The sequence below is a fragment of the Enterobacter sp. fkY84-1 genome (assembly GCF_052974705.1).
Genome location: NZ_CP169393.1, coordinates 3,598,045 through 3,655,715 on the forward strand (window position 1 = coordinate 3,598,045; position 57,671 = coordinate 3,655,715).

Consider the following 57,671-nt stretch of genomic DNA (forward strand, 5'->3'; position numbering starts at 1 on the left):
GCCACTACTGTGAGCGTCTGGATCTCGACCCGAACCGTCTGTTTGAGCTGGAGCAGCGTATCTCCCGTCAAATCTCGCTGGCGCGCAAGCACCACGTTACGCCGGAAGAGCTGCCGGGCTACTATCAGTCTCTGCTGGACGAGCAGCAGCAGCTTGACGATCAGGCTGACTCGCAGGAGACCCTCTCTCTGGCGGTGAGCCTGCACCATGAACAGGCGCTGGCGACAGCGCAAAAGCTGCATGAAATTCGTCAGCACTATGCTCAGGAGTTAAGCCAGCACATTACCGACAGCATGCATACGCTGGCGATGCCGCACGGCGTCTTCACCATTGACGTTCGCTTTGAAGAGAACCACCTGACGGCGGAAGGTGCGGATCGCATCGAATTCCGCGTCACCACCAACCCGGGGCAGCCGCTGCAGGCGATCTCCAAAGTGGCCTCAGGCGGTGAACTGTCGCGTATTGCGCTGGCGATTCAGGTGATCACCGCGCGTAAAATGGACACCCCGGCGCTAATTTTCGACGAAGTGGATGTCGGCATCAGCGGCCCGACGGCGGCGGTGGTGGGTAAACTGCTGCGCCAGCTCGGCGAATCCACGCAGGTGATGTGTGTCACCCACCTGCCGCAGGTCGCGGGCTGTGGCCATCATCACTTTATCGTCAGCAAAGAAACCGACGGTGAAATGACCGAAACGCACATGAAGCCGCTGGATAAACGTGCGCGTCTGCAGGAGCTGGCACGCCTGCTCGGCGGCAGCGAAGTCACGCGTAACACACTCGCGAACGCGAAAGAACTGCTGGCGGCATAAACTTTTTCGGGATCTCAGGGTCATACAGAACAACAAAAACGCCGCCAGACCGGTTTCAAAGTGGGGCAAGGTCTATTATCATCGGCATATTACATATGAGCCGCGTTCTGCTCGGGCCCGAAAAGGAATCAAATCACTATGCGTTGTAAAATGCTGACCGCTGCCGCAGCGGTTCTTCTGATGTTGACCGCAGGCTGTTCCACTCTGGAGAAAGTGGTTTACCGTCCTGACATCAACCAGGGGAACTACCTTACCCCTAACGATGTGTCCAAAATCCGCGTGGGGATGACACAACAGCAGGTCGCTTATGCACTGGGAACCCCGATGATGTCCGATCCGTTCGGCACTAACACCTGGTTCTATGTATTCCGCCAGAAGCCGGGCCATGAAGATGCGACCCAGCAGACCCTGACGCTGACCTTCAGCAGCGCCGGCGTGTTGACCAACATCGACAACAAGCCTGCCCTGACCAAATAATCCGGTGTCAGAAATGCAAAAAAGGTGCTCATTGAGCACCTTTTTTGTATCTGAGTTCTTACGAAGAATCGTAGCCCCGGTAAGCGCAGCGCCACCGGGGAAGAAAGCGCTACTTACTGGCCTTCTCCGCGCGCTGACGACGCAGCTCTTTCGGGTCGGCAATCAGCGGACGATAAATCTCCACCCGGTCGCCCTCTTTCAGCACATCGCCCAGCTTCACCGGACGGCTGTAAATCCCGACCTTGTTCTTCGCCAGGTCGATATCGCTGCGAAGTTCGAGGATGCCTGAAGCACGGATGGCCGCCTCAACGGTCGCCCCCTCTTCCAGCGTCACGCGCTGCAGATACTGCTTCTCCGGCAGCGCATAAACCACTTCTACAGCAATCTTATGCGACACTGTAAACCTCTTTGGCGCGGGTGGTGAACGCCTGAACCATATTCGATGCCAGCTCTTTAAAGATGCGGCCAAACGCCAGCTCAATCAGCTTATTGGTAAACTCAAAGTCCAGATGGAACTCAATGCGGCAGGCGTCAGCGCTCAGCGGCGTAAACTTCCAGCCTCCCATCAGGGTTTTGAACGGACCATCCACCAGATGCATCAAAATACTCTGATTGCTCGTCAGCGTATTACGGGTGGTGAACGTCTTGCTGATCCCCGCTTTGGAGACATCCACCGCCGCGGTCATCTGCATCGGGCCGGATTCCAGAACGCGGCTCCCGGTGCATCCCGGAATAAATTCTGGATAAGACTGAACATCGTTCACTAACTGATACATTTGTTCCGCGCTGTAAGGCACAAGCGCAGTACGGCTAATCTGAGGCATAGCATTTCCCATGGTCACACAACGGACAAATAATAACATTTATCACCTGTTAAAAAAACGCTAAGCCTCATCTCGTGCTAAGATAGCGCGTTAGACCTCACAGGACGCAATGAGGTGACTTTTTGAAATCAGATTACCGACGGCTTTACGACACTTATGACGAAGAAAAAAGCACATAAACCAGGCTCGGCGACCATTGCGCTCAACAAGCGTGCTCGCCATGAGTATTTCATTGAAGAAGAATTCGAAGCTGGCCTTGCGTTGCAGGGCTGGGAAGTAAAATCGCTGCGCGCCGGGAAAGCCAACATTGGCGATAGCTACGTGATCCTGAAAGATGGCGAAGCCTTCCTGTTCGGCGCGAACTTTACGCCGCTGACCGTCGCCTCTTCACACTATGTGTGTGACCCTACGCGCACGCGCAAATTGCTGCTGAACAAGCGTGAGCTGGAATCCCTCTACGGACGCATCAACCGCGAAGGTTTCACCGTGGTCGCCCTGTCGCTGTACTGGAAAAACGCCTGGTGCAAAGTAAAAGTTGGCGTCGCGAAGGGTAAAAAACAGCACGACAAACGTACTGACCTGAAAGAGCGCGAGTGGCAGCTGGACAAAGCGCGCATTATGAAAAACGCAGGACGTTGATTCTGCACACTTATTGTACTATTCAATAAGTTAGCGTTCCGGGCTGGTATCCAGGAAGTGAAATCTGGTATACTCAGTTCAACACTATTGGGGCTGATTCTGGATTCGACGGGATTTGCGAAACCCAAGGTGCATGCCGAGGGGCGGTTTGCCTCGTTAAAAGCCGCAAAAAAATAGTCGCAAACGACGAAAACTACGCTTTAGCAGCTTAATAACCTGCTCTGAGCCCTCTCTCCCTAGCTTCCGCTCTTAAGACGGGGATCAAAGAGAGGTCAAACCCAAAAGAGATCGCGTGGAAGCCCTGCCTGGGGTTGAAGCGTTAAAACTAATCAGGCTAGTTCGTTAGTGGCGTGTCTGTCCGCAGCTGGCGTGCGAATGTAAAGACAAACTAAGCATGTAGTACCGAGGATGTAGAAATTTCGGACGCGGGTTCAACTCCCGCCAGCTCCACCACTTTTTAGTTGTTTGAAGTACAATGAAGTCTACTAAGCCCGCACAGCACAAGCTCTGCGGGCTTTTTTACGTCTATTGTCGTCCAGTGAGAATTGCTGAGAACTATCACTTATGGCACCCTGAATGGGACCCACTAAGAAGGGTCCAAAAACCGAGGGTCCCAAAATGGCAAAAATCGCTAAGAAGCTCACTGACACTGAAATCAAAAGCACCAAGCCAGCCGACAAAGAAATCAACTTGTTTGACGGAGATGGTTTGATACTACGAATCGCTCCCCTCTCGAAAGGAGGAAAGAAGAATTGGTATTTCAGGTATGCAGTGCCAGTCAGTAAAAAAAGAACCAAAATGAGCCTTGGGACATATCCTCACCTTACACTGGCAAGAGCCAGAGCCTTACGAGATGAATACCTTTCCTTGCTTGCTAATGGCATTGATCCCCAAGTTCATAACAACGATAAAGCTAATGCCTTAAAGAATGCTACTGAACACACTCTCCAAGCCGTGGCAAGGAAATGGTTGGATGAGAAGGTAAAGACCTCAGGTATCTCACAAGACCATGCAGCAGACATCTGGCGCAGCTTAGAGAGAAATGTCTTTCCTGGCCTGGGTAATGTCCCTATCAATGAGATCCGACCTAAGCTCTTAAAACAACACCTTGATCCTATTGAGCAACGAGGCGTATTGGAAACTCTACGCCGCATCATTTCACGTCTGAATGAAATCTTCCGGTGGGCAGCCACTGAAGAACTTATTGAGTTCAACCCGGCTGACAACCTTGGTCAAAGATTCAGTAAACCAAAAAAGCAAAATATGCCTGCCCTTCCCCCAAGCGAATTGCCAAGGTTTATGGAGTCTTTGACGAATGCGTCAATCCGGTTGGAAACACGTATGCTAATTGAATGGCAATTGTTGACATGGGTTCGTCCGGGTGAAGCCGTTCGCGCAAGGTGGTCTGATATTGATACAACCAACAGCATTTGGAACATTCCTGCTGATTTCATGAAAATGAAAAAGCCTCACAAAGTTCCTTTGAGTAAAGAAGCTTTGCGCATCCTTGAATTAATGAAATCAATAAGTGGGCATAGAGAATGGGTTTTCCCCAGCATTAAAGCGCCGCTTAATCATATGCATGAACAAACCGCCAATGCAGCTATCATCCGAATGGGATTTGGAGGTGAGCTTGTAGCTCACGGTATGCGTTCTATTGCAAGAACAGCGGCAGAAGAATCCGGTAAGTTCAGATCTGAAGTTCTTGAGGCAGCACTTGCTCACTCTAAAAAAGATGAAATTATCGCAGCATACAATCGTGCAGAATATCTGATAGAGCGACAGAATTTGATGCAATGGTGGAGTGATTACGTTCAAGCTCAAAGATTCAAAGCTTCTGCTGCTTGAGACGAGAAGCCCCCTAGAAAATTAAGGCTATATAATCCGTACCACTATGCTAAGAATTATTACTACGGATATGAGATTAAAGTTGCGGAGTGATCTTGTATGGATAACCTTTTTGAGTTTTATGACCTGTTTCAGATATCATATATAAATGTTTCTTTGCACGCGATGCAATAACATACAATAGTCTACGAGCAACATAATTTTGATGCTCTGCACTACATTCTATAATATCATTCCAGTTCGGTATTTTTCCGTTCAATAAGCCCGTGCAAATAACAACCTCATACTCATCACCTTTCGTAGAATGACAGGTGGTTATTTTTACCCCGCTTTTAAAATTAAAAAAAGAGTGAAGATCATTTGCTTTATAGTTCATATTATATTTATCCATTCTTTTTTTAGTGGCATTAACTAAAGAAACCATTTCCTTATAGGGATAACTATCATTACTCATATCTAATTCTATAAAATCACAGAAGCGTGTGATGAGTTCGTTTAACCAAATCTCAATATGGCAATCATAATTTAATGAAAATGCTATTTTATTTACTTCTTTTAATATTTTCTTAGGCGATTCTGCTTCGATATTTGGAGCTAACGTTTTTAGCTCCACTAATAAATCACGAAATAATTTTTGTCTAACGATGTAATTAGATGGGTTTTTTTTAATTAAAATAAGCTTGATAAGATTAAGCCACAAGTTTTCATTGTTTTTAGGTATTGGTGATATCATAACTCCGTCGATTTCAATCTCAGGATTTGAAGATACAATCTCATTCGATAGTTTTATTACATCAAACCAGCTTGGACACAATACAGCAATCTCACCTGGATGAATGCCTTGTTCCAAATGAGTTTTAATTATACCAGCAACATAAATAGAAAGTTGTGTTATATCAACATTCTTTTCTTTTAGTATCACAGAAGGAAATTCTTTAATTTCTGAAACTGAATTTATATGATAAACATCATCCTTGTACTTTTTGTAAAAATCAATAATTAATTGACTACTACGAAAACAGCCTGTCAGCCTCATTTCAGTCAATTCTTTAAGGTCAAAATAATCTTGTAGTTGATTCTTATTTTTTACAACTGCTCCCAATCCTGTATATATAGCTTGTTCTTTATCCCCAATAAAGGTAACCACAGTATTTTTCTTTGATACTATTAACCTTAAGATCTCATACTGTACAAGAGAAGTATCTTGATACTCATCAACTAAAATATATCCCATAAGTAAAGATAAACGTTCACAAAGTACATCATATTTTGATAATAAATTACATGTTAAGTTCAAAATAAGATCGAAGTCGATTAATCTGTTCTCATATAAATACGCATGATATGCTTTCACTACATTATACTCAGGAATATCACGACAATATATGGGTGTAAAATTGAAATCTAAAATTGTATCAATTTTATCATAAGGGGATAAATCATATTGTTCCTTTAAATCATTTAATAGAAACTCTTTTTCGTGCTCATCAATTATATTAAAGCCTTTACAAAGCCTAGGAATTCTATCTATGTTGGGTTTTATAATCCAATTTAGACAAAAGCTATGTATAGTGCCAATCCATAATGAATCACTATTTATACCAAATGACATTATTCTTTCAAGAATGGTATCTGCTGCAACATTAGTATATGTCAGGGCTACTACTTTTTTCTTACCTATACCTAAAAATTCTTTGTTTTCCAAAATATAACAAAGTTTAGAAACTAATGTTTTAGTTTTACCTGATCCTGGACATGCTGTTAATAATAAATTATCGTTAAATTCTACAGCATCCATTTGCTCTGAAGTTAAGTCTCTATATGGCATAAATTATAGCTCCAATAATCTTACAAAGCTATCATTGAAGTGTTTCTTATATTCCGTCATTTTGCTTGTAAAACTATTTTCTTCATTTATGCAATCAAATTCTTTAGCTCCCATCAAAGACATATTATAATCAAGCATTTTTTGATATATTAGTTCGACGTTTCTATCACGAATGACAAACTTAATAGCCTGTAATATATAATCAGGAACACGGTTATCAACACTAAGGTGTTCTATCATTTCTGTAGCTAACCAGCCCTTACCTATTTTTTTTGCAAACTTTAGAACCCTTCGATATCGAATCCTGTGGTCTGATGAATTTACATCAGATTCAGCCTTTTTAAAATAGGCGTCCTTTTCGTAATTAGTCCTCATCACTTTAATAAACAAGTCTTTGTTATCATCGTATCGAACCAGTTCTGTTTCAAAGGTATTTTCAGCATAATATACCGAAACAAATTCATTACCTTCGATATAACTGTCTAATTCATCTTTTCTTCGTAAACCATCATCTTCAGCAGCCTCTAAAGATTGAACGAACTTATCATCAAACTCATCGTCAGCGACACTAACATAAGCCGAATCAAGATCTGTCAGAATAGCACACTTTCTTTTCAAACGTTTTTCGTGAAAAAGATTAGAAACATGTTTGAAAACAGTTCCATCCACTTTAATGAGACTTATCCCTAACTCATCTAAGCTAATACCCAAAGTTTCTTTTATCATTGCGGGTATAAGAATAAGCTCAGCATCACCTTCTACGAGAATGACACTTTTAGCGAACAATAGATCACTTCGAATGGCATCAAGGTACCGCTCTATAGAAGAAATCTCTTTCGGTGTTAAGCCCAGTGAGGGATGATATACATCAGTGTAGCCACATTGGCGAGCTAATATATTCATTGAAGATATCTTAGATACAGAGCTGATTTGAGTCGAATGCGTTGATACAAATACTTGTGTGTTTTTAAAATTAAAATTATCGAAAAGTGTCTTCTGAATATGATTATGAATATGTGCTTCTGGCTCTTCAATCAACAAAAAATGTGTTATATGTTCTTCGCTATCCCTGATTTCTTCATATTCATATAGTTTTAAAGCAAGATAAATCAAATTTGCACCACCAAGACTCAAATCATCGATTCTACCTGAACCATCATAGTCTAAAGAATCCTCAACCACCAATCCAAGTGATTGAATTAGTTCAGTAAAGTCTTCAGGTAGTTGTGATGAAACTAATATCTTAGGTGAATAGGTTGAACCTACCGTGTTGAGTAAAGATGTAGATATTTTATTACTTAGTCTTTCAATTTCTGGTATAGCTGAGATTTTTTCATTAATTTCTTTTACATTATCAACAATATCTTTTCTGTCATCTATTTGTTTACTTTTCAAGGTAAGTAATTTATAGAGAGGGTTGGTCTTATAATATTTTAAATCTGCAACCACATTTCTAAGCGCTTTGACATATGTACAAGCAACCTCACTACCCAAGGCGAAATACGGCGGTTTTTTTACACCTATCACCGCTGCATCATCTTCCTTTGGATTTGAGAAAACATAATTACTGAAATCACCAACTACTTTTATATACGTTTCGTCATCATTAAAATCAATTTTTGTTCTAACAAATGCAATTGCCTCGTATGTTTCTTTAGATATTATATGATTTGATTTTAATTCTTCAAAGGCATCCTTTCTGGATTGGATACTCCCGTAATCGGACGTTAATTCAAACAACTTTTGTCGAATATGGTATCTTGGGCGATATATAAATGTATAGTTCCCTTCTTTAGTAGCCTTTTCATTACCATCATTTATTGTATAGTTTGCGATCACCTGTTCTTCTTCAGACTCACTTAAGTCATCAAAATATAATGTAATAACGATCCAGTGCCCGAAAGGTTCATTTAGCCCATGATAAAAATCTTCATTCAATAGTATTCGTGAATTCATTGGAAGAGAATCATCCAGAATCAATCGCATGGCATTGAATAAATTGGTTTTCCCTGAGGCGTTTTCTCCAATGATTGTATTAACGGAATCTTTAACAAAATAGAAATTCGAGCTTCGAAAGTTTTTATAATTTCTGATGGCTAATTTCTTAATATACATAGTAATAGACCAACCCTTTTCAAAAATTTTATTGCTTACAACATTACTCTATATTCAACATAATTAGCGGGCCAAAATATTTAACGAGTTCAATAATTGAGTATCCAGTGTTTCAGTTGCAGGTGTTGGTAGTCCGTTCGCAATACGATAATTTTTTATTGATTGCCTTGTGGAAGGCCCCATTATGCCGTCAATATTCCCGTTGTAATAACCTTTGTCCAGCAAAGCGAATTGAACCCGCATGATTAAGCGCTTACGCTTCTCTGTGCCAGAAGTCAGCCCATTACTTGCACGGTTAGCTTCTGTCGTTCCAACTGAATTCGTAGTAGTAGAGTTGTTATTGTCGTTAGAACGAAGCGAACGCACAGAGGGAGAGGACGATGAGGAACTTGTTCCTGAACTTGAAGACCCCGATGAGCTTGGTGAGCTGTATGTTTTTGGATAATAAGGAGTGCTGCCACCATAGTACCCGCCACCTGATGATGATCGGTGAGAACTATGGCTCCGATGGGAGCTATGACTACGATGTCCTGCAATGTAGAATGGAACTTCGGTGTTAAGTGGGGCTATCACTAAATCATGTTCATTAAGAGTCATACCAGGCAAATCACTTGCTCCGGTAGATGAATCACTTGCCCATACAGAATTATTGAGTGCCAAAAATCCCGGAAGTAGAGCAGCAAAATTAAATTTTTTCATAAAATTGGTCTCGGTGGTTGATGAAAACGGCCTGTTGAGGAACTGAAATAACCAGCACAGGAAGACTTCTGAGTGCATTCATCACATTCTTTCGGATAGTAATTTTTCCAATCAGAGATCGACTGAGCAGCAAGCTCCCAAGCTCTTTCAGGAAGATGACACAAAGGATAATTAAAAATTGTAAGAGGTATGCCTGACCTGTGTGCAGCGTCTATGGCGGAGGTTATTTTCTCACTATAACTGTTGTGATCAATGAAGATTGTTGACCAGTTCTTTCGTGCCCAACCGATAGATTCCAACCCCATAAGGGAAATCTGATTGATGTTGGAGAACACACGGCCAACGAACTCTACAATATTATCCAATTCAGTATAGTTAGCCAGTGTCGGAATAACTCTAAGTTCGATATTAATCCCTGAGTTTCCTGCATTGATTAACCCCTTAACCGTTTCATTAAATGCGCCATCACTCCCTACAAGATGGTCATGCACAAGTGGTCTTGATGAGTAGAGCGGGATACCAAAGGTGATTTTGATCTTTTTGCTTCGCTTTGCCATTTCCTGAGTAAAGTTGGTATCAGCAAATTTGCGTCCGTTTGTTAAAACATGCAAAGCAGTATCTGGTGAGTTCTCGATGATAAAATCAATGAAATGTAGGAAATGATCTCCATACAGCAGAGGTTCACCACCGCTGACCCCAACAACTCCATTCAAACCAAATGAAGCTATAGCAAGGGCTGATTGGGTAAGCAGCCAGTCATCATTTGCTTTCTTTGGTGGCTGGGAACAAAACAGGCACAGGTTATTGCAGCGTTCCGTAACTAAGACAGTATTATGATTGGCTCTGCGGGACAGAATAACGCGTATCATATTGCCATTGTTGATTATCCCAATATCTCCATCTTCAATTGACTCATATAATTCAGTGCTAATAACAGAGAAATCAAAGTATGGTTGAATGGCATCATTATTGCCTTCAGCAACTACCAGTAGATTGGGCAAAAAGAATAAAGGGTTCATTGGTTTTTGTTTGCATAACCGATAGAACCCCGTGGGCACATTCTTTTTTGAAGCAAAATGAAAGATATCGTTCCTAATAACCTCAGACATATGCCCATCCTTTTAGCATCTCAGCCTTCGGACCACCTTCTGAGATGCAGTTCATCAGATACCTGAACATCCCCTTGTGATACTGACAAAACGTTGAACGACTCCTATCACCAACAGGCTCACCCTGTACACTTATGTTCTGGCATGGATCTGCACCGCAAAATGGTTGATATGCACATGTATCACAACCTGGCAGAGCAAAATTGAACGATGAACTCAACACTGCGTTATAGTAAGAACTTTTAGAAAATGATAGCGTTTTAACCTCACCCGCACTGAACTCCGTTTCAGGGTTCACCTTCTGCAACATACGGCTCTCATCGCTACCATATACTCGACCGTCATAATTGAAAAGAATACTGTTAAGCACGACCCCGCTTGGCGACTTTAAATCCGCATAACCACTAAAGCCGGGATTGAAGATCCTTTTCAGATGAATGGAGGCCGAATGTTCCACAACCCTTATCCCTTCATTATTCATCTTAAGGATTTCATCTATCAACGAGGCATAGAAACTGAAGTATTCCTCCATAGAAAATGTGAACGATGCTTTTTGTGCAAACCCATAGGGGCTAACAGGTCGGATAAACATGTCCTTTAGGCCAAGAGACAAGTGAGCCTGGACAATTGATTCAGGATGCCTAATGAGATCTTTAGTAACTGTAGTAACCGTTGCAACGCGACCAGCGCCTAAAGACCGTTTGATAGCCTCTACCCCTGACACTGTTCTACTGTACGCAAGCCCATGACCAAGAATTCGATTACTGTTGTGAACAACTTCCTCACCATCAAGCGAAACAGAGAACGTTATGTTCCTATCTCTCGACCATTCAAGCATATCCTCATTCAAGACAGACAGGCTTGATGCTACCACCATCTCAAAATCGGTGCTTCCCAGCGTTTCAGCACATTGCTCATAGATAGACTGAATTAAATCGAACCGCAAGAGTGGCTCTCCACCCTGTATCTCTATCTTGTAAGGTGGAGTTGATAGTTTTTTGATAGTAGAAATGATATCAGGGATGAGAGCGGGATCTAAATCATAACCAGAGGCGTTCACTGAAGCTCGACTGACCTGACAATACTTGCAGGTATGGTCGCAACGTAATGTGGGCACAATCATGAAAATTGGCCTGATGGCCAGTTCATTCATCAATCGTTTTGCAAAAGCAGAACTTAAAGCATAGGGAGCAATAGCTGATGAGCTTTCGTTGGTTATGAACAGCTTGCTTTCAAGTGCGTTTGATTGTTCCGCACTGATTTGCTCATCAGAAAGATCAAGCAGCTCTTGCTCATCAATGAAGTGATGAAAACCAGCGAGGTTGCTTATAAACACCTGTCCATTAGGCAATCTGTCAAAATTGAATGGCATCAATTCCATCACGAAAGCCTTTCATCGACACTGCGAAGCACTTTATGGACAATAGAATCTCTCAACGCCCCCGTTTTATGCTGTAGTTTTTCTCGCAAAGCATAATCATTCAGCAGCCTCTCGAATTCATAGAGGCATTCGGGACCATCGTTTTCAAAAGAGATTGTCCAGGAGGATATATCTTCACAAAGTTTCCACTGAGTAAGCGAAGTCATCCAGTACAGGCTATTGCGTATAACCCATTCAGAATAAACATCTTTTTTTAACGTCCTTTCGCACATTGCCATTGCCTCACAAAACTAATAATCACAATCAGCAACCGCTTTAAAGCGGATTTTTCCTATAGAAATGAGGATACACCATTTAATAAATATGTTACAAGATGTTAGCATCTGAATGGCGATTCCGAAAAATGATGCTGCTTATCCTATGAAAATCAATAATGCTTTCTGATTCTCATATGCAGCTTGCACCGGCAAACAGCTAAGAAGCTAACATGACGTTAAAACGCACGGGTTTCAAAGAGTTGTTAGTGGCTCATAGTATGAGATGTATGCCTTCAGCAATCACAATGCGAAAGGATTCTATACTGACTTATTCGAAGAAGCGTTGGCCAGTATCCTTGACATCATTGATGTCAAGGAAGCCTACACCCACTTTCAATACCTTGAGCAACCTAGAAAGATGAGAGCTGGTGGGGGTGAGGATGAAAATTTAACTTCTTATGTGAAGATAAGTATGGGTGCAATTTTTATGAACGCAAACAGAAATCAGAAACTACAAGCGAATGATACATCAGCACTTTCCATTGTCAATTAACTAATTGATATATAAGGTTAAAATTTGTTAGACCTATGAACTATATCCTATCGACTATTAGGATGCTTACATGGTCTGCGGCAGACTAGGTTAAACTGGGCGATTATGCTATAAATTCATTTACGACTAATTGAAATAGTGTCAGGAAAGGAAATATTATGAAGGATATTACGCAAGTGAAAAATATCAACCCTAAAAATCCAGAAAATAATAACACCCCCTCTCAAAAGGTAAAAACCGAAGAAATAAAACCGAACGTTATTTTAGGAATGTCGGTTAAAAGGTTCTTGATTAGCTCTGTAATTACTTTTTTTATAATATTTTTAGTGATATTATGTTCAACAGTATATCTTGTTAAAATAACAATCTCACAAACCCTCTCACCGACATTCTTATTTTTCCCACCAATAGTTATATCAATAGTACTTTCCATGATTTATTACTGGCTTCCAGAAATGAGAGCCGTTATAAATAAGGTATGCGACATTGGCTTGACGGCATCAGTAGCAATTGTATCAATTGTGGCAATATCTAAACCTCTTGGAGGTAGTTATTTTGACTCCATAGTACTAAATAATAATATTACTTCAATTATAATTCTCAGCTATATAGGTGTTTGTTCCCTTACCAAAACAATTGTTACTATATATCCAAACTCGAAAAGAGACCCTAAGCACAATTAGACCAATGATTAATCATCAAAATTATTAATTAATTTTCTTGCCGATATGTAGATCCATTTATAAAGTATCGGCAAGAACATAATCAATGAAAAAGAAATAGTTCCAAATAAAGCTTTCATTGGCAAGTTAGCCGTATCAGAAAAGTTTATTATCAAGCCATATAGACACGCCACGGAATATAACACAACAGTGATTATTATATATTTAAAATTAATCATAATAGTCCAAACATCTTTTATTACATTCATAACACTACCTCTTCAATAATTATTTAACCTCATGATTAATAGCATCTAATAAATAAGTTTTCAAATTTATTTTCATGACATCACATTAACATCCAAACAGCTATAGAATTTCAATATTGGATAGTAGATTAAATGAAATATATACTTACGTGATTGAATATATGACAATAAACAATGGGATTATATCGTTCTTTATAGAATATATCCAAGAAACTTCAAGATTAACATTTCTTGGATATATATGGGATTCAATTTCAAACAAAACTTATATTTTTATTTGGAAATATTATTTTGTAGTATTTGTAAATACCATCATAATTACTGTATAAATATACTACAAGGAACCTCTTTCTCAATCACTCTTCCGTTAGAGATCACAGAAACATACATAAGATGAAGTCCCTTGTACGAAGTTCTTTCTTTGTGAATAGCATGAAATACCCCATCTTCTTTCTCGTGAGCTTTTTTTATTATTTCAGTTTCATGATTGTCATAGTCGTGCTTTTTACTGGCTTCAATTCCATTATTTACAACACGAAACTTGAATTTAAGCGAATCATAGTTCTCTCCATAACCCTCAGAAAAAATAGCATGAAACTTAACCCATTTATTTTTTGGAATTACAGAGCCGCAACTTTTATAAGTTTTTTTATTTGAAAAACCAAACTCGTCGCTACTATATGTGATTTCAATTTTTATACGGGAGGATATAATACCATGAGGAAGAAGTGAAAAGTATTTTTCCTGATTAAGTAAATATTGACGATATCGCAATCTTTCTTTATTTTTAGAGGTGTAATCAATAACATATCTATCTGGTTCGTTATCTTTTATTTTGTAATCCAGATAATCCTTAATAGTAAGCCCTAATTTATTAACTAAACTTTCCCCAAGCATTATAGAATTTTTGGGTGCCTTGTGCTGTAATTTAGATGCTATATCTACATAGAATGATGTAGCAGTTACTTCATTAATGCCAGGGATACCATAGTTCCCCCACAACACATAATCACTTTCACCGATATCTATGCCAATTCTAATACCAATATTCTCATCAGCGACTTCTTTAATTTGTGGAACAACGATTTCATTCATTACCTCAATAAAGTATGCTGCGCAGTTAATAGCATCAATAGCACTATTTTCTAATGTATTAAGGTTTTCATTTTCATTGCTTCGGAAGAAAGCCATAACAGCATCTCCCATAATTCTATGCACATGTCCATCAAATGCATTGATAGTCTCAATAAAACCGCTAATGATATTGTTTTTAAAAAGAAAAACATCAGATGGACTATATGAAAGGCCAAGTTTAGTCGAGCCTATAATATCCATAAACATGGTAACCACATACCCAAATTGCGTTATATTATTTGTCTCCAAATTTTTAAAGTCAGGATGTGTTCCAATCGCAGGCTCTTCCTCTCGATCAGGCTTACCAAAAGCTTCTCTTAGCCCACGGACAGCGTCATAATCTCTTAGTGGCGTAATACCATTTCTTACGACGGCACTTTCCGAATTCACACTTTCATACAATGTTTTATTAAAACTTTCCAAAGAAATGTCATTTGCATCTTCCCACACTGGTTCTAAATTTTCCATCCCAGCAGAGTCGAAGGATTTTTTTGTGAAAAAATTATAACTATCACTCTTATTTCTTTTAGCTATACTTTCCATGTCAGAGTTTAAATTTTTATATAAATTCTTAATACTCATTTTGTTTTTCTTCCTATAAGCAGCAAGTAATAAATGACACATACCATGAATACAATAATCAACAAAAGGAAAATAATGATAAGGCTTAAGACTATCACACTATTCTCTTCATTCTTGAATAACCCAAAAGATAATTCTACCCAAGGGATTGATATCGATATAAAAAAGGAAATGAGGGATAATTTCAAATATAGAATTGATCTTTTTTGCCCATTGTATTTTTTTATTAACCCATTGGACAAAGTGTAATTCAGAATTGCTAGTTGTTGCCCTAAATCTAAATATTTTGTCTCAGATAACTTATTGAAATAATCAATCCCATCTTTGTAGTAATGAACAATATCCACAAACGAGAAATTGTTCTCCTTTTCGCTTGCCTTAATAAATGGTGCTATTGAACCTAATGACTTGATAATAGAAGCAACATTCAATAAAACTCCTACTACTAAAAATAACATAAAGAAAAACAACGATAAATAACTTAATTCATAAAGTTTTTCAGGAAGCACCTTTGACAGATTAACTCCAACGATCGTCAATATGGCTGATGCCAATGTTAGCAATATGGTAGATTTAGTATTTGCATAGTTCAAATAGCTATCAGTTCTTGTTAATGACTTAATAATCAATTCAATTTTGTCTTTGTCCATTATATTCAGTCGCTTTTGTAAAATTGCCGAAATCGATTGACGATTGACATGAAAATATATGAGATAATTTATATTAACTTATAGCTTAGCGGAAAATATGTCAATATATTTCCTCGTTAACCTTTATTAATATAACCAATTAAAATCATATGGTTACACAAGCAAACAAGACTCACAACTTAGAATTAATAACTAAATGGAATATAATCGTATTTATATATAAAGAAATAATATATACCTATTGTTTATGATTGTTAGTTATATTTTTTGAAGTTAAATAACTTTTCGGATACTAATTAAAAGCAAGAGCTAACTCTCCGAAGCTCCGCTTCTCTGAGTTGCCTTGCTTTTCTGCTCTACGATTGAAAAGGAAATATTTTTCATGCAAATATATCTATGTAAATAAAAATATAGTCACCTGCCATCACATATACCCCATCTGTATGCCGCATGAAGATCATGAAAATAATCACATAGATATATAAGGTTTTTATTTAAATCTGGGAATACATCTACATCTATGTCAAATGAGTCAACTATGTTATCCTCGTCATCAACTAATAGCAAAGCCTTCACATACTTCCCTTCTTTTTTGTTCATCGAGTTTATAATATCTTCCGTACTTTTTTGCCTTACAGATGACTTTCTCATATCTTGGATGTGATCTCCCGTTTTAGGATAACGAAAAAAAGTACTCTTAGAATCAATGGAGTTTATCTTATTGATCTTATCTAAAATATCTTTTTCAATTACACCTATTCCTAAGTGAAAAAAACAAGGTATTAACTTATTGTGTTGACCGATTAAATATATGGTTAATAATCTGATGTCATGTATGTTTTCTAATTCAAAATCCTTTCCCAAGACTTTAATCTTTGGTTTTTCAAGAGTACCACCACTACTGAATGGGATTTTAAAATTTCGGTGCAAAACATAAATTAAAGATTTTAGGTAAAGTTCGATTGCATGTCGTCTAAGATAATTGACTGGCATACCTAAATCTTTAACAGATTCAGAAGCCGATAATATATCTGCTGATTCTTTAAACTGTTCTGCTGTTGCACCAAAACCATAGTCTATGTGCATATGCAAAGGCATCATTAAATACATTCACTCTCCTTATAATCGATTTAAGCATCACATTTCATTGACATTTATTTATAACCTATTATAAATAAGTTATTACACATGGAATGGGTAATCAATCTAATAAAAGGAATTTTTATGAATCAATCTAATATCATCCCACGATCATTGCGAACACACTGTGTCAGTGTCCGTCTTAATAACTCGGAACTTCAATTACTCAACACAAAACGAGGTTCTACATCTAAAGGCGAATGGTTACGTATGGCTTCCTTGCAGAAGCTCCCCATGAATGTACCTCCTGTAAACATCGAAACATGGAAGACTCTGGGTGAGATCAATCAGAAGCTAAACCGTATCGCTCTTCATATCGATAGTAAGAGTAAAGATAGCCAGCTTACTCATACAGAGCTTTTCGCTGTGAAGCGACAATTGGAAGAGCTTCGCCAGCACCTGCTAAATGCTGACACATGGAGCAAACCCTATGAAGGGTATGCGGAAGATCAAGAGGGGTAAGAACTTTGCTGGTGTGGTCCAATATGCATTGAAGCCAGGTTCACATCATAAAAGTGATCCAATCGTCATTGGCGGGAACATGTTAGGTGATTCAGCCTGTGAACTGATCGCAGAATTCGATAGCACCAAGCATCTTCGCCAGGATGTCGCAAAACCAGTTTGGCACAACTCGCTACGATTGCCTGATGGAGAAATATTATCGAATGACCAATGGGTAACCATCGCTGACGACTACATGAAGAGGATAGGGTTCAGTGATACTCATCTCCGTTGCTATGTGCTTCATGACGACGATGGCCAGCATATACACATCATTGCCAGCAGGATCGACATGGCCGGTGGGAAGCTCTACTTGGGTAGGAACGAAAATCTTATAAGCACACGGATCATTAGTGAACTCGAAATCGCTCACGGTCTGACAGTGACCAAGGCAGCACCTTCCATTACACCAAAGCAACAGAAGCGAATAAAAGTTTCCCGTAATGAACAGATGCTTTCAGAACGGACTGGCCTTCCCTCCCCTAAAGAAGCTCTACAACAAATACTTGATAAAAGTTTGACTGATAAACCTGACCTTTTAACTTTTATCAAAAGGCTGGAAGAAGCCGAAGTCGGCTGGACAGCGAATGTCGCTTCTACCGGGAAAATGAACGGGTTCTCATTCTCATACCGCGATATAGCTTTCAAAGCTTCGCAATTGGGTAAGGGCTACTCTTGGGCAAATCTTAGTAACAGGCTCAACTACAACCTAGGCGATCTAGAAGCTCTGCGATCCAGCACACCGGCAAAAGACCACCCTGCTCCTGCTCCTGCTCCTGCTCCTGCTCCTGCTCCTGCTCCTGCTCCTGCTCCTGCTCCTGCTCCTGCTCCTGCTCCTGCTCCTGCTCCTGCTCCTGCTCCTGCTCCTGCTCCTGCTCCTGCTCCTGCAAAAGATGTTGCAACAACGGATATTCCAATGGAAAGCATAAGTGAAAAAATTGCTGAACTCGAACTGCGACTCAGAAAAGACAGAAGAAAAGAAATAGTAGAAAAGATTCTTCAAAAAAACGCAGTACAACAGCAAAAGCATCTCAGGCTTATCGGCTGGCTTCCATTTCTTAGAAGGCTTGCAGAGCTTCTCCGAAGCTATGGTGTGAGCATTCTTCACAAGCCCCTCCCTGGATTCTCAAAACTCTATACAACCCGACCTCTACATAAAGAAAGAAAAATTCATTTATAGACAATAGCTTACCACTTAACCCCGACTGCAATATCAGTTAGCAAGTGGTAGATTTAGGATAAGTCAACAATAAATTGATCGTTATTACAGATCGATAACCTATTTATGATAGCCTCCGCCTATCATGATTCAAACATCGATCGGTACAAGTGATTTTACTAAAGATAATTATTCATCGAGAATCCCTGAAAAGAGCCTGATGATTTTTAAGCAATAGCAGTATCAGGAACCGATTGTAAAAATGGAGTTAATATGAATAACGAAACCATTAAGTGTCCGTTCTGCTTCAAAGAGAGCCAGTTTGGTGTCCGTGTCTGCACTGGCTGTCATTCAACAATCAAATATGGCGAAGTTTCACCCTGGTTATCGTTGTTCATAGGATTTATTTTATTAGCAATTGCCTACATCATACTTTATATAAGTCAAAGTTTTTTAGTAGCTATCATTATTTTGTTGGTATTAATGATTTCTACAAGATTGTATATCCGTAAAAAATTCGCACATAGAGCAACTTTCACGCACCAACATTAATAAAGGGATTTAAAATGAAAACATATACTATCATAACAATCATTCTTTCAACTTTTTTATTAACAGCCTGTAATTCTGAACCATCAGACAAAGACATCTATAATGCATTCAAAAGTATTGTAGATAGAACAAACGCCAGTATGAAAGCTTTCGACTCAAGAGTCTCAGAAAAGGATCTTTTAAGAATCGACTATGTGAAGAAAGTTAGCTGCTCAGAGGAAGCAAACAATGTTTATAACTGCATTGTCGATGCCTCTATTAGTAATATGAAACAGACAAAGCCTGTTAAGCTTGTGAAAGCAGATGGTATCTGGAAAGAAGTTCAGTAGTAGCCTGTATCAATAAGTCTTTTTTAGCCCCTGCTTAGGGGCTTTTTATTGCCTTATAACCTGACGGCTCTTACGCGAACTTCATGAGTTAACTCTTTCTCGATTACTTTCATTTCATATTGTGCTCTGACAGTACCATAGATTTCTTCTGCTTTTTCTTGATTGTTATCAATATAGTTAACGAGAGAATTTAGCTCCCTAAGAACCCCTTCTTTGTTATTTAATCGTTGTAGTAGATTGCTCGTCAAACTTTTGTATACCGAACTGAACATGGTCATCACATTGTCTATATTGCAATCCGATTTCGAATAAATTCCTTTAGGATAGAAATACTTCAAATGGTATCCTACAAAAATTAAGTAAAGCTGGTATGAGAAACTTTTATCTCTGGGATGGTATCTTTTTGAGATATACTTATCGACAATAATGATAAGTTGCTCTTCCAGAGTAAACTCTGGATTGATATTGATTTTGTCCATAAAATGCATCCTTGCAAAACATAGTTATAGTCATCCTGACTATATATAAACTTATCGAGTTTATTTAATTTGTCAATAGGCAAAAACTATTAACTCAACATTTAACACATTTATACTAATTTTATCAGAAGTGCCGATTACTCAAGTCAATGTCGCTCAATGGTGGGTAGATCTTCATTCAACTGGTGTTCTTCCATTCCATGCTTATAAGCATTATATTGCCACTTCACAAACTGTTCTTTTAAATTTTTATTCTGTTCTTCGAGGTGATGAACTCTTTTCTCAAGATTTGCAATTCTCGCAGCAGCAATCTTCAGATTGGCTGGTTTCCTGACCTCATTATCCGTAGCCCGGATACCTTTCTTTCTGTTCTGATAGGCTTCAACAATATCTTTATTCATGTTCAGAGATTGTCTTGTCGGTTTTTTACCGATTAATGGTTCAACAGCATTACATATTTCATCCCATGTAATTTTGTCATTATCCCAAACAATTATTGTATTTATGATTGTACCTATATCATTTCGGTTAAGATGTTTTGCCATATGCTTCTCCTGTTTTACTCTATATATTTATCATTCCCATTATTTTCGAGATTTTCAAATTTATTTAATACTCGCCCAAGCTGAGTGAAACTTTCCCCACCGGGTTTTATACGTGAACCGTCTGGTATTTCGTTATTTGAAAGGATTGCGATCAATTCATTCAATCGAGTAAGGGTCAGTTCATGATGCTGAACCCATCGGTCAGCACCCAGTTCTTCTTCCGTCATTGACTCCCTGGCTCTGAAGAGAAGCCCTTCTGTCATATTGTGCCTTTCCTTGAGCCGCTGGAGCTTCTCTTCTTCGCCTTTCACACAAACTTGCTCGTTGCAGTTGATACAATCCCTGAACTTGTCGCAGGGGCTCATCATATAGTCATGAACACAGTAGCCGAACTCGGTGACATGAACTGCACCATGTTCCCAGAGATTGATCATACCCGGAGTAACAGGAAGGTTGGGCTCTACGGAATCAATCATGAAGGCCTGTGAGCCGATAGTGCTGATATCCAGTGTCTCGGCCTTACGGAGCATGTCATCTTCTGATACGTGGTTGTAAACCGGGTTTTGGGTAACCAGTGTTCTTCCGGACCACTTCGCCAGGTCGAGATCTGACATCCCGTTTCGCTGTCCAATCGTATTGAGTAAATGACGAGGCTGATGGCTTCTCAAATGCAGAGCTTTTCCTTCCGGGCCAATATAGCGATGTCTGGTAAATATGTTTTCAAACCTTAGCCCCTCATACTTATTCTCAGAAATATCTATCATGAAAATATTTTTAGTTGGTTTCTGTAACTCGTAAATGATAGTTTCATTTCTTTTCTCCAGTTGATGGGTATTCACCAGGCAAAGTGCATTGCTGTATTTTATGCCTTTATTTTTATCATACCATGGAAAACCTTCTGGTAATCTGGACAGGATAATTTCCCATAATGAGTTCATGGTGTAATTTTTCTGGCTATTATAAAAACTCACTCCAGATAAAAACTTTACGTTCCCATTTTTTCTTTCAAGGTTATATCCTAATCCTTCACATATCTGCCAGGGTTTTAATATTTCGTTTTCTCCTGTTTCAGGAAGGCTATCCCGTCTGAAGAATGTAGATGGATTCTCCTCCACCCACTGTGCGAATTCACGGGCATTTTTTGAAAGTTTCTTTAACCTTTCTATTGCCCTCCTGGCAACGGGAACCATAACGTCTGGAATCCATTTAATGTCCGCACCATAACCCTTGAGGGAGTAAAACCTTAGCCCATACCTTTCCACCCCGTTAGAGTCTGTTTCCGTAATCTCGCAATCACAGGGAAGTGCCAAAATCTCCGATATCCGACTGGGAGCACACATCAGGAGCGCAAAAATTGAAGTAGTAAAAATATCCCGGCAACTCAATGCCTCATCAGGCAGTGAGAAGATCTCTGCCATAGCATTCAAAGCCGTTTCATCCGGAAGTTTACTTAACCTTGCTTCATCTGCTTTTTTAGACACACGGTTAACAGGTTCCGGTGGTTTTATTGGGCTGACCCATGAAAGGACACCCGCGATCAATAGACCATTTTCACCAAGGAACTTCACAAATTTCTGAAGTTCCAGTCCATAATCATAGGCCGGATGTTCTTTGTAAAGACTCTTGATGGTTTGGATGGCTTCATCAAGAACAGGTATGCTGACCCCGGTGATATTTGCATTTTTATTGGCCATCAGTAATGTTTGTTCGACAACTTTTAATATGGTCAATGAAGCTGACAGCTTCCATCTGCTTTTGGTTAAAGCCGACTGATATCTCATATAAGCTTTAGCAAAATCGATATACTCCTCATCGAGTAATTGTTCTTTATCTGTTTTTACCTTACGTTTTAAATTTATTTTGGTAAAAACAGCGACACCTCTCCACTCGTAAGACTCCCAGTTAAAATCACTCCCTAAAGCGGTAAGATCGTATCTGCAAAATCGGATAAACTCTTTCAGATTTAACTCTGCATTTATATCAATCTTTTTCCTGAAGAATAATACATTACTATCGGTCATATGGATTTATTCCCCTTGTGTGAGCTTCGCATTATGTTGCAGTGGTTAATTACTTCCTTTACAGCAATGATCGTTCTGTCGAGCGATTCCGTTACAATTCTGTCGTTAGTTATGCTGTATATTCGTTCTCTTTCGCCAATCAAATACTGATAAACCTTTTCATGCGGTCCATCCAGCCAGGGGGTAAAATGCATACATGTATAACAAGGAATGGGGACATTAGCTGAACATGTGGAACATTGCTGACAACTGCCAGTGTCTTCGCCATCATTATTTTTAATTTTTATACCTAGAGTTATGTCATATTCAATATCTTCTTTTCTTTTTACTTGACCTCTGAACACGCATGATATTCCAGTCAATGCCTGCCCCATAGTTTTATCAATCTTATAAGCATTATCAACATGATTCTGAACATAGACTCCTACACTCTTAATCGTGGAGTGATCAAGTAGCTCTGCGATAATGAATTCTCCATAGCCTTCTCTTGCTGCTCGTGTTCCTAACGTATAACGAAACCTTCTGGCATTTATATGTAAGGATTCCCCAGTCCTTTCTGAGAAGACATTTTCCTTCTTGATGACAACTTTCAAAACCTCTGTTAATTTCCCTCTATAATGATGCAATACATCAGTTTTTAAATAAAAGTCTAAACTAACACTTTTATCAATTAATCCAATTTTATTTTTTGAAATAAAAAGTGGCACATCTTTACTCTCTTCAGTAGTAAGTTGTCTACCCATAAATTCAGACAGCATTGCCAAAGAATCTTTGGCTTGTTTACAAACCAGTTCATATAGATCTTTGGTGATTCTGAACGTTCGAAACTCTTCTCTGAATCCTAAGCCTTGTTTAATTCGTGGTATATTTAAAAGATAATAAATTTCACCCTCTTCTTTTGAAACCTTAAGGATATCTGTTATCTTCATCTGAGTTACTTGCAAGGGTCTACGACCTGTGTGGCTGATAATAAGTGCCATAGTTAACATAAAAAGAGATATTTCTTTTTTCTCGTACGCTCTTATTGCTCCCTCGTTAAATTCTTGCAATTCAATATCAGTCAAAGGACCTTGTATGGGTTCTTTTCTTTTAACGACATCACCTGGCTTTCCGTTAACAAGTTTCCATGTTTTCATTATCTGTACAGCTTCCGAAGCTATTCCATTGTAGCCAAGAGAGTACCATTTAGTGATAAATATCCTCAGACGAAATAATAATTCATCCTTAACATGCTTTTTGCTTCTGAAATTTAAAACTGAAGCTTTACTGACATATACGCATTGCTCTTCCTTTATAAAAGCAAGAAATGCTCCATGTATCTTGGAGGCAAAACTTGCGCTATAATCCCTCGCAAATAGTGCAATTGTATTTAGATATCCTTCTTTTAAATTGTCGTTAAGAACATCAGTAACTGCTTTTTTATTTATCTGATTGTTTCTGTCAAGTACCCATACATCTTCTTGTGGTGAAAAATAATACCCATCCATTTTAGCTGGAATAAGATCTTTACTCATTAACACTTTATGTACTGAATTCATTCAACCTCCCCTTTTTTATTAATATCTTCCTGTAGTTTTATTGCGACTTTATGTGATTTATCCTGAATAAATCTTTTGTTATATATCTGTGCAGTTCCAGAGCCGGGAGTCCATCCCATAAGATTAGAACGCATTTTTTCTTGTTCAGCCTCACTTACTCGCTCAGGCATCTCATCTAATTTTTTAGAGAATTCATAGTTCCAGGTATGTCTGAGTTTGTGCCCCGTAAGATTGCAAAGCTCAGGCATGACATTTCTGATGCTATCGATAACTTTATGGTAAGCCATGCTCGATAAAGGCATACCTTGTGTTGGGCCAGACTTATGGGTTACGAAAAGGTACTCATGCTTTCTGGCATTCTTAAACTTCCTACGGACACTGGTAATGTAATTGTGCAATTCTTTTGCCAATGCCGAAGATAGAGGTAGTTTTCTTTCCATCGTCTTAACCAATGGTTGTTTAACTCGTGGATCGTTCTTATCATCAGCCCGACGACGGATAGCCAGACTGGAATCACTAAAGTTAATATCCGATATACGAATATTAAGAAGCTCTCCCGACCTTATTCCCAAAGAATAAAGCACCAGAATAATAAGTCGGTTTCTTATCTGAAGATTTTCACCGAATGGATTAAATGCCGCTCCACATTTTATGACTTCTAATAAATGATTAATTTGGTTTCCATCAAGAGATTTTTCTGGTTGGTCTTGACGGCTGCGCCTTCTTAGTTTTGGTCTTCTCTCTCTAATCTTATCGACGAATTCATTTATACTTCCTTGTTGCTGTTTAAGTATCTGACTTAACCAACTCAAATAGTTTGCTATATTGGTTAATCTGAAGTGTTTGGTTGCACGGTTTACAACATTCCTCTTCCTGACAGTATATGGAAGAATTTTTTTTAACCGGGTCTTCTTCTCACTATAATCTCTTAAAGCATCTATTTCATTAATGCTCAGATACTTTCCTGAAATAATTCTTTCCTCAATATTGATATCTCTTTCAGATAAGAAATTACAGAATAATGAGATGGCACCGGCCACCAACTCAACTGTTGATATTGAATCACTTTTGTTTCTGATTTGAGTAGTTATATATAAAGCAGGATAATAAAGGGGAATCCCGCTGCCTTTATCTAATACAAGACAATATCTTTCTCCACCACTCATAATAAATGTATTTATAGTTGTCTTTTTCATTAAACCTCCTGTTATTTACAATTTCATATATCTCTAACATATTATTTTTTAGTTTTCAAAAATTTTTACACTAAAATATCTACGACACTTATTATTAATGCCGCAACACAAATTATTTTACGCATTGATAATAACTATATATAATTTCTTTTCTATTAACCTGATTTAGATAATATCATCCACAACCATAGTTAATCTGATACTCCAGATATGTTATGTAAATTTAAAAGTCAAATATTTGTAGTTAATTTTTATTATTTTTTACATTTTATTTTGTTCTTCAAGTTTTTTGACTTGCTCTCTAATAGCATCATCAAGAACTACATCAACAATAGAATTACCGAATCCATACCAGATTGAATTGCACAAAAAACTCATCAATACTCCCTTGTAATCACCTACTATTGGTTCTCCATATTTATTTGGAAGTGTCTCAAAACAGGCTTTAAGATCGTCTTCATACATGATTACAGTACACATCAGTTTTCCATTTATCACGCTATTGTTATTTATTGTAATAATTTGGGGTTTGTTGGTTTTGGATTTGTTGCCTTTGGTTTTCTTAGCTTTCATATTAAATACCTCTTATAATGGTTATGGTAGTTATTAGGTATATCTACAAACTTTTATCTGTTTTACAACTAATGATTTCATTCAATACAATGTCGAAGTATTGCCTTGAATAAAATCCTTAACTCATCAGCCGATTTAATAATTGAGATCCATACCTCATAAATATTAATTTGCTCATTGGCTCCAAGCATATTGATTGCTTTAAATGGTCCGCTCGTGTTTCCAACAAGATACTGGCTCAGCAAATAAACAGCTTCTCTAGTAAACTTGTCATCAGCGAGTTCAGCAATGGCATCAAGATCAAAAATCTCGTTAAACAACCTCTCACCAAGGTTGCACATATGATTCTCACTTACAAAGCATTCAATATTCATTTTCCCTCTCCCGCTCAGGCAACATTTTTTCTGGTTGTTTCAATAACAGACTGAATCCATTCCTCGACTTCACTTTCAACGAAGGCAATAGCGCGAAGTCCAATCTTGACCGGCTGCGGGAAGCGACCTTTGCTGATCAGGTGGTAGATCCATGCCTTGCCGTAACCGGTTCGAGCGATGACTTCTGGTAGACGGATGAGACGGGTTGGTTGATTGTTCATTTTGTTTTCCCCTTGTCGTTGCGATGGGGCTACTATACAAATCTTCGAGAAAAGAAAGGAGTGAAGCTCCTGAGACGGAGGTTATCGACGTTGGTGCTGCCCAGAGTCGGGGAATTTCACGTTGCCTGAACTTCCCCAGTTCTGAACAGTGCCAGCAGAGTTGAGCTACCCGTGATCGGGTGACCGTGGGACACAATTAGCGGTACGACCCCATGAACATCTCCTGTGTGCCAGAAGCGGACGTATTCACTCTACACTAAGTTAATCAACCGGGAGCAGGTCAATGGTATAATGATAAATTGCTTATTTAAACAGGAGGTTTAATGCGCCTATCAAGATCATTATGTAAAGCCGTAGGCGACACGTTAGCTAACACGGCGTCACATTCAGCACTTGAAAATCTTTTTATAACTGCAGGAGCACCGGGCAACCCTGAGGGTACTCATAGTGTCAGATGGAAGAACTGGCTCTACATAGCCGGACAAGATCCTGAGACGGATAGCTTGGCGGTCTTGGGAAGCGTCATTGAAGAATTCATGGATTCACCACCTTCAGAAAATAGCGACAAATATAGTGAGTGGCAAGATAAGAAAGCCAACCTTGAAGCCGTATTACATGATAACGGCCTTAGATATTACCGCTTTGGGAGAGTGTTGCCTTTAGGTCAAATCCCCTCCACTGATATCCCCAATGAGGAAACTATTCAAGCGCTACAACAACCCGTAATGCCTACAAAAGTTGAGGTACTGCTTGAAAGGTTAGTTAAAGGGTTGCATCGAGCTATGCATCCTCTTACGCATAGAAGAAGAGGTAGCCAGCCTCTTACGTTTGACAGTGAGTATGACGTGCAAGATTTACTCCACTCTCTGTTGAGACCCTGGATTCAGGATATACGACCCGAAGAGTATACCCCTAGCTATGCGGGCTCCAGTACCAGAATGGATTTCCTTCTTCCAGTGCATGAATTGGTGCTGGAAACAAAAATTGTACGAGATCGCTCACATGCTAAAAAAGTAGGTGATGAGCTTATCATCGATATTGAACATTACAGGCGACACAGCCGCTGTAAGAACCTATGGTGCGTAATATATGATCCTAATCATTACATAACTAATGCACCAGGCCTGATAGCAGATTTGGAGGGAGTGAGAAACTCAAAACATGGTGAGGTAACTGTAAAAGTCTATGTTATATGTAGTTAAGGATTATCTAATTTAACAACTTTTTAATCCTAACCAGTTATACCGCCAGTACTAAGGCCAAATTTAGTTGACCAAGAGACTGTCGCATTCGCTTTTACGTCTTTTCAGGTATTTACTGTGGCTTGCAGTTGGGTGCTCCAATTGGCGATTCACTGGCACTAAATGCACGATGACTAAGGACGAAGAGCGCGGCTTTACCACGTTTAATCACCTCAAAGCCTTTCGTATAATGAGGTGAGACGCCTTCTGCAAAAGGATTTCTTCGTGGATCTCTTTCCCGATATTGAACAGGCTGTACCTTTACCCCATGAAGAAGTGCTTCGCTACATGGTATGTAAAATCCGTGATAACCGATCGGAAGAATGGCTTACAGAGATGTGCAGGAAAAATAACCTTTCCGATGTCTGTCAGGATTATCTTCAAAAGGGAGTGCTGAAGGCTCTGGAGGGTGAACCTGATGTGAGCTTTTACCCACCAAGACTGACGATTGAGCTGGTGCCCCGAACATGCTGGTTCGATAACGTCAGAAGTGCGGTATCTTCAATGGACTGGAAACGGTTAAGGCAACAAACGGCCAGAACAGCAGGGTGGAAATGCCAGGTCTGCGGCGGAAAGGGGCCCCGATGGCCTGTAGAGTGCCATGAAATCTGGCATTACGATGATGACCATCAGTATCAGACCCTCAAAGGGCTCATCGCGTTATGCCCTTCATGCCATGAAGTCAAACATATGGGGTTCAGCGAGCTCCGGGGTAAAAAGGACGAAGCGGTGGCTCATCTGGCTCTGGTCAACGGCTGGTCTCTTCAGGGCGCATTTGACTATGTGGATGAAGCTTTTGACGTATGGCGGGCACGATCTCGTCATACCTGGCAACTGGATATCTCGTGGCTCGAAACGCATGGGATTAAACTCAAGGATGAGACAGCAGCAGAGGGCGACAACATTCCTCCTGAAAATCAGCTTTCACTGGAGCTTGAGGTTCCGCCTGTCGCGATGGAGAGCACTGCAGTGTCCGCCGTCGTGGAACAAGAAAGCAATTCTTGCGAGATGGGGCAAATCCTGAAGGACAAAACTGTATCCCGCTCATCGTCCGCATGGCCAGCGTTCTGGTCAGTCTGCCAGCGAGTGTTCTACCGGGTGAAAAAGGTGATACGGGAGCAGTGGTGAATAAACCCGTGGCGATGCATTCCCGGTGAGAGAGGCGAATGAGTTCAGAGCCGGATCAAAACGCATCGCTGTTTTCATGATGTTATTTCGATCTGACTGGCGATAAGTGTATCCACTTTACTCTGTACCGGCGTCAACAGATCGACACCGGTCTCCGTTACATGGATAGAGATGATGAGACTGTAGCGTATTTCAGAATCATAGCGGGTCAGAGCACGCCGTAATTTCCACCAGTGCTGCCTCCGGGTCAACGGTTTGGTTGTTGGCAATGGAAGGGCAAAGCTTGTACAGGAGATATGTCATTGATTTTTGTATGTTGGAATGAGTGTCCGCTTTGTGCCAGAAGCGGACGTACCCAACATCTGCATGGTCTGCTTCTTTGAGAATAAATCTCACTGCATAGCCATGCAGACGCATCGGAAATATAACGGACGTTTCGGGGATTCTTGCCAGAGCAATGTGCCAGAAACAGCCCGCCCACCTTGAAATCGTGCTAAGGGGATCTCAGGGGAGCAGCGGGCAAGAACTCTTATGTTAAATGATAGCAGTATTCGATTTCGCTAAGAGAGTTGCAGTTCCACTCTTTAAGATACATTTATATACTTTTTAATACTTATGTTGACTTTGTATTTTATGTCTATATAGTGTGCTTCATACTTTCAAAGGAGATGCACATGAAAGATTCGGCTGTAGTGGTTTTTACCGCACGTGGTTTTGACCGTTTGTTAAGTGATGGAGGTTCTGGCTCATGGGTTCTAAGCGAGAAGCGCGCCTCTCGCTGCAAGTACGTAGTCTGTGTACAGAACAGAGATCCTGCAGATAATCATAATGATGACTGGGGAAGTGTTTCTGCCTCTCATAAAAACGCATTTTTTATCGGCAAAATCTCCGATGTGGTCGTTTCCCCCGAATGGGATGGTTCGCGTCCAACAAGGTGGCTGATTAAAGTTAGTGAGTATGCAAAGGTTGCATACCCAAACATGTGGGATGGAGCAAGAAACCCTGTTGCTTATTCATCATTAACTGATTTAGGTATTGATGAAAATGATTTAAATTTCAATAAAATGCCAGATGTTGATGTCAAGAGTCCAAAAATAGACCAGAAAAAAGAACCTTATCCAGATGGAATCTCCATTCAGCAAGCTAAGATACTTTTATCTAAAAAGTATGAGGTTTCTGAAGAAAGTATAGAGATAATTATTCGGGCGTAATCACAACTTTCCTTTTGGCTTGGGAACATCTTTTAAATTGATTAGAGGCTATATGGATAAAGCATGGGACGGTAATTTCCGAGATATCCCGTTGGAGCACTTCGAAAAAATGAAGTCAAAAGCCCGAACGCTAGCTGAGGTGAAAATAAGCCCTTCCGATGTAAAAGCGAATGATAAAAATATTTTCATCCGTATCGGGATGTCAGGCACTGGTGTTAGGCCTAACTATCAGGTTGAACTCCCAAATGGCTTGGTCATAGCAATTAACGGGATAAACCACGAAAGGTTTGGTGTAGAAGAGTTCGATAAACAATGGGTTTCTAAGGCTTATAGCATCGAGAAACTTAACAATATGCGCATGTTTGGCGGAGTTTTAGAAACAGAGAATGCTTAGCTAAACCTACTATAAGACTCCCGCTTGGCTAAAGGTCGCCGGCGGGATGTCATGTTCATAGATCTTGTCCGGAAGGCTCACTTGAGGATAAGCAGAGTGCTCCTAGAAAAGCTAAGGTTGCTTGAGCAGCCTTCATCGCGGCAGGCTCAACGATCGGGAGTGATTTCTCCACCCTGGATTCCTCGAAATTACCTGCTCAGGAGAGATAGTTGATCGTTCAGAGATGATCACGGTGCTATTAAGTGAGAAAACTGCATTGCCTATTTTTAGCAACAATTTCCGGCTCACCGAAATGGCGGGAGGCTACGCCATGCTTCATTACCGGACGTCTTATGCTGACGGCAGCCGTCCTGCATTGCATTCCTCGTACTGGTTTTATTCGGATGAAGCACAGTTAACTCTGTTTTTTCACCAAGGGACGCCAGCTGCAGGCAATGCTTAGTTCCGTAGCAAGATGTTATCTTTAATTTGGCAGAGTTTACCTGCCGCGAACATTTTGATGTCCGCTTCTCGCTCAAAGCAGTCCTTCAGTGTCACGTGCTTGTCTGCTGTGTGCCAAAAGCGGAAATTCACTCCATAGTCTCTCAAGTGGTAGATTAAACCCGTACCGACAACAGGTTAAAAATGCAGAGTGTTTATGCTATCGTTACTGTGAATTTATATAGTTACCATGGACATCATAAGATGAAGAAAGTTATCTTATTCCTTTGCCAAGGATTAGAAGAGTATGAGGCTAGTGTATTCACAGATACTATTGGCTGGACAACAACATACGGATTAGAACCCATAGAATTAGTGACAGTTGGTCTACGTCAAAAAGTTAAATGCGCCTGGAATTTCACTATCGAACCAGAATATCAACTACATGAAATTGATGATGATGGCTTTGACGCCATAGCCATTCCTGGGGGGATGAGTCGGGCCGGTTTTTATGAAGATGCATTTGATGAGCGCCTTCTAAGGCTTATTCAAAAATTTAACGCAAAAAACAAGATTATTGCTTCTGTTTGCGTAGGTGCCTTAGCAATTGCCAAGAGTGGCGCTTTACAAGGAAGAACGGGCACAACGTATCATCTGAGCAGTAAACGTCAAGCTCAGTTGCTAGAAATGGGAGTCCATGTTGTTCAGCACCCTATAGTGGTGGACGGAAATATTATTACGTCTCAAAGTCCGGCAACAGCTATTAATGTAGCATTTACTTTAATAGAAAAGCTGACATCTAGAGCTAATGTTGAACGAATAAAAGAAGGTATGGGATTTGCCCCCCTCTCTATCGATCCATCCGGAATGTAGTCCTCTTCTCGCTCATTACAGACTTTCTGTTCCAAGAGGTTGTCCACTTAGTGCCAAGAGCGGAAGTTCCTAACGTCATGCTGCATTCGTTTAAGGGGAGCAGATCAGCACTTCTCAAACATGGGCAGTCTCTAGGGCATTTGAAGCTTTTGATAAGTACTATAGTTGCCGTTAGTTATTCTTAATCTGCTGTAGAACTTGTCCTTCCCTAAGTTAACTACTCGACAAAGTTGTACCTCAACTGAATAAAGTACAGTAAAAAGGGAGATTTTTTCTTTTCTTCGAACAAGTAATTTTGAAACATCATACTGCACTGCATGTTTTTAAATATACTACTATTTTGTCATTATCCATTCTATTCTGAATATTAACATAAATAGACTGATAATATTTACCATGAGCATTAACACTATTAATTATAATAAAGCTCAACACCCTCAAAGAACCCCCTCTAATTATGACCTTGCATCATAGCTGAGTGGTTATAATAAACACAAGCAGGCAAGCATTCTACCTTCAGGAGTTAATGCATCACTTTTTAATATATGTCCTGCCGTTGATAGTTCCTTTTGAATTTCATTAATCCTTTTTACTGCAAAGTCATTTATATGATTAGATTGCGCATGCACCTTCAACCAAAAATTTTTAATATTTGAGAAAACATAGACTGCATGTAGTAAACCACGTTCATTTCGGCCCTCTCCTTTCCAGGGGGAAAATACATTATCAGTTAACAATTTATCATGGAACAAAGGTAATAAATGCTCCATAGCTGTTAACTGTAAATGCAGAGTTTCATGAATAATCCCTTCAACAAATCTTTCAGCAGCGTATTTCTCTTCATATTTTGGGACATTAGTGAATACATCGAATGGTATGCAAGGATCACTGAAACTCACATCAAAATCTTCACACTCAGATAATAATGGATGGAAGTTAATTGCAAATGCCTTTATCGAACTATGCATGTTTTTTGAAAAAAATAATAAAGACTCAATTTTGGACAATAACATTTCATATTCTGATAATGAAAATTCATTTTTGTCGCAGAAAGTTAATCCCATTTTTTCCCAATCTACTTTCTCCATTTCATCCAAAAACTTAGGTACTAAATAATCAATCCCCATTATTTTAATGCCGGGTTCTACTACGCATACATCATCTACGGAATTTATATTTTGTGATAACAGAAAGTTATCACGTAAATAAAATGGTGAGTTTTCATTCCAACCTAAAGGAGAACATATAAAATCAGATATTTTCATTTCCCTTCCTGTAAAATGAGTAAATTATAGTATATCTTTCAAAATCGTATACCTGACTAACCGCATGATGTGAGTTCTGTGATATCTCAAATCCTTGAACTGAACCATGAAGTGGAGGAATTATTTTTTCTAAGGATTCCGGCTCATCCTTAGAAAAGATCATAAAATAACCACCATTCTCTTCTTTCCAATTTTTATTAAAATGAAACAAAATACGATGTGACTCTTGCCCTTCAATAAAATCATTATGAATTTTTATTTTGTCGCCTGATATTAATTTATGCGCAACAATATCCACTTTATTTTTCAGAACCACATCAAATTTATTTTCTATAAAACTTTTCAATTCATCACAAAAAAAATTCTCCTTGAGGAAAAGAATCTCATCTGGTAATTTCGCATCATATAAACTAAATTCATACTGGTCATAAAAATATTCATTAACCCTTTTCCAAGAATTAGTAGATATCAACCATTGCAAAATACCCTCGGTGACATTAGAACTAATACAGGAATTACAAAAGAAATGATTAAATGGGAAAATTTCTATCTCACTCTTCCATAGATTTTTTAACATACCCCCCCACTTTATACTCATAATAATTTAGACCGCTGCAAGAATTTTTTAACTGTACTAATCACTATCTTATGATCCGCACAATATATTGATGGGTTATCAAACCCCCTAGTTTTACTCCATCGATATAATGGCATTCCACCACCACATACATCTTTATATTCACACAACTGGCATTCTGCTGATAAAGGTGAAGATGATTTCGTATAAATTATATATTCTTCACTTTCTACTACTTCCATTAATGAAGTATTATGTACCGACGGACGTCCTTTGAAAAAATCGACACCTTCAAATGATGCTCTCAGTGTATCATTCTTTCTAATCTCGCCATCAGATTCAATTATCAAAATACCAAACTCATTATTTCCTTTCCCTTCTTTTATTGGAGAACCGCCCAAATAAATCTTGAGAATATCATCCAGTATTTTTATCGGTACAGGATTGCTATCTTCCATATAGAGTTCAAATACTTTAGCTAACCACTCACCATATTCAGTAGTTTGAAGATCTTTTTTTCCATAAGGCATCCTATCATAATTTCCATCCTGAAATAGAAAATCTATACTTGGAGAGTTTATACTCTTCAGATAATGATATGTATCCTCAGCAGGAATATTCGGTTGTATAACTGATAATGTCCCTGCAAACAAGAAGGTGTGATCTTGGTGTGAGCTTAATTTTTCAATTCCATTAATTACATCCTCAAAACTACTGTTACCACCACGTGTAAACCTCGCGATATCATTAGCTTTTCTTGTTCCGTCAATACTAACCGAAATGCTTACTCTATATTTTGAACATAAGTTCAAAATTTTCTCAGTTATCAAAACACCATTGGTTTGTATACTTATAGGGTATTTTTGAGGATTTAAACCTCTTCTTAAACCTGATAATAAAGTCTCAAGTCTTCTTTCCCCCAAAAGAAGTGGTTCACCTCCATGTAAAACTATGGCAAATCCAGTTACCTGCAAAAGACTATATTCCGTAATCCTTTCTACCACTTTTTCTATCGTGGCATCATTCATCCTATAGGGTTGATCCTGCCAGCTTGTATCAGCCCCGCGATATACATAGCAGTAGGTGCAATCCAAATTGCACCTACTGGCCGTCTTGATTAAAATTGTATCAAGCATAGAAATTTAACGGTTATGCCGATTATGGACTCGATCATAACGGCTACCTACCGTTGTGTTTTTATCATTTCTAACTTCTTCCATCAGTCTAGATAACACCGGGTTTGCCCCTCTGTAACCATCTGTTTTTAAAATTTTTTTTGCTTCTTCTGCTTGGTTTTGCATCATACTATCCTCATTGAAATTGTTATCAAAATAGTACAATAATAAGAATAATCTGTAAATTTATTTTTAATTACTTGATTTTTAAAATAATTTCGGAAAAGATTAATTGTAACCATTTGATAGATATACATTTAATTTTCCTTACAATCCAAAGAAGAAAACTATCAAAACCAACAAAACAATCCGTAAAATCTATCTGAATACTGCATAAAAGTAGCATTATTTGACTATTCAGGCTATTTAAGCGTATTGTTCTTTCATTGCTCACTGATATTTTGGGGCTGTTAGAGAAAAACTATTTATGTAGATCTATTTTAACTCATGGTTTATTATTATCTTCGCTTTTATAATTTAGATTCTCCACTTTTATTTCTCTCCCCCCCTCAATAAAATTAGTATATTCTTTAACTACACGACATAGAGCCCAAATTTGACAGGTGCAGGAAACTTGCCATCGTTGATCAGACGATAGATCCATGCTTTTCCGTAGCAAGATCGTTCGATAACTTCTGTTAGGCGTATGAGGCGGGTTGGTTGATTGTTCATTTTGTTTTAACTTGTCGTTGCGGTGGAGTCACTATACGAACACTTGGGAAAAGAAAGGAGTGAGACTCCTGAAGCGGAGGTTCTTCGCTACTATGCAGGATGATTTTCTCGAAGTTGGTGCCGTACAGAACAGGGGAACTTGAGAGTATCTGAAATTCCCCTATTTCGCTGAAGGTGTGTCTACGGTTGCGGCCATATCTAGATGGGAGTAATGGTTGATCAATTTACATCTCACGGCCACATATTGCTGATATAGAGGCAATGACAACTCAAGGCTAAATTTTTCTACCATTAACGAATTTCATAGTTCTGATTTACACATAAATATCATAAAATTTTAGCACTAATCTTTTATATGAATTAGAGTATCCTTTATATATAATAATTAATTTTATTTCCTTTGCCGGCACAAAAATTTGGTATTGAATAACCAATCTAGATCCTTCTTCATTTATTCCAAAAATTAAATTTGATATTTTCTTTTATAGATGTTAAATAAAAAATAATTAAATCTATTAATAGGAGAGAATATGAATAAGATATCTATAGCATCACTTATTACAGCATTAATTTTCATTTCATTTAGCTATAAAGTAAATGCTAATGATATTGAAAATTCATCAGCAATTCCTGTAACCCACTCAATACCCACATCATTAAAAAACCCCTATAACAGTTATTCGGGCGAAACTATTAAGTATGAATTGAAAGTTTATGAGAATAAAAGCACCAAGATATATGATGAGAAAAAAAAGACCGGAGTGTTTGATAATAACTCTAATGCGATAAATGACATAGATCATCATACTTTCAAATTTATCACAATAAAAATATCTCATAATAATTCCTTGGAATTACTCACTTTTAAGGAATCATTAAATCCTGAATCGATACCATCAGGTAATAATTTTTTAATGTTCGTTCAAAAGTTAGATAAAGAACATTACCAATATGTTTTACTGGAACTGCCAGATTTTCATGGCAGTAGTAATTATTATCTAGACAATCCAATAAAGAGTTTATTTTATGAAAGAAGAAAAGTAATAATTAGAAAAGGTCAATCATTAAGAATAGAGATCAGAAATAATGGAGTACAACGGATTTATATTCTAACCACCAAAGAACAAAGTTAAAAAAATTAGAAAGGGCAACTGAAGTCGCCCTGCAACTACACTATTGGTTCATTAACGTATAGACAGGCTGCATCTTTTTATTAAATCTAAATTCAAGCAAATAATTCTTACCTTTAATTGCCACGTTAACTGGCACACCTTCAGTAAGATATAATCGTCCATTCTCAGGTGTAACTATAATTGATAATCCTTTTTTATTCACTCCACCGCCAGAAGCTTCTTCCATCTCTATAATAAAATCAGGAGAGAAGACCACCTTTTGACCACCACCGATTATACTTATTGGCAGTTTTAGTTCACTTTCTTCTTTATTTAATATTTGTGAGGATATGTTTCGTTCTTCTTTGATATTACCTAAAAATAAAGGTGTAATTTTTTCTACACAATCTCGATAACTGGCATTATCCATTTGCTGATGTTCCCTAAGAACTTGTTGTACACCATCCCACTCACTCTTTGTAAGAGCAACCTTTGCATCAGCCGCTACTTTTCCTGCAAACTTAAGTCCAACTTTAACATCACCAGTGGCAAGAACCTGAACATCCCATTTTTGCCCTTCGCTACCAGGAGCCAGGCAAACACTATTGACGCTTTTAGTAACCTCATCTAATACAGTATCTGCAAAAGCAATATGACTGAAGCTTATTAAAAATGATACTAACCAATGTTTAATTTTCATCACTGACCCCAGAAAATATTCTTTCTGTTAATGCAAGCCGTTATAAGTAACCAACTTTTTAACGGCTCGTTTTTGATAAAGTATTCTTCAAGTATTAGATAGCGAAATCTTCCAGCTTCTTACCACTTTCAATAGCAGCGGTGATAGCTTTCGGAGTTCGCCCCTGACCTGTCCAAGACTTCTCATCACCGTTTTCATCAATGTATTTGTATTTAGCCGGTCGTGGTTCACGGCTGGATTTTGGCTTAGAGGAAGAACTCAGACCAGAAAGCAATTCTGCTGGATCAATGCCATCCTCAAGGAGTTGCTGACGAAAAGCTTCGAGCTTGGCCTGTCGTTCTTCCTTATCTTTCCGAAATGTAACTTCTTCTTGCCGACGATCTTCAACCACCGTAGTCAGTTTCTCCAGCATTTCTTCAAGATTTTCAAGAGAAAACTCACGAGACTGAGCACGAAGTGTACGAATGTTGTTTAATATTTTAAGAGACTCACTCATTTTTTTATCCTTCCTGGTGATGTTTAGGCACATTAACTTCTTAATGTGTTTCACAAAAAAATGCAAGGGTTTATATTGGAAATACTAAGAAAAGCATCCTGTAAAAAATGCTTTTGATTAAATATAATAACCACCTTAACATGAGTACAGAGAAACGCCTTCATCCTAATAGTTGGTTAACGACAAGAATGAATATAAAATCCATTCATGATTCTAAGTTAAAGCATTCGCTATTATTTCATTTTTATTTGTATACTCCCCCCAAGGCATATTCAATACACATCAAAAACACCATCAAACAATAGCCAGCAAACTCAATTTTAAAATAATTTTATTGGCTGTAATCGAACTTTTACACATTACCCACCTTAGAAATTAAAACATTCTCAATATAACCAAGAATTAGGGATGTCATTTTTCAATCCGATAGTTTCATAACATCATTAACTTTCATTTCTTTCAAATGACTATTTTTGTTCATGAAGTAATTGAATTGTCGGATAAAGTCAGTTGTGCAGGATTTAAGAGCCAAAGGCCTGTCGGTATCTTTGATTTGGCTGGACTGCCTCATTTCGCTTTCTTCGTCATCGTCTGTATATAGTAGTCTGGATAACCTGTCGTCAGAGACACGGATTTTTTTAACGGCTGCCCACACCAGGATATCCAGCATAGGTATTACACGATAACTGATGAGTTTCTTGATAGTTCCGTATCCAAAACGAACAGATTCCAATGGGTTTTCATCAATACCCTTAACTTTACGCCATTGCGGTAATGCCGCTTTAAGCGACTCTGCAATCTCTTCGTCTGTGCCACTGGCCAAATCTATCTCGAACATGACTGTTCGTGTAAACTGATCTGGCATAATGTCTGAAAGTGATACCTCTCGAAGCTCTGCGTTTATAGAATAATTGTCACCTTCATGCCAAAGAAAACCTCCACGTTGCATTGCAATAATGCTCGTTTCAGCGAGACGATCCAGGGTTGTTAGAAAAAAATGGGGAGGCTGGAAAAGTTTGTTAGCAGGAGTCATGTATCCCAGTTGCCCTTCTTCGATTAAAAAAGGGTTGCCACTGAAAATCTTTGAGAAGTAACCCATAAGAGTTCTGCTCTCAAACTCTTCCCGATACTCCTTAAAGAACAAGTTCCGGGCCCATATCTCATGGTAGAACTGGATCAATGAGAGGTCTTCAAATTTGCGATATGTATCAATCTTAAACCAACTTTTGATGTCTTTTGTATGCTCTGGTGACCAATTGTTCAAAATTCATTCTCCACCTATGCTGGTACTGCCTTACGGATACAATCCAGTTATGCTTAAAAACTACCGTATTCACTAATCGGTGGAAAGCAGATCCTACTTGCACAGTTCAGCTACCAACAGGGAGTTGAACTGAAGAGTTTGTTATCTTTTGATACAATTTGCCAATCGGCTAATCGTGAGAACTCATACCATTGAGATTTATGGTTCCTTTTTAGAACCACTCATAAAATTAAAAGTTTAAATACCATTGAAAATCAATGAAATGAATGATTGATCACAGGGACGCCAGCCCAAAATTCTCCATCGGCGATCACCAGAGTCGACTGATGAAGTCCTGAAAGCCCGCACGGCGCAAGCCCTGCGGGCTTTTTTGTACCCTCAACATGTCCAGCGAAGTCCGTAAAATTTCCCGGCGACACAGCAACATCAAGCCATTAAACATAATTTCTCTCATGCTCAATAAGCCATTCTTTGCGTGAAATCCCCCCTCCGTAACCTGTCATCGTCCCTTCTTTTCCAATTATCCTGTGACAGGGGATCACAATCGCAATCCGGTTGGCACCGTTAGCGGCAGCGACGGCGCGCACAGCATTGGGCTTATTAAGCCGTAGTGAAATGGCCTGATAGTGTGAGGTCTGTCCATAGGGAACCGCACGCAACGCATGCCAGACGGATTGTTGAAAATCACTGCCCGGAGCATCTAAAGCGAGATCGAACTGTCGGCGCGTTCCGGCAAAATACTCGCCGATTTCTTTTACTGTCTGCCGGGTATGGCTGTTTTCGCCGGTGACGATTCTGGCGTTAAATAAACGCTGGATATCGCGGAATTCTGTTTCTAACATCCGGCGATCGGTAAACTCCAGCAGACAGACTCCCCGGTCTGTCGCGCAGACAAACATCGGTCCAAGCGTCGTGGTAAACCGGTGAATGACAATAACCTGAGTTGCCTGAGTCGGCGCTGCGCCAGTAAGCCGCTTGTAGGTATAACCAAAGCCGCTCAGCGATTCATAGCCATTGTCCAACGCAACGTCAGTCGCCGCTCGTCCACTTTTCAGCTCCTGCAGGGCAACGTTGACCCGCTGCATTCGCTGGAAAGCCTGAAAAGTGATGCCGTGATGTTGCAGGAACCAGCGCCTTACCCGCTCCGGGCTGATGCCATGCTGACGAAGCTCCGCGTCTGCTACACGGGATTTGATATCGCGCCTGACAAGCGCAAGCGCCTGCTCAACGAATAATGGCGCGCTGTGCGCATTTTCCGCAGGTCTGCAGACCTTACAGGGGCGAAAGCCGTCCGCCAGGGCAGATTTGGCATCTTTATAAAATTCGACATTTTCGCGCTTGGGCTTTCGCGCCCGGCATACCGAAATGCAGAATACGCCAGTGGTTTTGACGCCAACAAAAAACACGCCAGTGTAGTCTGAAGCACGTTCAAGTAATGCCTGATACCAGATATCGCATAAATTCTTATCGGTTATTTTCATCACCAAAAAGCCCTTCAAACGTTTGACGAGATCGGATCGCATGCATGACATCAGTCAGCGTTGACTGCATCGCTGAATGAACAAAATTGCCCATTGAAATGCGGCTTACCCCTGCCCGTTTCAGACTGTCGAATGACGGAAGATCGGGCATACACATGACATTCAAAGGCAATCCCGTTGCCTCTGCAATGAGGCTGATGTCTTTCTCTGACGTGAGGCAGGGAACAAAAAGGCCGTCAGCACCTGCAGCTTTATAGCGTTGACCCCGTAATATTGTCTCCTGCAACGCGTCTTCATGCCCGAGCAGGTAAGTATCAGTCCGGATGTTCAGGAACAGGCTATAATTTTCGCTTCTCAGCGTATCGCATACTGTTCTCAGGTTACGGGAAAAATCAGAGGCATCGTCAAGCTGACGAACCCCGTTTATGACTCGGCTGTCTTCGAGGTTAACGCCTGCGACGCCTGTCTGAGCAAGGCGCCGCAGATTGTCTGCTATCTCTTCGGCTGAATCACCATACCCTGCTTCCATGTCAACGCTCAATGGCAGGCTGCTGGCAGCCCGGATCCGGGTGACCATATAAAATAGCTCATCAAACGGCACTCCCTGCCCGTCGTCATATCCCAGTGTGGACGCTATAGCTGCACTGGACGTTCCAAGAACCTGGTAGCCTGCTTTTTGCGCTGCGACAGCACTGGCGGCATCCCAGACGTTGGCGATAAGAAGAGGCTCATGCTGATAGTGGCGTTCTGCAAAGTTCATATTCATATCCTCTCGATAGATTGAAAATGAATCTAAGCACTCAGGAAGAACCTCACAACCGAAATTCAGACGACCATTTTTTAGCAAACGTCGTCTGAACATGGGGGGCGGAACAGACCAAAACCTTTCAGGCCCGGGCTCCGGCTTTCAGCATGGCTAAGCAGACGAGGCTCTCCCACATGTTCCCCGGTGAAAGCATGGAGCAGGTGACCCAGTGTTCCGGCGAACACAATACGCTGAGCCATGATCTCGTCATAGTAGAGAGGGTCTACCACAACGACAAAATCAAGATCGGAGTATTGATCGAACCCGCCATGAACAAGCGAGCCGCCAGGGAGAAGGGAGTGAATCTGCGATCATTCCACCACAATCACTACGTCCAGCCCTGACAGAGCTCATTCATCTTCTCGCTTGAGAAGCTACCCTCTCCCTTTGACCAACATCAACGACACCGTCCCTCCCCCTATGGAGAATAAAAAAACACCCCTACCCAGCGCTACGGAATAGCCGCTCAACCCGGAAGGAACGCCACCATGTACAGACCCATAACCGTCATCATATTCATTCTCCTGACGCTCGCCGCCCTCGCGGAAATAGGCGTTTTATCCTTTGGATAATCCTCAGGCCAAATACCTCTCATCAGGACATGTTGATCTCATTACAGTTTTTTCCTAAAGCCATCCCGTTTCGCCTGTGCCATGCTGAATCACGCTCATAACCGATAACGTTAAATGAGGATATTATGAAAAAAACAATTATCGCATTATCTGCCGTTCTGCTGGCTTCCCCAGTATTTGCTGCGACCACACATGCAACTGACGATACCGTCGCGGCGGCGAACGCAAACGCCAACGAGGCGAAGCAAAAACTGCACGAAGAGCAGAACAAAGGTGAAGAGCTGAAGCTGAAACAGAAGCATGCTGCGGAAGGTAAAAGCGAAAGCTTTGGCAGCAAGGTCAGCGAAGATTCCCAGAAAGCCTGGCATAAAACCAAAGAAGGCACCGAGAAAGGGTGGGATGCCACCAAAGAAGGCGCGGAGAAAGGCTGGAACAAAACCAAAGAAGGTGCCAGCGAGCTGGAAAAGAAAGTTACTGAGTAATTAGTTATCCTCACGAAAAGGTCGCACTTGCGGCCTTTTTTATTTCTTCGAATATAATTAGCACCTCAGGCGTTTACGCAGTGCGCACTTATCGGAGAAACCACTATGTATCGCCTTTTGGCCTTTCTGACCGTTCTGCTGTTATGCCCTTCCCTGCATGCTGCCCCGAAAAGCTACCTTATCGACACCGAAAACACCGCCATTCGGCTCTCGTGGCACGCCTTCGGCGGCATCCTCTCCTGGGCGACGTTCAGCGGCGTGACGGGTGCCGTAACGCTCAATCCGGATAACGACGTTGACGACCACATCCACGTCACCATTCCCGTAGCAACCCTGGTGGCCTCAAACACGCTGCTCACCTGGCAATTAAAAAGCGACATGTTTTTTGATGCGGAGCACTACCCGACCATCGAGTTCATCAGCTCTCGCGTGGTCGACCAGGGCGCCGGACGGTTCAGGGTGTTCGGCACGCTGACCGTTCGAAACATTGCCCGGCCGGTGATCCTGGAGGCCGCGGTGAAAGACCCGCATGCGCAGGCCCCCACGCTGGACGCCACCACGGCGATCTCGCGCGCGTCCTATGGGATGGATAAGTTTGCCCTGGTCGTGGACGATCGTATTGCCATCGCCATTGCGATTCAGACGAACAAGGTGCCGTCACCCTGAGATCAGGCGCTGTAGCTGCTCCGCGTGTTCCCGCAGATACGACGGCGGGTTGCGGCCAATCAGGACAAACTGGTAGCCCGCCTCCAGCCACCACGCCAGGTTCATGCTGTGCCGCTGCTCCTGCTGGAGCGAGGCCGTCGTCTTCTCATCAACAGGCGAAATACAGAGGGCCATCGGGCCGTAGTCGGGGTTGATCCAGGCAATCTGCGCGATAGAGGTGGTTTCATAGCGCAGCATGCGCACCATTTTAAGCTCTGCCCCCTGCAGGGTAAGCTGCGACAGGTTTAGCGTCATGCCGATATCCTGCGCGGCCCGTTCCAGCCCGCGCTGCAGAACCGGCGTTGCGCTGTCCATATCCAGCAGCGTCTCGACGCTGTACAGGGACATATATTGCGCTTCGAGGTCGCGGATATGGGCATTCTCATCCTCTGGGGCAGCAGCAGGCCGCAGCAGGTAGCCCAGCCCGGAGCCGACCAGCAAGAAACTGACCGAGGCGGCGATCAGCGCCCGTCGGCTGACGCCAGTCGGCGTGGCGGACTGCGGGTCGGGAAGTGCCGCAAGACGCGCCTGCATCGTCTCAAGAGGCGCATCATCCAGCAGGGAGGCAAACGCCCCGGCGTAATCCTGACTGCTTTTCATCAGTTCGTCGGTTCGCCCGGCGAGGCGTTCGTCACATTTTAACTGTTCTTCAAATAACTGCGCGTCGGCGCGGCACATCTCGCCATCTATCCAGGCCACGATGGCGTCGTCGTTATAGGGCGGTGCAAAACGGTGCGCGTTCAAGAGCGTTTCTCCTTTACCGGAGGCAGTGCGTCAGCGGATTTGGCAAGCCAAGCCCGCGCCGTCGCCAGTCGGCTCATCACGGTACCGATCGGCACCGCCAGGGTCTCCGCCGCCTCCTGGTAGGTAAAGCCTTCGACATAAACCAAAAATACCGCGTTGCGCTGGGCTTCGGGCAGCGCATTAACGCGCTGCATCACCTTCAGGTAATGCAGGCGCGTCTCATCCTGTTCGCGGGTGTCGGGCGCCAGCAGCTCGTCGCTGGGGACAAATCCCTGCCCCTGGCGAACGTGTCGTGCCCGAAGCTCAGAGATCCAGATGGAGTGCAGGATCGCGAACAGCCACCTGTCGATGCGCGTGCCAGGCGTGTACTGGCCGCTTCTTTCAAGCGCACGCACGCAGGTGGACTGAACCAGCTCTTCGGCGATATCCCTGTTTCGCGACAGCACCAGCCCATAGCGCCAGAGGCGCGTCAGGTGTGCGGCAAGCTGTTGACGAACCTCACGGGTTGCGATGGGTTTTCCCTCCACGAGAAGATCAGGATTCCGGATGTCCATTAATAGCAGCCTGCAGGTCACGGTACTCCTCGCAGGACTGGCCACAGATTCCGGCAATGACCTTCAGCTGTTCTTTCGCGAGGTCCGGGCGTCCTTTCACCATCCACGCTTCACCGAGATACTCTCGGGCTTTGGCGTAATCCGGGGCGATAGCCAGCGCACGCTGGTAATAACCAATCCCTTCGTCCGTTCGGCCCAGTTTGCGCGTGGCGAACCCGCGATAGTTCCACGCTTCAGCCGTGTTGCCATTTTTCAGCGAATCCAGCAGGTTCAGCGCCGCTTGGTACTCGCCTTTCTTCGCGAGATGGTACGCATAGTTGGTTTTGTCCTGGTCGCTGAGGCTGCTGCTCTTGTCCGGCACGCATTTCTGCGTGGCGCTGTCATACACCTGTCCGGAAGGACAATCAGGCGTTTTGCTCTCGGTACTATTATTGCCCATGGCCAGCGCCAGCGGGGACAGCAAAGAAAAAATCAGCACCGGGATCAAACGAAACGAGGTTGTGCGCATATAAAACTCCAGGGTGAGTGGGGAGTGACGTCAGTAAACGTCCGGGTGAGGATTTTTATTCATTCTTCGGTGAATTTTTTTCTGTCCTAAAACCCTGCCTGCACTTCAGTTGTAAAGGTAATAAATCAGGTTATTTTTTGTTTTCTCGTTATTATTCCTTGAGCCCATTAGCAGAGTTTTAACCCTATACAAGAATATATTTCATTACCTAAGTGACATAATATATCTTACATCAAAAACGTTACCCTAACTTAAACACACATTAAGCGCGCTTAAATAATAACGTTTGACATGATATTTAAAATGCTCCCTACCAATTATCATACTGGGTCGTAAACGTTAAATAACAGCACCACAAAAGAAAACAAAAAGACGCTAAAAACAACCACATAAAAAACAACAATTATAAAAAAGAGCAATCCATTAATGCCCCACTCATTGTTTCCATCTTTATTTACCAAAGCTTAATTTGCACAACCCTCATTTTCTGTCTATATCATTTTTATATTCCAGAAACCAATTCCTCTATTAATTACAGGGTTTTATAAAATACAAAACACCCATTAAACGTTTTTTTCATAAGTCATTAGATTCGCTCTGATGTTGCCACTCTGACGCATGGCGGGCATCGTGCGCGCTGAAATCTACGGTGAGCGCTGTTTTATAACAGCAACTGCGCCGGGGGCGCCCTTTACCTTCAGCAGAGATGGCTCGTCTTGCTCGCCGTTCATGACACTTCTGCTGGAGTAATAACAAAATGAGCCAAATCTCTGTTATTTCAAAACTTACTGGCGTAGAAACGACCCTGGAAGGTACACAGGTTACGCTGAACCATTCCTCTGTCGTTGAGCTTCACGTCGAGCGAGCGAGCGTCTCACACTTCGCGCGAAGCGGTAACGACCTGCTGGTGACATTGCACTCCGGCGAGGTGATCACCCTTAAAAACTTCTATGTGGCGGACGCGCAGGGCGTGAGCCAGCTGGTTCTGCAGGACAGCAACGGCGCATTATGGTGGATTGAAGATCCGACCGGGGCCGCCACATACGAATCTATCGCGTCCACGGACGTGCTGCTTGCGGCGTCAGGAAGTGACGCCGGTGGCGCCGCCATCTGGCCATGGGCCCTGGGTGGTATTGCCGCTGCAGGGGGCATCGCGGCCGCGGCAAGTACCGGCGGAGGAGGTGGTGGTGATAATGGCAGCAGTAACAATTCTGCCGATCCGGATACGACGGCACCAAACGCACCTTCCGGCCTTAAGTTCTCCTCAGACGGTAAAACAGTCACCGGTTCCGCCGAACCCGGCAGCACCATCACGCTGAAAGACGCGAACGGCAACGTCATTGGTACAGGAAAAACGGGCAGCGACGGCAACTTTAGCGTCTCCCTCGGAACACCGTTGACCAACGGCGAGCAGGTAACCGCCACCGCAACGGATAACGCCGGGAATATCAGCCAGGGTTCAAGCGTCACCGCGCCGGATCTCACCGCACCCGATGCACCCACGATTGGCAGCGTAATCGACGATATCGCCCCTCAGACGGGGACGGTGACCAACGGCGGCAGCACCAACGATCGGCGGCCGCAGCTCTCCGGCACCGCCGAAGCGGGCTCCACCGTGACGATTTATGACGGCGGAATAGCCATTGGCACAGCGGTCGTCGCCAGTAATGGCACATGGACATTCACCCCGTCCGTCGACCTGAATGAAAGCACCCACCAGATTACCGTACGGGCAACCGACGCCGCCGGCAACACCGGACCAGCCTCACCGGTATTCACCCTCACCGTCGATCTCACCCCTCCGACAGCGCCCACCGCGATTGTGCTGCTCGACGATACGGGCATTATCCGAGGAACAATCACGTCGGGCGTGCCTACCGATGCCTCGCAGCCGATTCTGGCGGGAACGGGCGAGCCCGGTGGAACCATCACCATTTACGATAACGGTGTGGCGATTGGCACAACGACGGTGCTGCCTAACGGTACCTGGAGTGTTACCCCAGGGGGCCCGCTTCCGGACGGTACGCATTCGATCACCGTCACTGAAACCGATGCCGCCGGAAACCAGAGTACGGCCTCTGAACCTATCACCTTTACCGTGGATACCACGCCGCCGTCTGCCCCAGGAAACCTCGTGGTGTCAAATGATGGCGGCACCATCAGCGGCATCGGAGAAGCAGGCAGCACGGTGACCATTCGTGAAGGCGATTTCACCCTTGGCACAGTGGTTGTTGATAGCCAGGGGAACTTCAGCCTGACGCTGAGCCCGCCGAGGATCAACGGCGAAATCCTGACCGCTGACGCCACCGACACGGCGGGCAACACCAGTCCGACCACCTCCGCGGCGGCACCGGACATTACCCCGCCGCAGACCCCGGTCATCCTGTCGGTGATTGATGACATGCAGGCCACCACCGGCCCGGTGGCCCAGAATGGGCTGACCAACGACCGGGCACCGACCGTGAACGGCACGGGCGAGGCAGGTTCGACCATCACGATTTATAACGGCAGCGATGCCCTCGGTACGGTGGTTGTTCCCTCCTCCGGCCAGTGGAGCTTTACGCCGCCCACACCGCTGACCGACGGCACCTGGGTGCTGACCGCGAAGGCGACGGATCCCGCCGGTAACCCGAGCGGGATATCAAATGCGTGGACAATTAACGTTGACGGGACGGCACCTGGCGCCCCGGTGATTTTACAGGTTGTAAACGATATCCCTGGGCAGACCGGCGCGATCGACGTGAACGGGACCACCAACGACGCCACCCCGACGCTCAGCGGTACCGCTGAAGCAAACGCGACGATCAGCCTGCGCGTGGACGGTGTTGAAATTGGTACAACCGTTGCCAATGGCCTCGGCGTATGGAGCTTTACCCCTTCCTCCCCAATCGGTGAAGGCCCCCACGCTCTGACCGCCGTCGCGACCGATGCGGCAGGCAACTCCGGCCCAGTCTCCAACACCTGGACTCTGACGGTTGACAGCGTCGCGCCTGCGGCGCCGGTCATTACCCAGGTGCTGGATGATGTGCCGGAGCGCCTCGGCGCGCTCAATTCTGGCGACAGCACCAACGACACCACGCCAACGCTCAACGGCACGGCTGAACCGGGCTCAACCGTCACTATTCGCCTGGATGGTGCCGATCTTATTACGATCCCGATCGACGGCAGCGGCACCTGGACCTATACCCTTCCCACGCCGCTTGACGAAGGTCCTCATACCTTTAGCGTCGTCGCCACCGACGCGGCGGGTAACACCAGCCAGCCGTCTGACGACTTCACCCTGAACGTCGATATCACTGCGCCAGCGGCGGCCACCATCGCCACCGTAACCGACGACGTCGGCGGCGTACAGGGTTCGCTCAACAGCGGCGATACCACGGATGACACTCGCCCCCTGCTGCAGGGCACCGCCCCGGCAGACACGGTGATCACCGTCTATGACGGCACGACTCTGCTCGGCACCGCCACCCTCAACGGCAGCGGCGGCTGGAGCTTCACGCCCGTTACCCCGCTCACCGACGGTCCGCATTCCCTGACGGTGCACGCCACGGATGCCGCGGGCAATACCACCATCTCAACGCCATTTGAACTGACGGTGGATACCGTTGCGCCTGCCACGCCGGATATCCCGGCCATTACCGTCAATCCTGACGGCACAACAACGCCGCTGAATCCGGGCGAAACCACCCGCGACACCACGCCGACCCTGAGCGGTACCGGCAATCCGGGTGATACCGTGACGATCTACAACGGCGGCGTCAAACTTGATGATGTGCTCGTGGACGGTAACGGCAACTGGACATGGACACCAGCCACCCCGCTACCTAACGGAACCTATGACATCACTCTGACCGTCACCAACATGGACGGCACGGGCAACGAAAGCGCCCCCTCTCAGCCGGTCACTATCACCATTGATACCGAGGCGCCGGCTACGCCTGCGGCACCGATCGTCACCGACAGCGTCACCCAGATCACCGGCCCCGTCCTCAATGGCGGCACCACCAACGATCCGCGCCCGGTGCTGAGCGGCACCGGTACGCCAAACGACGTTATCAACATCACTGACACCGTTAACGGTACACCGACCGTTGTGGGCACCGTCACGGTAGACAGCAACGGCAACTGGAGCTGGCGTCCCGGCAGCGACATTGCCGAGGGCAGCCACGCCTATACTGCCACCGCCACCGATGAAGCGGGCAACGTCTCTGACCCGTCGTCAGCGATTACGATCATCGTGGATACCCAGGCGCCGGATACACCGGTGATTAGTGCAGTGGGCGGCGCGCCTGATGGTGGCTTTATCACAGATACCACGCCGACAGTGGGCGGAACCGGGGTTAACGGTGAGACGGTGATCGTCTACAACAACGGCGTCGAATTGGGCCGTGTCGTGGTGGTGAACGGAGAATGGAGCCTGACGCTTCCAGCGCAAACGGACGGCCCGCTGAACATTACCGTAGCGGGCGTGGACGCAGCGGGCAACCTCAGCGCGCCGAGTTCGGTCTTTACCGTCACGCTCGATACCGTTGCGCCCGGGATACCGCAAATTAATGCTGTCTCAGACAGCCAGCTCACCAACAACGTGCTCTACACCCGCGACGGTACGCCGACCCTAACCGGGACCGGCGAGCCCGGCACTACCGTTATCGTCTCCGTCGACGGTACTGCGTCAGGTGTGCCGATCACGATCCAGCCGGACGGCAGCTGGAGCTGGACCGCAGGCACAACGCTCCTGGATGGTTCGCATACCTTTACTGTCTCGTCAGTCGATCAGGCAGGCAATCCGTCAAACGGTTCAGCGTCACTGAGCGTGACGGTGGATACCCAGGACCCAACCGCCCCGGGCAATCTTAGCCTTGCTCCAGAAGGTACACCGCTGACCGGCACCGCCGAAGCAGGCGCACTCATCACCGTTAAGGATAGTGGCGGTAACGTCATTGGTACCGGGGTGGCGACCGGCGGCAGTTTCTCCATTGCGGTCAGCCCGGCCCCGCAGGATGGCGCGACCCTGACCGTGACCGCGACCGATGCTTCCGGACGTACCAGCGTTGATGCAACTTACAACGTCACCGGTACGCTTCCGAATCTTCCTGACGTACCCGTAATCGTGGCCATCAACGATGACGTCGACCCAATCATCGGCGACGTGAAAGGCAAAACGACCAACGACACCACCCCAACCCTCACCGGTACGGCTCAGGCGGGAAGCCAGATCGCTATCTACCTGGACGGTGGCGTGACGCCCGTCTCGACGGTCACTGCCGACGGCAGCGGCAACTGGAGCTATACCCCAGCCGCGCTTGGCGAGGGGCTGCACACCTTTGAGGTGACCGCGACCCTCAACGGCCAGACCAGCGGCCGCTCTCCGGCGGCCAGCGTCACCGTTGACCTCACCGCGCCGGGCACGCCGACCATCGGCGCCGTGATTGACGACGTCGGCCCGGGCACCGGCCCGCTGACCAGCGGCCAGACCACCAACGACAACCAGCCGACCCTCACCGGCACCGGCGCGGTGGGCGATACCATCTCCATCTACAACAACGGCGTGCTGCTGGACAGTGTTGTAATCGGCAATACCGGCACCTGGAGCTACACCACGCCTGTCCTGGCAGAGGGCAATCACGTCCTGACCATCCGCGAGACCGATCCGGCGGGGAACCAGAGCGGTCCTTCGGCGGGCTTCACCGTCGTGGTGGATTCCGTTTCCGCCACGCCGGTCATCACCAACGTCACGGATAATGTGGGCAATGCCGCCACCACGGTGGTCAGCGGCGAGCTCACCAACGACGCCACGCCAACCCTTACAGGGACAGCGGACGCAAACAGCGTGGTGACTATTTTCGACGGCGGCACCCAGATTGCCGTGGTCACGGCTGACAACACGGGTACCTGGACGTTTACTCCTGATACCGCCCTCGGCGAAGGCTCGCACAGCTTCACCGTCCGGGCGACCGACCCGCAGGGCAACCTCAGCGCGGTCTCCGCCCCCTGGAGCGTGGTGGTTGACCTGACTGCTCCGACGGTTCCGACGCTGGATAATGTGAACGACGACGTCTCTGGCGGCGTCCAGGGTAACCTCACCAGCGGCCAGGTGACCAACGACAGCACCCCAACCATCAGCGGCACCGGGCTGGCGGGCAGCACTATCCACATCATGAATAACGGCACGCAGATTGGTACAACGACCGTTGACGGAAGCGGGAACTGGTCCTTTACCCCAACCACGCCGCTGGGCGACGGCAGCTACTCCCTGCGCGCGTATGCAACGGATGCGGCAGGCAACGCCTCGGCGAACTCATCGGTCTTCGCCTTTACCGTGGATACCGCAGCCCCCGGCGTGCCGGTGGTGACCAGCGTGGTTGATGATATCGGTCCGGTCACCGGGACGCTCACGTCGGGTAACAGCACCAACGACGCGCGTCCGACCTTCAGCGGCACGGGCGAAGTGGGTTCTACCGTGCACGTGCTCGTTGATGGCAACGAAATTGGCACGGCGGTGGTCAATGCCCAGGGCAACTGGAGCTTCACCCCGGGCAGCGATCTGGCCGAAGGTCCACACGCCATCACCTTTAACGCGACCGATGCGGCAGGCAACACCGGCGCCACAACGGCACCGTTTAACCTGACGGTCGATACGGGCGTGCCGTTAACGCCGGTCATCTCGACCGCGGGTGACAACGTGGGCAGTATTCAAACCCCGCTCTCTTCCGGGCAGAGCACCGACGACACCACGCCGACGCTGAACGGCACCGCGACCGCCAACGCCACGGTTACCGTGTATGAAAACGGACAGCCGGTCGGCACCGTGCAGGCGGACGGCACCGGCGCATGGAGCTTTACGCCATCAGCGCCGCTGGGCAACGGCAGCCATACCTGGACCGCCACGGTCACCGATGCAGCGGGCAACGTCAGCCCGACCTCGCCGGGCTTTACCCTGATTGTTGATACCGCGGCACCGAACGCGCCGGTTATCAGCCAGGCAATCGACGTCGTGGGCAGTATCACCGGCCCGCTCACGTCCGGACTGACGACCGACGACACCCAGCCGCAGCTTGTTGGGACCAGCGAACCGTTTGCCACCGTGAAGATCTATGAGGGCACCACCCTGGTCGGCACGGGCACCGCGGACGGCAGCGGCAGCTGGAGCATCGTGCTCACCCCTCCGCTGACCGCGGGCGCGCACAGCTTTACCGCGCAGGCCACGGATGCGGCAGGCAATACCAGCGTGTCGTCCACCAGCTTCAGCCTCACCGTCGACACCACGCCGCCTGCGCTGCCGGTGCTGACCAGCATTCTGGATGACGTGGGCAATGCGGCGACGCCGGTTGCCAACGGTGGGTTCACCAACGACGCGCAGCCGACGCTCAGCGGTACGGCAGAAGCGGGGTCGACGGTGAAAATCTTTGATAACGGCGTACAGATCGGCAGCGTAACGGCGACCGGCGGCGCGTGGAGCTTTACGCCATCTCCGGCGCTGAGCAACGGCGCGCACACGTTGACCTTCACCGCCACCGATGCGGTGGGCAACGCCAGCGCCCCCACCGCCGGATATGTCATCAACGTCGATACCCTCCCGCCAGCCGCGCCGGTCATCAGTTCGGTCATTGATGATGTCGGCAGCGTCACCGGGCCCGTGACCGGTACGAACCCGACTAACGACACCCGTCCAACGCTGAGCGGGACTGCCGAAGCGAATGCCACGGTCCGGATCTACGACGGCATCACGCTGGTGGGCACGGTCACCGCCGATGGCAGCGGCAACTGGACCCTGCCACAAACCACCACCACGTTGACGCAGGGCACGCATAACTTTACCGCTACGGCCACCGATGCGGCGGGCAACACCAGCGTGGCGTCAGCCGTGACGACGATTATCGTCGATACGACCGCGCCAACGGCGCCGACCGGCACCTTCAACGCCGACGGTAGCATCCTGACCGGGAGCGCGGAGGCGGGCAGCACCGTCACTATCCGCCTTGCGGACGGTTCAACGGTGACCGCCATTGCGGGCAGCAACGGCACCTACAGCTACACCTTCATTAACAAACAGATCGAAGGTCAGACGCTGCAGATCACCGCGACCGACGTCGCAGGCAACACCTCCCTGCCGGGCTCTGCCCTTGCGCCGGTGGTGCCGCTCTCCGCCAGCAATAACGTTGAGGAGCTGAACCTCAGCACCACGGCGACCGTCACCAACAGCCAGTACAGCGACTACGGCTTCCTGCTGGTCGGCGCCGTGGGCAACGTCCTGACGCTGATCGGTAATGACACCGCGCAGGTGAACTTCACGGTGGGCAACGGCGGCAGCGCGGACATCGTGGTAAACGCCAACGCTACGGGGGCGGTGCTCTCTCTGCTCAATACCCTTGAGCTGGTGGTGCAGCACTACGTCAACGGTGTCTGGACAACCGTGGTGGATACCGGCCAGCCGCAGTTTGCCGATCTCCTGACCCTCGGCGCCACCGGCGTCTCGCTGAACCTGACCGGGCTGGCCGACGGCAACTACCGCGTGCTGAGCTACAACACCAACCTGCTGGCGACAGGTTCCTACACCAGCCTCGACGTGGCGGTGAAAGAGACCGGTCCGGGTACGGTCACGGGCGATACCAGCCTCAACGGCAACGTGATCCTCGATACGGACCCGACCGCCGGCAGCGACAACGCGCCGGCCGGCACCACTATCTCCACGGTCACTAACGCGCAGGGCGTGACCACCAGCGTGAACGCCGACGGCACGGTGATCCAGGGCAAATACGGTACGCTGACCATCAACCGCGACGGCAGCTATACCTACAACCTGACTGATACCAGCGCCGCGGTCGTTGGCCGGACGGAGAGCTTCACCTACACCATCACCCATAACGGCGTCAGCGCGTCGGCAAACCTGGTGCTGTCTCTGGGTGCCGGTACGGTCATCAACGGCATTGTGGCAGTGGACGACACGGCCTCCCTGACCTTTGACACCACCGTGAGGGAGGTGAATAACGGCGCCTCGTCTCAGAACGGTTTTACCCTGGTGGGCATTAATCTCGGCAGCACGCTGGGGCTTAACCTGCTGGACGACCTTACCAACCCGATTATCTACAACGTGGAGGAAGGGACGACCCGCACCATGACCATCCAGGCCTCCGTGGGCGGCGTGGCGCTGGCATCGGTGTTCGATCTGTACGTCTATAAGTTCAACAATGCGACCCAGACCTTCGAGCAGGTTCGCGTCGAGTCGGGCTGGCTGCGCGCGCCGCTGCTGGGGGGCACGTCACCGCAGCTGACGCTGAACCTGCCTGCCGGGGAGTACCTGTTCCTGCTGAATACCGCGTCCGGGATCACCGCCCTGACGGCCTACACGCTGAGCGTCCTGCAGGACCATGTCTACAGCGTGGCGAGTATCAGCGAAACGACCACCGGCGACGTGCTTGCGAATGACCCGGTTCCAGCGGGCACGCTGGTTACCGAAGTGAACGGCGTGACGGTCAACAGCAGCGGCACCACCACCATTCAGGGGGAATACGGCACGCTGACCATCAATGCGTCCGGTCAGTACACCTACACCCTGAGGAGCGGCGTGGGCGCGGACCATATCAGCACGCCGGATACGTTCGTCTACACCGTTACCGCGCCTGACGGCTCGAAGGATACGGCATCGCTCAACATCACCCCAACCGCGCAGGCAATGAATGCGGTCAACGATGTCAGCGCCACGATGGACCTTACCTCGGTGCACCACACGTCGGTCTACTCGGATACCACCGTGGGCGTCGCCAGCTGGACGACGGCCCTGTTCTCATCAACCCAGGGCAGCGGCAGCGGAACCTTCGTGGTCGACCCGAACACCGCGCTGCACAACGCGTCGCTGCACTTTAGCGTGGCCTCGCTGCTGGCGCTGGGCGGGCTGACGGTGAACTGGACGATTAGCGATGCCAACGGCGCGATCCGCAGCGGCTCCTTCAGCGGCGGCTCGCTGCTGGGTGGCAGTATCGACGTCCCGCTGACCGGGCTGGATCTCAACGCCGGGACCTATACGCTGAGCTTTACCGGTAGCGTACCGGGGCTCAGCGTCGGGACCATCACCATCACGCCAAGCGTAAACGGCACCACCTACTCGCTGAGTAATTTCGACGTCACCGGCAGCCACACCGTCAACGGCAATATCTTTGACGGCACCGACTCTGGCGGCGTGCTGGATCAGCTCCACTCGGTGGATACCCGTCTGAGCGTGACCGGCTACAACGGCGTGACCACCACGCTGGATCCGTATACCGGCAGCGCAACGGTGAACATCACCGGCCACTACGGCACGCTGGCGATCGGCGCTGACGGACACTACACCTATACCCTGAACAGCGGGGTATCGCTCTCAACCATGACCTCGAAGGAGACCTTCAACTACACCCTGACCGACTCTGCAGGAAGAACGGACAGCGCCACGCTGACCATCAATATGGCGCCGCAGTTCATCAGCTCGGAACATAACGACGCCATCACCGGTACGGCCTACGGCGATACGCTGATTTACCAGGTGCTGAACAGTACGGTGGGGAATGCCACGGCGGGTAACGTCAGCAGCGCCGGAGGCGATCACTGGACCGGGTTCTCGCTGGCGCAGGGAGACAAGATCGACATTGGCGATCTGCTGGTGGGCTGGGACGGTAATACCGCCTCGTTGGGGAATTATATCCATGTCACACAAAGCGGTAGCAACACTGTGATCTCCATCGACCGTGATGGTGCAGGGTCCACCTACACTAATACTGCACTCGTTACGCTTGATAACGTTCAGACCACGTACGACGAGCTTGTTAACCAGCAACACATCATTACCTGATAGCACCTGCAACAGATGACCCGGGCGCACAGCGCCCGGGCATTAATAATAAAGCTGTACTTTTTTATTAGGGACATGACATGGGAATGAAGATGCCTTACTGGTGGCTCTCGTGCTGCCTGATATCTGTGCCCGCTTTCTGCGCAAATCCGGCGGCAACCATCAATACCGGACAGCTTCGCGAAACGCAGGAACTCCCCTCGCTCAACGGCCGCGTGGCCCCGGTGGCTGGCAACGCCGCGCCCGGTTCATTACAGCTTGGCGAGGCCGTCAACCGTGCCGTCACCTGGCATCCGGCCATCAGCGAAGCCGTGGGCAAACTCTACCAGCAGAGCGAAGAGGTGGACGTCGCGAAGTCAAAATACTATCCGCAGATTAATGCCGGCGTGGACAACGGGTATTCCCACGACGGCGACCAGAACGGCTTTACGCCGTCGCTGGTGCTTTCCCTCTCACAAATGCTCTACGACTTCGGCAAGGTGGCCAGCCAGGTGCGCGCCGAAAGCGCCGGCGTGGCCCAGCAGCAGGCTAACGTGCTGGTGAGTATCGACACCATCGCCCACGATACCGCCGTCGCCATGGTACAGGTGCAAACCTGGCAGCAGATGGTCGACACCGCCAAAGAGCAGCTTGAGGCCCTCTCCTCCATTGGCACGCTGACCCGCCAGCGTAACGACGAGGGGGCTACGTCGCTCTCTGACGTGGTACAGACCGATGCCCGTATCGAAGGCGCGCGCGCCCAGCTGATGCAGTATCAGGCCAGCCTGGACAGCGCCCGCGCTACGCTGATGAGCTTTCTCGGCTGGAACAGCCTGAACGCGATCAGCAACGACTTTCCGCAAAAGCTGGCCCGCAGCTGCGATGTCGCCGAGCCGGACGACCGCCTGGTCCCTGCGGTGCTCGCCGCCTGGGCGCAGGCTAACGTCGCCCAGGCTAACCTCGACTACGCCGACGCGCAGATGACGCCCACCGTCTCGCTGGAGCCGGAGGTGCGCCACTACCTGAACGATCGCTACGCGGGCAGCGACACGCGGGATCGCACCCAGTATTCCGCCTGGGTGAAAGTGCAGATGCCGCTCTACCAGGGCGGCGGCCTCACCGCCCGGCGTAACGCCGCCGGACACGCGGTGGAGGCGGCACAGTCCACCATTCAGCGCACGCGCCTTGACGTTCGCCAGAAACTGCTGGAAGCCCGCAGCCAGGTGATGAGCCTGCAAAGCACGCTGCAAATTCAGGGTCGCCAGGAGGCGCTCAGCGCCCGCACCCGCGAACTGTACCAGCAGCAGTATCTGGACCTCGGCTCGCGCCCCCTGCTCGACGTGCTCAACGCCGAACAGGAGGTTTATCAGGCGCGCTTCACCCAGCAGCAGACCGTTGGTCAGCTGCACCAGCTGCAGCTCAACTGCCTGTATAACACCGGGCAATTGCGTCATGCGTTCAACCTTGATAACCGCACCATCCAGACCGTGGAGATCCAGCCATGAAGCAGCGTGATATCCCGCAAGGTGAAAACATGACGGATGCGGCCCTGGCGCAGTGGGCGCAGGCCTTTGGCTTTATCGCCACCCGCTACCGCGTTGCCTGCTCGCCCGGCGCGCTGATCGCAGGCGCACCGTGGCTGAAAGGCAAACCGATGGTGCCCGCCCTCACCCAGCTCGCCCGTGAAGCGGGGCTGTCGTTTCAGCTGCTCACCGCTGACCAGCAGTCAATCAACAGCTGGCGTCTGCCGGTGGTGGTGGCGCTGAATGACGGCCGGGTCGGGGCGATCGAGCACTTCGACGGCGACGACACGCTGGAAGTCAGCTTCTTCGACGACCAGACCTACACCAACCGGCTGTCGATGACGGCCATGCTGCCCGCTATCCGCCACGTCATTGCCCTGCGTCCCCTTGCCGCGCTGAAGGACAGCCGCGTGGATGCCTATATCTCAAAATACCGTCCGAACTGGCTCTACCGGCTGGTGATGCGCGATCTCCGCCCCTACAGCTGGGTGATGCTCGCCG

General features: G+C 45.5%; 52 protein-coding genes, 1 other RNA gene and 2 pseudogenes (2 of these 55 only partly in view). 22 read left to right on the forward strand and 33 right to left on the reverse strand.

Annotation, left to right across the window (positions count from 1 at the left end):
* A protein-coding gene (gene recN / locus ACEPLT_RS17130) for a DNA repair protein RecN (protein WP_023325902.1) crosses the window boundary here: on the forward strand, positions 1-809 show its 3' portion. 853 nt of this gene lie to the left of the window's left edge; only the last 809 of its 1,662 coding nucleotides appear in the window; its start codon lies off the left edge, out of view; it ends in the stop codon at positions 807-809.
* Positions 810-947: 138 nt separating this feature from the next.
* Positions 948-1,286 (forward strand): outer membrane protein assembly factor BamE, encoded by a 339-nt coding sequence (gene bamE / locus ACEPLT_RS17135; RefSeq protein ID WP_008502502.1) that lies wholly within the window; start codon positions 948-950, stop codon positions 1,284-1,286.
* 109 nt (positions 1,287-1,395) lie between these two features.
* Here the strand turns inward: bamE and ACEPLT_RS17140 are convergent, their stop codons facing one another.
* On the reverse strand, positions 1,396-1,683 hold the full coding sequence (locus tag ACEPLT_RS17140; protein WP_008502503.1) for an RnfH family protein: 288 nt from the start codon (positions 1,681-1,683) through the stop codon (positions 1,396-1,398).
* Positions 1,673-2,110 (reverse strand): type II toxin-antitoxin system RatA family toxin, encoded by a 438-nt coding sequence (locus ACEPLT_RS17145; RefSeq protein ID WP_447088290.1) that lies wholly within the window; start codon positions 2,108-2,110, stop codon positions 1,673-1,675. The genes ACEPLT_RS17140 and ACEPLT_RS17145 overlap by 11 nt, the downstream gene beginning before the upstream one ends.
* A 156-nt stretch (positions 2,111-2,266) precedes the next feature.
* Here ACEPLT_RS17145 and smpB point away from each other — a divergent pair, with 156 nt between their 5' ends.
* The 3 genes from smpB (at position 2,267) to ACEPLT_RS17160 (ending at position 4,597) form a co-directional block, all read left to right on the forward strand.
* Complete coding sequence (smpB, locus tag ACEPLT_RS17150; protein WP_008502505.1) at positions 2,267-2,749, forward strand: SsrA-binding protein SmpB; 483 nt, start codon at positions 2,267-2,269, stop codon at positions 2,747-2,749.
* Between the two features lie 89 nt (positions 2,750-2,838).
* Positions 2,839-3,202: a transfer-messenger RNA gene (ssrA, locus tag ACEPLT_RS17155) on the forward strand.
* 165 nt (positions 3,203-3,367) lie between these two features.
* Positions 3,368-4,597, forward strand: a complete 1,230-nt coding sequence (locus tag ACEPLT_RS17160; RefSeq protein ID WP_045340494.1) for an integrase domain-containing protein — start codon at positions 3,368-3,370, stop codon at positions 4,595-4,597.
* 76 nt (positions 4,598-4,673) lie between these two features.
* On the opposite strand, the gene ACEPLT_RS17165 is transcribed toward ACEPLT_RS17160, so the two are convergent.
* The 6 genes from ACEPLT_RS17165 to hxsD form a co-directional block, all read right to left on the reverse strand.
* The gene (locus tag ACEPLT_RS17165; RefSeq protein WP_049025289.1) at positions 4,674-6,425 is read right to left on the reverse strand and encodes a UvrD-helicase domain-containing protein; all 1,752 of its coding nucleotides are present in this window, start codon (positions 6,423-6,425) and stop codon (positions 4,674-4,676) included.
* Between the two features lie 3 nt (positions 6,426-6,428).
* Positions 6,429-8,540: an ATP-dependent nuclease gene (locus ACEPLT_RS17170; RefSeq protein ID WP_049025288.1), complete on the reverse strand. Its 2,112-nt coding sequence runs from the start codon at positions 8,538-8,540 to the stop codon at positions 6,429-6,431.
* A gap of 63 nt (positions 8,541-8,603) precedes the next feature.
* Positions 8,604-9,239, reverse strand: coding sequence for a His-Xaa-Ser repeat protein HxsA (gene hxsA / locus ACEPLT_RS17175; protein ID WP_072072001.1), 636 nt, complete (start codon positions 9,237-9,239; stop codon positions 8,604-8,606).
* The gene (hxsC, locus tag ACEPLT_RS17180; protein ID WP_045340614.1) at positions 9,236-10,348 is read right to left on the reverse strand and encodes a His-Xaa-Ser system radical SAM maturase HxsC; all 1,113 of its coding nucleotides are present in this window, start codon (positions 10,346-10,348) and stop codon (positions 9,236-9,238) included. The genes hxsA and hxsC overlap by 4 nt, the downstream gene beginning before the upstream one ends.
* Positions 10,341-11,729 carry a His-Xaa-Ser system radical SAM maturase HxsB gene (hxsB, locus tag ACEPLT_RS17185; RefSeq protein WP_045340613.1) on the reverse strand — a complete coding sequence of 463 codons (1,389 nt, stop codon included), beginning with the start codon at positions 11,727-11,729 and terminating at the stop codon, positions 10,341-10,343. The genes hxsC and hxsB overlap by 8 nt, the downstream gene beginning before the upstream one ends.
* Positions 11,729-12,001 (reverse strand): His-Xaa-Ser system protein HxsD, encoded by a 273-nt coding sequence (gene hxsD, locus ACEPLT_RS17190; RefSeq protein ID WP_000333417.1) that lies wholly within the window; start codon positions 11,999-12,001, stop codon positions 11,729-11,731. Before hxsD ends, hxsB begins: the two co-directional genes overlap by 1 nt.
* Positions 12,002-12,269: 268 nt before the next feature.
* On the opposite strand from hxsD, the gene ACEPLT_RS17195 reads away from it, so the two are divergent.
* Positions 12,270-12,539, forward strand: coding sequence for a hypothetical protein (locus tag ACEPLT_RS17195; RefSeq protein WP_045340611.1), 270 nt, complete (start codon positions 12,270-12,272; stop codon positions 12,537-12,539).
* Between the two features lie 158 nt (positions 12,540-12,697).
* Positions 12,698-13,222: a hypothetical protein gene (locus ACEPLT_RS17200; protein ID WP_024171539.1), complete on the forward strand. Its 525-nt coding sequence runs from the start codon at positions 12,698-12,700 to the stop codon at positions 13,220-13,222.
* A 566-nt stretch (positions 13,223-13,788) separates the two neighbouring features.
* On the opposite strand, the gene ACEPLT_RS17205 is transcribed toward ACEPLT_RS17200, so the two are convergent.
* The 3 genes from ACEPLT_RS17205 to ACEPLT_RS17215 form a co-directional block, all read right to left on the reverse strand.
* A complete protein-coding gene (locus tag ACEPLT_RS17205; RefSeq protein ID WP_001718717.1) occupies positions 13,789-15,186 on the reverse strand; it encodes a nucleotide-binding domain-containing protein in 1,398 nt (465 codons plus the stop codon).
* Entirely contained in the window at positions 15,183-15,836 is a 654-nt protein-coding gene (locus ACEPLT_RS17210; RefSeq protein ID WP_029497370.1) for a hypothetical protein, read from the reverse strand. The genes ACEPLT_RS17205 and ACEPLT_RS17210 overlap by 4 nt, the downstream gene beginning before the upstream one ends.
* A 414-nt stretch (positions 15,837-16,250) precedes the next feature.
* Positions 16,251-16,946 carry a hypothetical protein gene (locus ACEPLT_RS17215; protein WP_032410497.1) on the reverse strand — a complete coding sequence of 232 codons (696 nt, stop codon included), beginning with the start codon at positions 16,944-16,946 and terminating at the stop codon, positions 16,251-16,253.
* Positions 16,947-17,060: 114 nt separating this feature from the next.
* Between ACEPLT_RS17215 and ACEPLT_RS17220 the strand changes: the two genes are divergently transcribed.
* The 4 genes from ACEPLT_RS17220 (at position 17,061) to ACEPLT_RS17235 (ending at position 19,517) form a co-directional block, all read left to right on the forward strand.
* On the forward strand, positions 17,061-17,438 hold the full coding sequence (locus tag ACEPLT_RS17220; protein ID WP_077258525.1) for a hypothetical protein: 378 nt from the start codon (positions 17,061-17,063) through the stop codon (positions 17,436-17,438).
* Positions 17,407-18,657, forward strand: a complete 1,251-nt coding sequence (locus ACEPLT_RS17225; RefSeq protein ID WP_251893841.1) for a relaxase/mobilization nuclease domain-containing protein — start codon at positions 17,407-17,409, stop codon at positions 18,655-18,657. Before ACEPLT_RS17220 ends, ACEPLT_RS17225 begins: the two co-directional genes overlap by 32 nt.
* 252 nt (positions 18,658-18,909) lie before the next feature.
* Positions 18,910-19,188, forward strand: a complete 279-nt coding sequence (locus ACEPLT_RS17230) for a hypothetical protein (protein WP_071994616.1) — start codon at positions 18,910-18,912, stop codon at positions 19,186-19,188.
* Between the two features lie 14 nt (positions 19,189-19,202).
* Complete coding sequence (locus tag ACEPLT_RS17235) at positions 19,203-19,517, forward strand: hypothetical protein (protein ID WP_032410499.1); 315 nt, start codon at positions 19,203-19,205, stop codon at positions 19,515-19,517.
* A 53-nt stretch (positions 19,518-19,570) separates the two neighbouring features.
* Here the strand turns inward: ACEPLT_RS17235 and ACEPLT_RS17240 are convergent, their stop codons facing one another.
* The 8 genes from ACEPLT_RS17240 to ACEPLT_RS17275 form a co-directional block, all read right to left on the reverse strand.
* Positions 19,571-19,996 (reverse strand): hypothetical protein, encoded by a 426-nt coding sequence (locus ACEPLT_RS17240; protein WP_032410500.1) that lies wholly within the window; start codon positions 19,994-19,996, stop codon positions 19,571-19,573.
* 146 nt (positions 19,997-20,142) lie between these two features.
* Complete coding sequence (locus ACEPLT_RS17245) at positions 20,143-20,541, reverse strand: hypothetical protein (protein WP_032410502.1); 399 nt, start codon at positions 20,539-20,541, stop codon at positions 20,143-20,145.
* 14 nt (positions 20,542-20,555) lie between these two features.
* Positions 20,556-22,562, reverse strand: a complete 2,007-nt coding sequence (locus tag ACEPLT_RS17250) for an integrase (protein WP_045340185.1) — start codon at positions 22,560-22,562, stop codon at positions 20,556-20,558.
* Positions 22,559-24,100, reverse strand: coding sequence for a site-specific integrase (locus tag ACEPLT_RS17255; RefSeq protein ID WP_045340182.1), 1,542 nt, complete (start codon positions 24,098-24,100; stop codon positions 22,559-22,561). Before ACEPLT_RS17255 ends, ACEPLT_RS17250 begins: the two co-directional genes overlap by 4 nt.
* Positions 24,097-25,296, reverse strand: a complete 1,200-nt coding sequence (locus ACEPLT_RS17260) for a tyrosine-type recombinase/integrase (protein WP_000753912.1) — start codon at positions 25,294-25,296, stop codon at positions 24,097-24,099. The genes ACEPLT_RS17255 and ACEPLT_RS17260 overlap by 4 nt, the downstream gene beginning before the upstream one ends.
* A gap of 261 nt (positions 25,297-25,557) precedes the next feature.
* Positions 25,558-25,869, reverse strand: a complete 312-nt coding sequence (locus ACEPLT_RS17265) for a hypothetical protein (protein WP_032410507.1) — start codon at positions 25,867-25,869, stop codon at positions 25,558-25,560.
* A 77-nt stretch (positions 25,870-25,946) separates the two neighbouring features.
* Positions 25,947-26,243 (reverse strand): hypothetical protein, encoded by a 297-nt coding sequence (locus tag ACEPLT_RS17270; RefSeq protein ID WP_032410508.1) that lies wholly within the window; start codon positions 26,241-26,243, stop codon positions 25,947-25,949.
* A gap of 14 nt (positions 26,244-26,257) precedes the next feature.
* Complete coding sequence (locus ACEPLT_RS17275; RefSeq protein WP_001064743.1) at positions 26,258-26,464, reverse strand: helix-turn-helix transcriptional regulator; 207 nt, start codon at positions 26,462-26,464, stop codon at positions 26,258-26,260.
* Between the two features lie 323 nt (positions 26,465-26,787).
* Here ACEPLT_RS17275 and ACEPLT_RS17280 point away from each other — a divergent pair, with 323 nt between their 5' ends.
* The 5 genes from ACEPLT_RS17280 to ACEPLT_RS17300 all read left to right on the forward strand — a co-directional run bounded on the left by ACEPLT_RS17280 (position 26,788) and on the right by ACEPLT_RS17300 (position 31,731).
* Positions 26,788-27,666 (forward strand): PD-(D/E)XK nuclease domain-containing protein, encoded by an 879-nt coding sequence (locus ACEPLT_RS17280; RefSeq protein ID WP_032410509.1) that lies wholly within the window; start codon positions 26,788-26,790, stop codon positions 27,664-27,666.
* A gap of 264 nt (positions 27,667-27,930) precedes the next feature.
* Positions 27,931-28,833 (forward strand): HNH endonuclease, encoded by a 903-nt coding sequence (locus tag ACEPLT_RS17285; RefSeq protein WP_032410510.1) that lies wholly within the window; start codon positions 27,931-27,933, stop codon positions 28,831-28,833.
* Positions 28,834-29,507: 674 nt separating this feature from the next.
* Positions 29,508-30,044, forward strand: coding sequence for a hypothetical protein (locus ACEPLT_RS17290; protein ID WP_052685708.1), 537 nt, complete (start codon positions 29,508-29,510; stop codon positions 30,042-30,044).
* 52 nt (positions 30,045-30,096) lie between these two features.
* Positions 30,097-30,438: a hypothetical protein gene (locus ACEPLT_RS17295; RefSeq protein WP_045340177.1), complete on the forward strand. Its 342-nt coding sequence runs from the start codon at positions 30,097-30,099 to the stop codon at positions 30,436-30,438.
* Positions 30,439-31,122: 684 nt separating this feature from the next.
* Positions 31,123-31,731 (forward strand): DJ-1/PfpI family protein, encoded by a 609-nt coding sequence (locus ACEPLT_RS17300; protein ID WP_024190459.1) that lies wholly within the window; start codon positions 31,123-31,125, stop codon positions 31,729-31,731.
* A 482-nt stretch (positions 31,732-32,213) separates the two neighbouring features.
* On the opposite strand, the gene ACEPLT_RS17305 is transcribed toward ACEPLT_RS17300, so the two are convergent.
* From ACEPLT_RS17305 to ACEPLT_RS17325, 5 genes and pseudogenes are all read right to left on the reverse strand, one after another.
* Positions 32,214-32,996 carry an aKG-HExxH-type peptide beta-hydroxylase gene (locus ACEPLT_RS17305; RefSeq protein ID WP_227506394.1) on the reverse strand — a complete coding sequence of 261 codons (783 nt, stop codon included), beginning with the start codon at positions 32,994-32,996 and terminating at the stop codon, positions 32,214-32,216.
* Positions 32,983-33,573, reverse strand: coding sequence for a cyclophane-containing peptide 2OG-Fe(II) oxygenase YhhC (gene yhhC, locus ACEPLT_RS17310; protein ID WP_032410513.1), 591 nt, complete (start codon positions 33,571-33,573; stop codon positions 32,983-32,985). The genes ACEPLT_RS17305 and yhhC overlap by 14 nt, the downstream gene beginning before the upstream one ends.
* A gap of 17 nt (positions 33,574-33,590) precedes the next feature.
* Positions 33,591-34,709: a cyclophane-forming radical SAM/SPASM peptide maturase YhhB gene (gene yhhB, locus ACEPLT_RS17315; protein WP_045340175.1), complete on the reverse strand. Its 1,119-nt coding sequence runs from the start codon at positions 34,707-34,709 to the stop codon at positions 33,591-33,593.
* A gap of 6 nt (positions 34,710-34,715) precedes the next feature.
* On the reverse strand, positions 34,716-34,877 hold the full coding sequence (yhhA, locus tag ACEPLT_RS17320; protein ID WP_072044463.1) for a YhhA family cyclophane-containing RiPP: 162 nt from the start codon (positions 34,875-34,877) through the stop codon (positions 34,716-34,718).
* A gap of 420 nt (positions 34,878-35,297) precedes the next feature.
* Positions 35,298-35,420: pseudogene (locus ACEPLT_RS17325) on the reverse strand (helix-turn-helix transcriptional regulator); the annotation flags it as partial.
* A 530-nt stretch (positions 35,421-35,950) separates the two neighbouring features.
* Here ACEPLT_RS17325 and ACEPLT_RS17330 point away from each other — a divergent pair.
* The gene (locus ACEPLT_RS17330; protein WP_072001264.1) at positions 35,951-36,553 is read left to right on the forward strand and encodes a hypothetical protein; all 603 of its coding nucleotides are present in this window, start codon (positions 35,951-35,953) and stop codon (positions 36,551-36,553) included.
* Between the two features lie 40 nt (positions 36,554-36,593).
* Here the strand turns inward: ACEPLT_RS17330 and ACEPLT_RS17335 are convergent, their stop codons facing one another.
* The 6 genes and pseudogenes from ACEPLT_RS17335 to ACEPLT_RS17360 form a co-directional block, all read right to left on the reverse strand.
* Entirely contained in the window at positions 36,594-37,232 is a 639-nt protein-coding gene (locus tag ACEPLT_RS17335) for a hypothetical protein (RefSeq protein ID WP_032410515.1), read from the reverse strand.
* A 94-nt stretch (positions 37,233-37,326) separates the two neighbouring features.
* Positions 37,327-37,728, reverse strand: a complete 402-nt coding sequence (locus ACEPLT_RS17340; RefSeq protein ID WP_032410867.1) for an H-NS family histone-like protein — start codon at positions 37,726-37,728, stop codon at positions 37,327-37,329.
* A 418-nt stretch (positions 37,729-38,146) separates the two neighbouring features.
* Positions 38,147-38,992: a DUF6387 family protein gene (locus tag ACEPLT_RS17345; RefSeq protein WP_032410516.1), complete on the reverse strand. Its 846-nt coding sequence runs from the start codon at positions 38,990-38,992 to the stop codon at positions 38,147-38,149.
* A gap of 434 nt (positions 38,993-39,426) precedes the next feature.
* A complete protein-coding gene (locus tag ACEPLT_RS17350; protein ID WP_032675363.1) occupies positions 39,427-40,473 on the reverse strand; it encodes a bifunctional transcriptional activator/DNA repair enzyme AdaA in 1,047 nt (348 codons plus the stop codon).
* Positions 40,457-41,233, reverse strand: coding sequence for an isocitrate lyase/PEP mutase family protein (locus tag ACEPLT_RS17355; protein WP_032675364.1), 777 nt, complete (start codon positions 41,231-41,233; stop codon positions 40,457-40,459). The genes ACEPLT_RS17350 and ACEPLT_RS17355 overlap by 17 nt, the downstream gene beginning before the upstream one ends.
* A gap of 158 nt (positions 41,234-41,391) precedes the next feature.
* A pseudogene (locus ACEPLT_RS17360) lies at positions 41,392-41,589 on the reverse strand (nucleotidyltransferase domain-containing protein); the annotation flags it as partial.
* 386 nt (positions 41,590-41,975) lie between these two features.
* Here ACEPLT_RS17360 and ACEPLT_RS17365 point away from each other — a divergent pair.
* Together ACEPLT_RS17365 and ACEPLT_RS17370 are read left to right on the forward strand one after the other, a co-directional pair.
* Positions 41,976-42,332 carry a hypothetical protein gene (locus tag ACEPLT_RS17365; RefSeq protein ID WP_008502540.1) on the forward strand — a complete coding sequence of 119 codons (357 nt, stop codon included), beginning with the start codon at positions 41,976-41,978 and terminating at the stop codon, positions 42,330-42,332.
* Between the two features lie 105 nt (positions 42,333-42,437).
* Positions 42,438-42,998: a YceI family protein gene (locus tag ACEPLT_RS17370; RefSeq protein ID WP_232927383.1), complete on the forward strand. Its 561-nt coding sequence runs from the start codon at positions 42,438-42,440 to the stop codon at positions 42,996-42,998.
* Here ACEPLT_RS17370 and ACEPLT_RS17375 read toward each other — a convergent pair.
* From ACEPLT_RS17375 to ACEPLT_RS17385, 3 genes are read right to left on the reverse strand one after another with little or no spacing between them, the layout of a single operon-like run.
* A complete protein-coding gene (locus ACEPLT_RS17375; protein ID WP_232927384.1) occupies positions 42,990-43,781 on the reverse strand; it encodes an anti-sigma factor family protein in 792 nt (263 codons plus the stop codon). The two genes, ACEPLT_RS17370 and ACEPLT_RS17375, sit on opposite strands and share 9 nt — an antisense overlap.
* Positions 43,778-44,335 (reverse strand): RNA polymerase sigma factor, encoded by a 558-nt coding sequence (locus ACEPLT_RS17380; protein ID WP_232927385.1) that lies wholly within the window; start codon positions 44,333-44,335, stop codon positions 43,778-43,780. Before ACEPLT_RS17380 ends, ACEPLT_RS17375 begins: the two co-directional genes overlap by 4 nt.
* Positions 44,316-44,843 (reverse strand): tetratricopeptide repeat protein, encoded by a 528-nt coding sequence (locus tag ACEPLT_RS17385; RefSeq protein ID WP_008502544.1) that lies wholly within the window; start codon positions 44,841-44,843, stop codon positions 44,316-44,318. The genes ACEPLT_RS17380 and ACEPLT_RS17385 overlap by 20 nt, the downstream gene beginning before the upstream one ends.
* Positions 44,844-45,600: 757 nt before the next feature.
* Between ACEPLT_RS17385 and ACEPLT_RS17390 the strand changes: the two genes are divergently transcribed.
* The 3 genes from ACEPLT_RS17390 to ACEPLT_RS17400 form a co-directional block, all read left to right on the forward strand.
* On the forward strand, positions 45,601-55,668 hold the full coding sequence (locus ACEPLT_RS17390; RefSeq protein ID WP_232927386.1) for a BapA/Bap/LapF family large adhesin: 10,068 nt from the start codon (positions 45,601-45,603) through the stop codon (positions 55,666-55,668).
* Between the two features lie 80 nt (positions 55,669-55,748).
* The gene (locus ACEPLT_RS17395) at positions 55,749-57,152 is read left to right on the forward strand and encodes a TolC family outer membrane protein (RefSeq protein WP_232927387.1); all 1,404 of its coding nucleotides are present in this window, start codon (positions 55,749-55,751) and stop codon (positions 57,150-57,152) included.
* Positions 57,149-57,671, forward strand: the 5' end (the start) of a protein-coding gene (locus ACEPLT_RS17400) for a type I secretion system permease/ATPase (protein ID WP_232927388.1). Its footprint extends 1,685 nt past the window's final position; 523 of the gene's 2,208 nt are visible here — the first part of the coding sequence; its start codon is at positions 57,149-57,151; the stop codon falls past the right edge of the window. The genes ACEPLT_RS17395 and ACEPLT_RS17400 overlap by 4 nt, the downstream gene beginning before the upstream one ends.

Coding starts and splice junctions, on each gene's coding strand:
- bamE (WP_008502502.1), top strand. CDS start 948: ATGCGTTGTAAAATGCTGACCGCTGCCGCAGCGGTTCTTCTGATGTTG.
- ACEPLT_RS17145 (WP_447088290.1), bottom strand. CDS start 2,110: ATGCCTCAGATTAGCCGTACTGCGCTTGTGCCTTACAGCGCGGAACAA.
- smpB (WP_008502505.1), top strand. CDS start 2,267: ATGACGAAGAAAAAAGCACATAAACCAGGCTCGGCGACCATTGCGCTC.
- ACEPLT_RS17160 (WP_045340494.1), top strand. CDS start 3,368: ATGGCAAAAATCGCTAAGAAGCTCACTGACACTGAAATCAAAAGCACC.
- ACEPLT_RS17165 (WP_049025289.1), bottom strand. CDS start 6,425: ATGCCATATAGAGACTTAACTTCAGAGCAAATGGATGCTGTAGAATTT.
- ACEPLT_RS17170 (WP_049025288.1), bottom strand. CDS start 8,540: ATGTATATTAAGAAATTAGCCATCAGAAATTATAAAAACTTTCGAAGC.
- hxsA (WP_072072001.1), bottom strand. CDS start 9,239: ATGAAAAAATTTAATTTTGCTGCTCTACTTCCGGGATTTTTGGCACTC.
- hxsC (WP_045340614.1), bottom strand. CDS start 10,348: ATGTCTGAGGTTATTAGGAACGATATCTTTCATTTTGCTTCAAAAAAG.
- hxsB (WP_045340613.1), bottom strand. CDS start 11,729: ATGGAATTGATGCCATTCAATTTTGACAGATTGCCTAATGGACAGGTG.
- hxsD (WP_000333417.1), bottom strand. CDS start 12,001: ATGTGCGAAAGGACGTTAAAAAAAGATGTTTATTCTGAATGGGTTATA.
- ACEPLT_RS17195 (WP_045340611.1), top strand. CDS start 12,270: ATGTATGCCTTCAGCAATCACAATGCGAAAGGATTCTATACTGACTTA.
- ACEPLT_RS17200 (WP_024171539.1), top strand. CDS start 12,698: ATGAAGGATATTACGCAAGTGAAAAATATCAACCCTAAAAATCCAGAA.
- ACEPLT_RS17205 (WP_001718717.1), bottom strand. CDS start 15,186: ATGAGTATTAAGAATTTATATAAAAATTTAAACTCTGACATGGAAAGT.
- ACEPLT_RS17210 (WP_029497370.1), bottom strand. CDS start 15,836: ATGGACAAAGACAAAATTGAATTGATTATTAAGTCATTAACAAGAACT.
- ACEPLT_RS17215 (WP_032410497.1), bottom strand. CDS start 16,946: ATGTATTTAATGATGCCTTTGCATATGCACATAGACTATGGTTTTGGT.
- ACEPLT_RS17220 (WP_077258525.1), top strand. CDS start 17,061: ATGAATCAATCTAATATCATCCCACGATCATTGCGAACACACTGTGTC.
- ACEPLT_RS17225 (WP_251893841.1), top strand. CDS start 17,407: ATGAAGGGTATGCGGAAGATCAAGAGGGGTAAGAACTTTGCTGGTGTG.
- ACEPLT_RS17230 (WP_071994616.1), top strand. CDS start 18,910: ATGAATAACGAAACCATTAAGTGTCCGTTCTGCTTCAAAGAGAGCCAG.
- ACEPLT_RS17235 (WP_032410499.1), top strand. CDS start 19,203: ATGAAAACATATACTATCATAACAATCATTCTTTCAACTTTTTTATTA.
- ACEPLT_RS17240 (WP_032410500.1), bottom strand. CDS start 19,996: ATGGACAAAATCAATATCAATCCAGAGTTTACTCTGGAAGAGCAACTT.
- ACEPLT_RS17245 (WP_032410502.1), bottom strand. CDS start 20,541: ATGGCAAAACATCTTAACCGAAATGATATAGGTACAATCATAAATACA.
- ACEPLT_RS17250 (WP_045340185.1), bottom strand. CDS start 22,562: ATGACCGATAGTAATGTATTATTCTTCAGGAAAAAGATTGATATAAAT.
- ACEPLT_RS17255 (WP_045340182.1), bottom strand. CDS start 24,100: ATGAATTCAGTACATAAAGTGTTAATGAGTAAAGATCTTATTCCAGCT.
- ACEPLT_RS17260 (WP_000753912.1), bottom strand. CDS start 25,296: ATGAAAAAGACAACTATAAATACATTTATTATGAGTGGTGGAGAAAGA.
- ACEPLT_RS17265 (WP_032410507.1), bottom strand. CDS start 25,869: ATGAAAGCTAAGAAAACCAAAGGCAACAAATCCAAAACCAACAAACCC.
- ACEPLT_RS17270 (WP_032410508.1), bottom strand. CDS start 26,243: ATGAATATTGAATGCTTTGTAAGTGAGAATCATATGTGCAACCTTGGT.
- ACEPLT_RS17275 (WP_001064743.1), bottom strand. CDS start 26,464: ATGAACAATCAACCAACCCGTCTCATCCGTCTACCAGAAGTCATCGCT.
- ACEPLT_RS17280 (WP_032410509.1), top strand. CDS start 26,788: ATGCGCCTATCAAGATCATTATGTAAAGCCGTAGGCGACACGTTAGCT.
- ACEPLT_RS17290 (WP_052685708.1), top strand. CDS start 29,508: ATGAAAGATTCGGCTGTAGTGGTTTTTACCGCACGTGGTTTTGACCGT.
- ACEPLT_RS17295 (WP_045340177.1), top strand. CDS start 30,097: ATGGATAAAGCATGGGACGGTAATTTCCGAGATATCCCGTTGGAGCAC.
- ACEPLT_RS17300 (WP_024190459.1), top strand. CDS start 31,123: ATGAAGAAAGTTATCTTATTCCTTTGCCAAGGATTAGAAGAGTATGAG.
- ACEPLT_RS17305 (WP_227506394.1), bottom strand. CDS start 32,996: ATGAAAATATCTGATTTTATATGTTCTCCTTTAGGTTGGAATGAAAAC.
- yhhC (WP_032410513.1), bottom strand. CDS start 33,573: ATGTTAAAAAATCTATGGAAGAGTGAGATAGAAATTTTCCCATTTAAT.
- yhhB (WP_045340175.1), bottom strand. CDS start 34,709: ATGCTTGATACAATTTTAATCAAGACGGCCAGTAGGTGCAATTTGGAT.
- yhhA (WP_072044463.1), bottom strand. CDS start 34,877: ATGATGCAAAACCAAGCAGAAGAAGCAAAAAAAATTTTAAAAACAGAT.
- ACEPLT_RS17330 (WP_072001264.1), top strand. CDS start 35,951: ATGAATAAGATATCTATAGCATCACTTATTACAGCATTAATTTTCATT.
- ACEPLT_RS17335 (WP_032410515.1), bottom strand. CDS start 37,232: ATGAAAATTAAACATTGGTTAGTATCATTTTTAATAAGCTTCAGTCAT.
- ACEPLT_RS17340 (WP_032410867.1), bottom strand. CDS start 37,728: ATGAGTGAGTCTCTTAAAATATTAAACAACATTCGTACACTTCGTGCT.
- ACEPLT_RS17350 (WP_032675363.1), bottom strand. CDS start 40,473: ATGAAAATAACCGATAAGAATTTATGCGATATCTGGTATCAGGCATTA.
- ACEPLT_RS17355 (WP_032675364.1), bottom strand. CDS start 41,233: ATGAACTTTGCAGAACGCCACTATCAGCATGAGCCTCTTCTTATCGCC.
- ACEPLT_RS17365 (WP_008502540.1), top strand. CDS start 41,976: ATGAAAAAAACAATTATCGCATTATCTGCCGTTCTGCTGGCTTCCCCA.
- ACEPLT_RS17370 (WP_232927383.1), top strand. CDS start 42,438: ATGTATCGCCTTTTGGCCTTTCTGACCGTTCTGCTGTTATGCCCTTCC.
- ACEPLT_RS17380 (WP_232927385.1), bottom strand. CDS start 44,335: ATGGACATCCGGAATCCTGATCTTCTCGTGGAGGGAAAACCCATCGCA.
- ACEPLT_RS17385 (WP_008502544.1), bottom strand. CDS start 44,843: ATGCGCACAACCTCGTTTCGTTTGATCCCGGTGCTGATTTTTTCTTTG.
- ACEPLT_RS17390 (WP_232927386.1), top strand. CDS start 45,601: ATGAGCCAAATCTCTGTTATTTCAAAACTTACTGGCGTAGAAACGACC.
- ACEPLT_RS17395 (WP_232927387.1), top strand. CDS start 55,749: ATGGGAATGAAGATGCCTTACTGGTGGCTCTCGTGCTGCCTGATATCT.